The following is a 42,877-nucleotide window of genomic DNA, read 5'->3' as shown; positions in this document are numbered from 1 at the left end:
GTCCGACACCCGCCCCAGCGTCGCCTGGAAGGTCGAGGCCTGCGCATCCACAAGCCGGGCGAACTGCTTGGGCATGCTCTCCCGCGAGGCCGGCCACAGGCGCGTGCCCGTCCCACCACACAAAATCATCGGGTGAATGAGCGGAAAACCTTCAGACATCGCGTCGGATCTCTCGAGTGACGGGGCGTGCGCTGGCACCGGACGATCGGCCGGGCCACGGTGATCGGACGCGATCATTGGACCAGATAGGCACGGCCCGGCTCGCGCTGGATCCGATCGGGCGAAAGACCTCGGCCCTTCAGAACCGAGTCGATGAACTGACCGATCTCGTCCGAGAAGCGGTCGACGCCGAATTCGGCGGCGCGGCGCACCATCCGGGCCGGATCCGGCGCCAAGGCTTCGCAGCGGTGGATGGCGTCGATCAGCGCATCGACGGATTGCTCGTGGAAGAAGCTTCCAGTCACACCGTCGATGACCGTCTCGGTGACGCCGCCCTTGCCGTAAGCGATGACGGGCCGCCCGCTCGCCATGGCCTCCACGGGAACGATGCCGAAATCCTCCTCCCCGGGGAAGATCAAGCCCCGGCATCGGGCGTAATGATGCTTCAGGACGTCGAAGGGCTGCGGACCGAGCATCGTCACGTGCGGGCCGGCGCGATCGCGCAATTCCCGCAGCATCTCTCCGCCGCCGATGACGACGAGCGGCTTGCGCAGGCGGTTGAACGCGTCGATCGCCAATTCCGGTCGCTTGTAGCGGACGAGTTCACCGACCATCAGGTGGTAATCGCCGATCTCCTCGCTGGAGACCCGCTCGAAGGCCGCCGTGTCGACCGGCGGATGGATGACCGCCGCGGGTCGGTGATAATACGTCTCGATCCGCCGGGCGACGGTGGCCGAATTGGCGACGAATTCCTGCACGCGGCCCGCCGAGATCGCGTCCCAGTTCCTGACGTAGTGCGCCAGGGGCGGCATCAGCATGCGGGTGAGAAGACCCGTCCGCTCCCGGTAATCGTGGTACATATTCCAGATGTAGCGCATCGGCGAGTGACAGTAACAGATGTGAACCGCGTCGGAGGGCGGGATGATTCCCTTCGCCGGGCCCGATTCGCTGCTGATGATCAGGTCGTATCCGCGCAGATCCAGCTGCTCCAGCGCCATCGGCATCAGGGGCAGATATGATTTATACTTCGTCGTGGCGCGGGGCAGCTTGCTGATGAAGGATGTGTGGACCCGGTGCGCGTTGATGGCCGGCGATATGGCTTCCGGTGCGTACGCGTGCGTGAAGATGTCGGCTTCCGGATACAAGTTGCAGAGCGCCTCGACGACCTTTTCCCCACCTCGCATTCCGACGAGCCAATAATGGACGATCGCAACCTTCATTAACCGCGCCCCTTCAAGCGAAATGTTTCTGCAGCGCCGCGTGCGCAGACCCGGCGGGCACCGGACGAACCCGGCGGCGAGCGACCCATTTTGACGGATCCGGGTCCCGATCCCCTGGCCGATCAAGCCCCTGGCAAGACGCTTGATCGGCCACGGCCGAGCGGTCTCATGGGCTGCTATAGACCATTATCGCGGCTTTCCCACTTCTCTGAACTGCGGGCGCCCCTCCCGACCCGAGCGGCAGGCCGCTCGGGCGGAGCCGCCTCCGGGCCTTGTGAGAGAAGAGGCGATTGGGCCGGACCGCCGCCCCGTCCCGGGCGACGGACGATCCACCGAGCGATCGGGCCAGCCCTCGCCGCCGCTCCGGGGCCGGCTGGCGCCGGAGGGCTGCGCGCTGGCCATCGGCGGATATCGACCCAGATACGTTTGGCGATTGCCTTTCCGGTCCATGCTCAGGACAGAGTGGCGAGGCCGCCGGCACCGCGCCGGTCGTCCGCACCGGCAACCTCCCTCTCCGTTCAGAACACGCATTTCCAGGAACGACTCGATGGAACCGAGACATGGGTTCGCCATGAACGGGCGTTTCCTCACGCAGGATCTCACGGGCGTTCAGAGATACGCCTGGAACGTCGCGCGTCATCTCAATGACCGGCTCGAGCGGCTGAACACCTCGGCCCCGATCCTGGCGCCAAGCCACGCCGCCGATCCGCACCTGTCGGCGATGCCCCTCGTCGACTTCGGTCGCGTCGGTGGACATGCCTGGGAGCAGTTCGCCTTGCCCGCACGCTGGCGCGGAAACCTGCTCAACCTGTGCAACACGGCCCCGGCCATCAAGGCGCGACAGGTGGTGTGCATCCACGATGCCAATGTCTTCATCCGGCCGGAGAGTTACAGCACCTCCTTCCGACTGTATTACCGGTTCCTGCAGACGGTCATCGTTCGGAGATCGCTTCAGGTCACCAGTGTCTCGGCCGATTCGGCAGCCCAGATCGCGCGGCATCTTCCCCTGAAGGCCTCCCAGATCATCGTCCTGCCCAACGGCCACGAGCACGCGCTGGCATGGCAGCCAGATCGTGCCAAGGCGGCGCCAGCGATCGTGAGCGGCCGGCGCGGCGGTCCGGAGCGCCCCTTCGTCCTGGCGCTCGGCTCCCGCGCACCGCACAAGAACCTGCAGCTCATCATGGACATCGCCCCGAGGCTCGGTGAGAGCGGCATCGACGTCATCGTCGTCGGCGGATCCGCCAAGATATACTCCGACGACGGCCTGTCGGGCGGTGACAACGTGCTGTTCACCGGGCGGATCGACGACGATGACCTGGCCTTCTTGCTGGAGCGCGCGCTCTGCTTGCTGTTCCCCTCCTGGACGGAGGGGTTCGGGCTCCCGATTGTCGAGGCGATGGCGCGGGGCTGCCCGGTGATCTCCTCGGATCGCGCGAGCATGCCGGAAGTCTGCGGCGACGCCGCGCTGATGGCCGCCCCCGATGACCCGTCAGCCTGGATCGGGCATGTGGAGGCGCTGCGGCAGTCCCAGCAACTGAGAAGCGAACTGACGGCCGCCGGTCGACAGAGGATAAACCAGTTCTCGTGGAGAACGACGGCGCAGGCCTATGCCGACCTGATCGTCTTATAGGCGCCCGGCCCTCGGAGATCCGCACGGCCGTGCCACCTCCCGGGCCGAACCTCACCGGGCCGACGCCCCGTGCTCGTCAAGGCACCGGGTCCGGCCCGGCTCAGGGCAGGCCGGCGCCGTCGCGCGCCCGCGACGGAGCGAACCCCCTCAGCGTTGCGGGTCCGGCCACACCTTCCAGGGCGCGCCCGCGGCCCATTGCTGCTCGATGACGTGCTTGTCGCGCAACGAGTCCATGCTCTGCCAGTAACCGTCATGCCGGTAGCTCGCGAGTTTCCCGTGCTTGATCAGACGGGCCATCGGCGTGTCCTCGAACACGGTGTCGTCGCCGTCGATGAATTCGAACACCTCCGGCTCGCAGACGAAGAAGCCGCCATTGATCAGGCCGCCATCCGACGCGCCCTTCTCGCGGAAGCCGGTGACCTGATTGACGTCCCGGCTCAGCTTCAATGCGCCGTAGCGCCCCGGCTGCATCACCGCCGTCAGGGTGCACCACGCCTTGGAGGCGTCGTGCGTCGCGATGAGGCGATGCAGATCGACATTGCTCAGGCCGTCGCCGTAGGTGAGGAGAAAGCGCTCGCCGCGGAGCAGGTGCTGCGCCCGACGCAGACGGCCGCCGGTCATCGTCTCGATCCCGGTATCCAGGACGGTGACCTTCCAATCCTCAATGGGATTGTTCAGCCATTTCGTTTCGCCCGAGGCCAGATCGATCTGAAAATCCGCGTGGTGGCCGCGGAAATTCAGGAAATAGTCGCGGATGAACCCGACCTTGTAGCCACCCAGGATGACGAAGTCGCGGAAGCCGAAATGAGCGTAGTAGCTCATGATATGCCAGATGAGCGGCCGCCCGCCGATCTCGACCATGGGCTTGGGGCGGACGCTGGTTTCCTCGCTCAGGCGTGTGCCGAAGCCACCCGCGAATAGGACGACCTTCATCTCACGGTACTCCTCGACGGATTGATTCAGAGCCAGCGGAGATTCTCAGAGAGGCGGTTCGCCTGGATGTGATCCTGCAGCACGCGCAGGCGCATCAGCGTCGAGGATCGAAAGTCGGGATCGTTGAATCCCATGCGGCGCAGCCCATCCACCAGGGCGTGGATCGAGTCTGCCAAGCTCATCTGCGGCTGGTGGTCGGGCGCAAGCGCGGCATAGCGGCTGAAATCGACCTGGTACGAGCGGCTGTCGGCCGGCGCGTCGGTGTTGATGTTGACCCGCGTCCCCGGCACCGCTGCGGCCACAGCCTCGGCGAGATCCCGCACCTGATAATTGGCCGCGTTGGTTCCGGCGTTCAGGATCAGGAACCGGTCGTTGCCGCTGGAGGAGCGGCACGCGGCCCAATCCAGGGCGCGCGCCATATCGGTCGTATCGATCAGGGGACGCCACGGAGTCCCATCGCTCAGGACGCTGATCTCACCGGTCGACAGCGCGCAGGCGACGAAATCGTTGAGCACCAGATCCAGTCGCAGCCGGCTCGACATGCCGCAAGCCGTCGCGAAGCGCAGGCAAGTGATGGTCATGGCGCTGTCAAGCTCTGACAGGCCCTGCTCGGTTCCTATCTTGGAGGCGGCATAGGCGGTGACGGGATTGACGGCATCGTCCTCGCGGCGAGGTCCGCCTTGCGCGACGCCGTACACGCTGCAGCTGGAGGCGAAGACAAAGCTGCGCACGCCGGCCTCGCTGGCGGCGCGCGCGAGAGCGACGGAAGCATCCTGATTGATGGCTCGCGTGACGTCAGCGAACCGATTCCCCATCGGATCGTTGGATACGGCCGCGAGGTGGATCACTGCATCGTATCCGCGCAATATTTCGGGATCGATGCTCCGGACGTCGCCGTAGCTCTGCTGATCCAGCCGCCGCTCCGGCAGATCAGACGCGCCCGTGAGACAATGGGCGAAGAAGGCTTGATCATACCCGTGGAGAAAAATCCCGGGATGCGCGCGCCGTAATTGCTGAACCACGGCCGGGCCAACATAACCTAGATTGCCCGTGATCAGCACTCGCATGGATATGGTCCTGGTGGCCGGTGTCTAGTTACGATTGGAGCGGTTTGGCAGTTATTTTAACAATACACCCATATCAAAGCACGTCAAATTACGTAAACCGGATCTGAATAGCGCACCATCGGATCATTGTGATCCACGCGGCTTCGATCCGGCGCGCGACGGCGCTGGGGATGACCGGCCAGCACCACCCGCTTTTGCGGCCTTGAGCAATGCATGAACAGGGGCACGAATACGCAGTTCGTCTCGACAAAGAGAGTAGACAATGGGGGTATGATGGTCTCTTTAAGCAGGGTTCGATCGGCCTAACCTTCACACCCGCTCCGTCATCGCGCCTCGTCCGACACGCCGTTCAACCGGCCGCCGTCGAGGCAAAGATGGGAATGAGACGACGATGATCCTCGTAGACTCCGCCCTCGCTCGGCGGGAAGCTGACGGCGAACCGATCCGTGTCGCCCTCGTCGGAGCGGGGTTCCAAGGCAAGGGAATCGTCCGGCAGATCGTGCGTTCGACCACGGGTATGCGCGTCGTCGGCGTGGCCAACCGCCATGGCGAACAGGCCCGGCGCGCCTTCGCCGACCTCGGGATAGAGCCGATCGAAGCGGAGGGACGGGCGGCCATCGAGTCCGCGATCGCGGCGGGCAGGCCGGTCGCGACGGAGGACGCGGTCGCACTCGTTCAGGCCGACGGCGTGGATGTCGTCGTGGAGGTTACGGGCTCCATCGAATACGCGGCGCAGATCGTGCTGGCCGCGATCGAGGCCGGCAAACATGTCGTCCAGATGAACGCCGAGATGGACGGCACGGTGGGGCCGATCCTGAAGGCCAAGGCGGATCGGGCGAACGTCATCTACACGTTCGCCGACGGGGATCAGCCTGGCGTCCAGATGAACCTCTATCGCTTCGTGGCCGGCCTGGGCGTGAAGCCGGTTCTCTGCGGCAACATCAAAGGGTTGCACGATCCCTACCGCAATCCGACCACGCAGCGATCGTTTGCCGAGAAGTGGGGCCAGAAGCCGGCCATGGTCGCGTCCTTCGCGGACGGCACGAAGATTTCCTACGAGCAGGCGATCGTCGCGAATGGCACCGGTTTCGGCGTCGCGCGCAGGGGAATGCTCGGTCCGGATTTCTCGGGGGGCGATCCCACGGCGCCACTGGTTCCGCTGGAGGCCACCCTGTCGGCTTTCACCGAGGCGCTCGATCAGAGCCGCACCGGCCTTGTCGACTACGTCGTCGGCGCCCGGCCCGGCCCCGGCGTCTTCGTGATCGGGACGCATGACGATCCCGTCCAGCAGCATTTCCTCAATCTCTACAAGCTGGGCGCCGGCCCATATTATTGTTTCTCGACGCCCTACCACCTCTGCCACTTCGAGGTGCCGACGTCGCTCGCGCGCGCGGTTCTGTTCCGCGACGCGGTGCTCGCCCCGGCCGGCGCGCCCCGCGTCGGCGTGATCTCAGTGGCCAAGAAGGATCTGGCGCCCGGCGAGATCATCCAGGAATTCGGTGGATACGAAGCCTACGGGGTCGCGGAGAACAGCGCGGTCATCGACCGCGAGGATCTCCTGCCGCTCGGGCTCGCCCTCGGTGCCGCGTTGAAGCACGCCGTTCCCAAGGACCAGCCGATCCGTTTCTCCGATGTCGATCTGCCGCCGGGGCGCCTGGTGGATCGCTTGTATGCGGAACAGCGCGCGCACTTCTCCGCGCAGCCTGAGACGGGACGGGTGGCATGATCTTCCAGGAAACCGAACTGAGCGATGCGCGGCTGATCGAGGTCGAGCCCCGCGGCGACGAGCGGGGCTGGTTCGGGCGCACCTTCTGCACGACGGAGTTCGGGGCGAACGGCCTCGAAACCGTCTTCGTTCAGCAGAACGCCTCGGTTTCCGCTCAGAAGGGAACGTTGCGCGGCATGCATTTCCAGCGCGCGCCCCACGGCGAGGTGAAGCTGCTGCGCTGCCTGCACGGAGCGATCCTCGACGTGATCATCGATCTGCGGCGGGATTCGCCGACCTTCCTGCGCCACCAGGGGTTCGAACTCTCCGCCGAGAACCGCCGCATGCTCTATGTGCCGAAGGGCTTCGCGCACGGTTTCCAGACACTCTCGGACGAGGTGGAAGTCAGCTACCTGGTTTCGGCACCCTACACGCCCGCCAGTGAAGGCGGCGTGCGCTACAGCGATCCGCTGTTCAACATCGATTGGCCCTTGCCCGTGAGCGTCATCTCGGACAAGGACGCGAACTGGCCGCTGCTGGACGCGGACACCTTCCAGGGCATCTGAACGGGCGGATCCGGGGCGAGCGATCGGTCGCGGTCTCGCACGACGGGGGTCGGCCATGGCCGCCGCCGACTCCCGCGCGGCCGTAACTCGCCGCCCTTCCCGGGCAGGACGCCGGAGAGCCCGGCCAGACGCGCCGGAGAGACCAGGCTGCCGTCCGCGACGGGTGCCGCCGACAGCCTGGTCGCCGTGACGCCGCCGCCAACCGCGCGCGGAAACCGTCGCACTCACCGCAGCTTACGCCATCCGCAGATCAGGCTCAGCACCGAACCGCGCGAGCGGCGCCCGCGGAGCCAACAATCTCCGTCTGCGTATTCGGCGTGATCTCGACTTTCAGCGCTTCGCTAACACTCCGCGGCATAAGGCTGGTTAATTCACGTATCTTGATATGGCGCAGATGCCGCGCGACCGTTCTCAATGTCCGGCGTTGCTCTGCGGGCCTGAATTTTTATGGAAAATTTTTAATGCAAATCTGACGTCCTTCTGATCGGCCGAATGGACGGCCCGGCAGTCAAAACCGAAAGTTGCACGGCGCTCGATACTGATTGTTGCGAGATGTTTCTTGACTACGGATGCCGAATCTCTGATGAAAGGCGCTGGAAGCAGAAACTCGGGTCGCGGTACGCACGGCAATTATGCGTGAGAGGTTTGCGAGTATCTATCGAGACTCTGTTCCACGTATTGGAAAGTTATCTTCCGCGTTGGGACTCAAGCGGGCAACGATATTCTGCCTCCATTCGGTCGAGAGGCAAGACGATCCTAGTCGCTTGAAGGGCGCTATGGCCGTTACGGACGTCTTCCTCGACAGATTGCTGCACCACATCAAGGGCAGAGGCATCCCGGTTGTCAGTCTCGACGAATGCGTCGCCCGCCTCGATTCAAATGATCATAGCCCGTTCGTGTGCCTGACATTCGACGACGGCTACCGTGACAATTACGATGTCGCCTATCCGGTTCTCCGCAGCCATGCGGCGCCGGCGGCGATCTTCCTGGCGACGGGTCTGCTCGACCGCACGAGCCCGATGTGGTGGCATCCCCTGGAGCGCGCGCTCGCCGTCGGTGAGAACTTCGGGCTTGGAGCCAGCCGCCACGCGATCAGATCAGAGACCGACCGTCGGCACGTCTATGCCGAATGGGCCGATCGCTTCCGCCGGCTGGATCCGGCTGGGAAGGTGCGGCTCGTGGAGGATCTGGCCGAAGCCAACCCGCATTTCCGGCGATCGGACGCCTTCGAGAGTGCGCTGAGTTGGGACATGGTCGACGAGATGGCGCGCTCGGGGCTCATCACCTTCGGTGCCCATACGGTGTCGCATCCGGTCATGGCGCACCTCTCCGAGTCCGATCTGATCGAGGAGGTCGGCGTCTCCCGGGATCGCTGCGCAGCGAGGGTCGGGCGTGAGCCCCGCTACTTCGCCTACCCGTTCGGCCAGCCCCACGAGACGGGTCCTTTGGCTCCTCGCGTCGTCGCGCAGGCTGGCTTTTCGGCAGCCTTCACGACCCAGGCGACCACTCTGAGAAGCGGCGCCGATCGCTTCCGGCTGCCCCGGATCATGCTGACGCAACAAACACAGAATACGGCGGCCATCGATGCCTACCTGTCCGGCCTGACAGAAGTGATCAAGACGCTCGGAGTCCGGTCCCATGGATGATCCCGGCACGCGACCCGAATTCAGCCTGATCATCTCGACGATCGGGCCTGCTCCTCGATTGAGGTCTGCCTTGCAGAGTCTCGTCGCTCAGTCGTACGAATCCTTCGAGGTCATCGTCGTCGATCAGAACGAGACCGACCACGTCCGCCGGATCGTCGCTGAATTCAGTCGGTCCGGTAAGGTCCACTACACGCGGAGCGGCGTGGGGCTCTCGAAGGGCCGAAACGCCGGTCTCGCGATGGCGAGCGGGCGGATCGTCGGCTTCCCCGACGATGACTGCGAATATCCGCCGACGCTGCTGGCGAGCTTGAAGGAGCACTTCGTCCGGCACGGCAGCGCATCGGGCGTCTGCGTCCGTTGCTGCGATCACGACGGGCAGGACAGTGCGGGCCGTTCAGACCGCACGAGCGGATGGATCAGCAAGACCAATGTCTGGAGCCGAGCCGTCTCGGTGGGCATATTCCTGCGCACGGAGCGGATCCGGGAGATCGGCGGGTTCGATGAACGTATCGGCCTCGGGAGCAATACCCCATACCTGTCGGGCGAAGAAACGGATCTGTTGTTGAATCTGCTCTCGCGAGGGCACAAACTCTACTACGACCCGGGCCTCAACGTCTATCATGACCGCGGCTCATCGAAGATAACGTGGTATCACATCAAGCGGTCCTACGCGTACGGGTTGGGCAAGGGGCTCGTTCTCCGGCGGCACGCGTACCGGAAGCGCGAGGTCGCCATCCACTGCATACGGCCGATCCTCGGGGCCGTGGTGGCCGTCCTGACCGGCAATCTGAGCTTGGCGCTCTTCCGCGCCGCAAGGGCCAAGGGCCGCTTCGACGGCTGGAACTCCCAATATCCGGCATCATGAGCCGGATGGACATGGATCTCTCGGTCGATCCGAGCGATCACCCGTCCGTCTTTCCTGAGTGGCGTCTCGTCGAGCGGTTCACAGCGATGCGGTTATGTGTCGGGATCGCGACGCGCGACAGAACGCAGATCCTCGAGCGCACGATGGATCGTCTGCTGGTGCAGACGCGTCTGCCCGACGAGGTGATCCTCTGCTCACCGGCGGCGCTCGATCTCACCGCGGCGCGGTACCGGTCGGCGCCCTTTCCGATCCGCCACGTCGTCTCCGAACTCGGGCTCACGAAGCAGCGCAACACGATCATGCGCTCGATGGAGCGCAGTGACGTGCTGCTCTTCATCGACGACGATTTCTTCCTGGGGCGAACCTACATCGCCGAGATGATCGAGGCCTTCGGCGATACCTCGATCGTCGTCGCGACCGGAACGGTGGTCGCGGACGGGATCAAGGGACCGGGCCTGTCGCCCGAGGCGGCCGAGCAGATCATCGCGCGCGACGACGCGCATCCCCGGCCCCGTGGGATGAAGGAGGTGCGGCACGGCTACGGGTGCAATATGGCGCTGCGCTACCGGACACTCGTCGAGCACGGGCTCGATTTCGACGAGAATCTCCCGCGATACGGCTGGTACGAGGACGTCGACCTCATGCGCCGCCTGGCGCGCCATGGTCGCGCCGTGCAGTGCACGTCGGCGCGCGGGGTCCATCTCGGCACGAAGCTCGGACGCTCGAGTGGCAAGTTCCTGGGCTACTCGCAGATCGCAAACCCGATCTATCTGCACAAGAAGGGCACATACGACCGCCGCGAAGCGGTGGTGAGCATCGTTCAGAACTTCGCGGCGAACTTGGTCCGTTCGGCGCGGCCGGAAGCCTACATCGACCGCCGGGGCAGGCTCATCGGCAATCTCATCGGTCTGCGCGATCTCGCGACCCGTCGCCTGCATCCGCTGAAGGCGCTCCAGCTCGATGCGCCCCGTCCGGCGTGACCGACCGGTTCCGGACTGCGGAGGGCCCGCCATCCTCCGCCGGCGTGATCCGAAGCCCCGTCCTCGTCGCGCGGACGTCCGATCGCCGGCGCGGGGCATTCGAGTGCCCGGGGTGGGGATCGGCGCCATCGCGGCCCACGGTCGCCTTGCGGCGCGCCGGCCGAACCGGTAGGGATCTGAGCCCCATCGGGGGTGTCGGGGTGTGGCGCAGTCTGGTAGCGCACCTGGTTTGGGACCAGGGGGTCGTAGGTTCGAATCCTATCGCCCCGACCATTCGTTCAGGAGCATGTCGACCGCAGATGCCGAGCGCCCGCATCTTTCGTCCGTCCCGCGACGCCACGCAGTCGGGCCTCGCCCGGACCAAGCAGTGGATCCTAGAATTCGACCAGACGAGCCCGCGCGAGATCGATCCGCTGATGGGCTGGAACGGCTCCTCCGACATGATGCAGCAGGTGCGGCTGGAGTTCGACACGGAGGAGGAGGCGGTGGCCTACGCCAAGCGCGAGGGGGTCGCCTACCGGGTCGAGCAGCCGGCCAAGCCCGCCGCCCGCAAGGGGCTCTCGTACTCGGACAATTTCAAGTTCAACCGTACGGCGCCCTGGACGCATTGATCCGTCAGCGTCTCCGGCGGGCCGCCCAGGCGGCGTAGGGCGCCTCGCCCGCCGGCCGGACCTGGCTCAGTCGCATTGGCTGAGTCTCCAGGGGCTGGCAGAGTTCGGCGTAGATCGCGGCGCTCCCGGCATCGTGCGCCTCCGCCTCCTCAGCCGAGAAGGCGAAGTAGCCCTGCTTGAAGCCGGCGAGCCGCATCGCGGCGTGGCACATGGGGCAGGGGCGCCCGCTCGCGTACATCACGCAATCCGAGAGATCCCGGCGCCCCAGGATCCGGCTCGCCTCCCGCAGGGCCACCATCTCGGCATGGGCGCTGGGATCGTTCGTGGCGTGAACGGTGTTGGCCGCGCGGACCAGGATCGCGCCGTCGCGCACGATCACCGCGCCGTAGGGGGATCCTCCGGCCTCGATGTTCGCCTCGGCGAGCGCCACCGCTTCGTGGATGTAGGTCTCGTGCGTGGCCATGACGACGCTCTTCCTCCGCTGGCGCTCCAACGCCGCACGGGACGGGGAGTTCAGAACGCGTAGCGCACCGTGCAGTACGGCATCGTGTCCGCGAGCAGGGCCTTGAACCGCCCGAGCCATCGGCCCTTCCAGCCGGTCCGGTAGCGCAGGTTGGTGCCGCCGCCCTGCGAGACCTTCGCCTCCTGGATATCCGGCCGCCAGAGGAGTTCCTCGGCCCGCGGATGCCACCCGAGATTCACGTCATGGAGATCCGCGTTGTGGGTCAGCATGATGATCTCGCACTTGAGCTGCGCCTTGGCGGCGTCCGACAGCGTCCCGTCGAGCTCGGCGAAGAGCGCGCGCCAATCGTCCTCCCAGCCTTCGTACAGGATCACCGGCGAGAAGTTGGCGTGGACCTCGTATCCTGCGGCCACGAAGTCGTCGATGGCGGCGATCCGTTCGGGGATCGGGGCGGTGCGCACGTCGACCACCTTGGCGATCCGCGCGGGCATGAGCGAGAAGCGGATCCGCGTCTTGCCCTGCGGATCGTAGTCCAAGAGATCGCGGTTCACCGCCTTGGTCGCGAAGGACGCCTTCGCGTTCGGCAGGGTGCGGAACAGCTCGACGAAACTGCGCACCCCGCTGCTCACGGCGGCATCCACCGAGAGGTCGCCGTTCTCGCCGATGTCGTAGACCCAGGCGGCCGGGTCGATCGCATCCGGCTCGGGGAGGGGACCCTGCCGGGCGGCGTGCCGGCGGATCGCCGCGCAGGCTTGGTCGATGTTGACGAACAGGGAGATCGGGTTCGAGAACCCCTTGCGCCGCGGGACGTAGCAGTAGGCGCAGGCCATGGCGCAGCCATTGGAGGTCGAGGGCGCGATGAAATGCGCGCTGCGGCCGTTCGGCCGCATCGTGAGGCTCTTCTTCACGCCCAGGACCAGGGTCGAGCGCTTGATCCGCACCCAGTCCGCCACCGAGCCCGCATTCCCGTGCAACTCCGGGATGTTCCAGTGTGACGGCACGGCGATGCGCTCGGCATCGGGGAAGCGCCCCAGGATCTCCTGGCCGAGGGGGAAACCTTCCACCGCCGGCTCATGGTAGATCGTCCGGATATCGAGGAGGTCGCGGGTGAGGGCCATGCCGGTTCCGAGGCCCGAGGACGGCCCGCATCTCGATATGGGGTTCTGCGGCGGCGCCGGAATGGCTTGCGACGTGTCGTCCGGGTCGATCCCCAGAGGAATCCGGCAAGCCGCGTCCCAATCAGACGCGGTGGTAATCCCGATACCAGCGGACGAACCGGTCCACGCCGACCTCGATGGGGGTGCTCGGCACGTATCCGGTCGCCGCGGCGAGGTCGTCGACATCGGCGTAGGTTTCCGGAACGTCGCCGGGCTGGAACGGCAGGAACTCCTTGACGGCCTTCCGGCCCAGGCACTCCTCCAGAACCTCGATCAGGTGCAGGAGCTGCACCGGTCGGTGATTGCCGATGTTGTAGACCCGGTAGGGTGCCGCGCTCGTGCCGGGATCGGGGGCGTTCGAGTCCCAGGCTGGATCGCCCTGCGCGGGGTTGCCGGCGAGGCGCACGATGCCTTCCACGACGTCGTCGATGTAGGTGAAGTCACGCATCATCTGCCCGTTGGCGAACACCTTGATCGGCTCGCCGGCCAGGATGGCGCGCGTGAACAGGAACAGCGCCATGTCGGGGCGGCCCCACGGTCCGTAGACCGTGAAGAAGCGCAGTCCGGTGCACGGGATGCGGTAGAGATGGCTGTAGCAATGGGCGAACAGCTCGTTCGACTTCTTGGTGGCCGCGTACAGGCTGACGGGATGATCGACGTTCTGGTGCACCGAGAACGGCATCTGCGTCACCGCGCCGTAGACCGAACTCGATGACGCGTAGAGCAGGTGCTCGACCGGGCTGTGGCGGCAGCCTTCGAGGATGTGCAGGAAGCCTTCGACGTTGCTCTTCACGTAGACGTGCGGGTTCTCCAGGGAGTAGCGCACGCCCGCCTGCGCCCCGAGATGGATGACCGTCCCGAAAGCGTGTGTCCGGAAAACATCGTCCATGGCCGGGCGATCGGCCAGATCGACCTTCCGGAACGCGAAGTTCCCGTGCGCGGACAGGCGTTCGAGACGGCTCTCCTTGAGCGCGACGTCGTAATAGTCGTTGAGGTCGTCGATCCCGAGGACTGTGCGGCCCTCGGCCAGATAGCGCTGGGCGACATGGTAGCCGATGAACCCGGCCGCCCCGGTCAGCAGAACAGGCTTCATCGCGCTACCCGAGCGCGGGTCCCCCGGTCTCGATCCTGGCAGGGCGTAAGCTGCGATACCGTCACCGCGACCTCTCGATGGGATGGAGGGCAGATGCCCAGGCCGCCGAGCATCCCGCCGTCGGACGAGGGCGGGTCGTGACGGGCGTAGGCCGCCACGCCGCGACTGTGGCGCGGTCATCCGCCGTCGACAAGACGCGTTTCACGCAGGGCGACTTGCGTCTCGGTCCGCCGGGCCGCCCCCTCGACATGAGCTCACCACCGCCGCTCGGGCGACGCGGCCCCTTCCGGCCGGACTGTGAACTTGGGTCGACGTGAATGGACCCCCTCTTCGGGCACGCGCTCCGGAACCGATCTTCTCCGGTTCGACGGTGTTCTCGCAGGCTCGGTCAGCCGCTGGAGATGCCACCGCGGCTCTGTCGACCACCCCGTGATACCGGGACCGCGCAGCGGCGTTCGGAATCCGCAGCCGCGGCGCGCCCTCAGCATGGCGCCGTCGGCGAGCCGGACGTGCAGCGTGGGCGGGACGCCGCGATCGAGACGCCGGGGCGATGTGATCCGGTCGCACGCAATCTCAACCCGCGCCGGTCTCATGCTTGACCAGGGGCTCGCGACGGCCCACTTCACGTTCGCCGGGGGGCGCAGCGGGACGCGGACGGATGATCAATCTCCACTACTGGCCGACGCCGAACGGCCATAAGATCACGATGTTCCTCGAAGAGGTCGCCCTCCCATACCAAATTCAACCTGTAAATATTGGTAAGGGTGATCAATTTAATCCGGAATTTCTGAAGATTGCTCCCAACAACCGCATGCCGGCGATCGTCGACGACGAGCCGGCGGGGGGCGGTGCGCCGGTCTCGCTGTTCGAATCGGGCGCGATTCTGCTCTACCTCGCCGAGAAGACGGGGCGCTTCATCCCGGCCGACCTGCGCGGCCGGGCCGAGGTTCTGCAATGGCTGTTCTGGCAGATGGGCGGGCTCGGTCCGATGTTGGGCCAGAACCACCACTTCTCGCAATACGCACCGGAGAAGATCGACTACGCGATCAAGCGCTACGCCAATGAGACCAACCGGCTCTACGGCGTCCTCGACCGGCGGTTGGCCGACCGAGCCTTCATCGCCGGCCCGGATTACTCCATCGCCGACATGGCCTGCTATCCCTGGATCGTGCCGTACGAGAAGCAGGGTCAGAACCTCGACGACCACCCGAACCTCAAGCGCTGGTTCACGGCCATCGCCGAGCGGCCCGCCACGAAGGCGGCCTACGCCCGCGCTCCGGAGGTCAATCCCGATTTCGGCAAGACCATGAGCGAGGACGCCAAGAAGGTGATGTTCGGCCAGACCGCCGCCAGCACGCAACGCTGACCCGCCCGTGACCGATCCCGCGCCCGTCCTGCCGCTGGAGGTGCTCCACCGGGGGTGGAACACCTTCGGCATCGCCACGCTCACGCTGACGGACGGCAGCACGGTGCGGCGGGCCCTGGAGGATCACGGCCAGGCAGCCTGCGTGCTGCCCTACGATCCCGGCCGTCGCGTGGCCCTGCTGGTCCGGCAGGCCCGGGTCGGCCCGGCCTTCTGGGGTGAGCCGGCGGATTTCGACGAGGCCCCGGCGGGCGGACTCGACGGCGGCGCGCCCGAGGCGACCGCGATCCGCGAGGCGATGGAGGAGGCGGGCGTGCGCCTGAGCCGGCTGGAGCCGGTGGCGCACGCCTACACGATGCCCAGCGTGTCTTCCGAGCGCCTCTGGCTCTACCTCGCGCCCTACCGACCCGCCGACCGTGTCGGCGCCGGGGGCGGCCTGCACGAGGAGGGCGAGCAGGTGCTCGCCCTTGAGGTCCCGCTCGTCGAGCTGGCGGACCAAGCCCGGACCGGTCGCCTGCCGGATCTTAAGACGCTGGTCCTGGTCCAGGCCCTGATGCTCCGCGTACCCGAACTCTTCGCCGCATGACCGCTCGAACCGACACGCCCGCGCAGGACGTCCTCGCGCGGATGCTCGCTTTCGCCGAGGAGGCGGCACCGCTGGCGCTTGCCATGCGCGCGCGCGGCCTGGACATGACGAACAAGGGCCCGGATCTCGGCCAGGCCCTGACCGAAGCCGACCTCGCCGTCAGCCGATTGCTGCACGACCGCTTCGGACCGGATCTCATCGAGGAGGAGACGGCCGGGGAACTGGGGCAATCGGCGGCGCGGGCGCTGCTGGCCCGGGACGCCTGGACCTTCGTGGGCGACCCGATCGACGGGACACGTCCCTTCGCGGGCGGCCTTCCGGGCTGGGGCGTGATGGTGGCGGCCTGCCGGGCCAGCTGGCCCCGGGCCTGCGTGATGAGCCTGCCCGCCTGGAACGAGGACCGTTCGCACCCCGTTCGCGCCGAGCCGGCCGAGGCGGCGCAGGGCATCCTGCTGGCCGCGTCCGAGGGCCAAGCCTTTTGGGCGCCGACCCGGGGCGGACGCCAGGCCGAGGGCTTGCGGCCGCTCGAACGAAGGATCGGCCGCACCGGCCACGTGGGCTGGCTCGCCGTGGCGGCCCAGCGTTTCACCCTGGATTACGGTCGAGGCTGGTTTCCCTGGGGGGAGGGCGGCGCCATCGCCGACGCCGCGCTTCTCGCAACCGGCCGGCTCGACGCAACCTTGAGCAACCACAGGCTCTGGGATCTGGCGCCGCTCCTCCCGCTCTTCGAGGCTCTGGGCTTCCACCTCTATCACTGGCCCGATCTCGCCGATCCACCGGCCGCCCTCGTCGACCTGTTCGACGCTTCACTCTCCGCTCACGACGACCTGTGGATGGTCTGCCGGGACCGGGCGCAGGCGGCCGATCTGGCCGCGGCGATCCGGCTGGCCGAGCCGGCATCGACGCGGGCCTGAGGCCCTGACGGGTCGCGCACGGGGCGGCCAATCAGTTCGGCCTCATCGTTTTGCCAGCGACGCGAAGCCACCCGGCCGCGCCACCCCGATCGAGATGGCGCTCCGCCGGGTCGCTGCGCTCGCGATGACGAAGGCCGCAGGATCGCGACTGGCAGCCCCCGGAACGCGACGTGGCCGCGGTGAAGGGGCGCAGTCTGGAGCGGATCTAATCCATCGACCCGACGTTGGCACACCGGATTCCAGATTGCGTCGCGCCCGGTTGCGTCACGCATGGGCGGGACAGCAGCATGACAGACGCGACTCCGAAGAAGCCGTTCGCCCTGACGCGGCGTGCCGTGGTGGAGGGCTGCGCGGCAGCCGGTGTGCTGGGCGCTCTCGGTTATCGGCCGGCGCCCGCCCTCGCCGCACCCGGCGATCCGGCTCCGCAGACGATGCCGGTGCGGCTCACCGTCAACGGCACGCCGCAGGATCTCGTCCTCGACACGCGCACGACGCTGCTCGATGCCCTGCGCGAGCATCTGGCTCTCACCGGCACCAAGAAGGGCTGCGACCACGGCCAGTGCGGCGCCTGCACGGTGCTGGTGGACGGCCGGCGGATCAATTCCTGCCTGACCCTCGCGGCGATGCACGAGGGCGATCAGATCACCACGATCGAGGGCCTCGCGGACGGCGACAAGCTTCACCCGATGCAGGCGGCCTTCCTGGAGCACGACGGCTTCCAGTGCGGATACTGCACGCCGGGCCAGATCTGCTCGTCGGTCGGCATGCTGAATGAGGCCAAGGCCGGCTGGCCGAGCCACGTCACCGAGGATATGGCCGCGACCCCGACGCTCAGCGACGCGGAGATCCGCGAGCGGATGAGCGGCAACATCTGCCGCTGCAGCGCCTATCCCAACATCGTCGCGGCCATCCGCGACACCGCCGCCAGCAACCTCTGAAGGGGCGGACATGAAGGCTTTCACCTACGAACGTCCGGCTACGGTTCAGGACGCCGCCAAGCTCGCGGCCGAGCGGCCGAATGCCAAGTTCATCGCGGGCGGCACCAACCTCCTCGACCTGATGAAGCTTCAGGTCGAGACACCGGCGACCCTGATCGACGTCAATCGGTTGCCGTTGAACACCGTCGAGGCCACGCCGGAGGGCGGCCTGCGCGTCGGCGCGCTGGTGCGCAACTCCGACCTCGCCGCGGACACGCGGGTCCGGAAGGACTACGCCGTGTTGGCGAAGGCGCTGCTGGCCGGCGCATCGGGCCAGCTGCGCAACAAGGCGACCACCGCCGGGAACCTGCTTCAGCGGACGCGCTGCTACTATTTCTACGACACGGCCATGCCCTGCAACAAGCGCGAGCCCGGCTCCGGCTGCTCGGCGATCGGCGGGTTCAACCGCATCATGGCGGTGGTCGGCGCGAGCGAGTCCTGCATCGCCACCAATCCGTCCGACATGGCGGTGGCCATGCGGGCGCTCGACGCCACCGTCGAGACCATGAATCCGGACGGGCAGCTGCGCGCCATCCCGATCGCTGACTTCCACCGGCTCCCCGGCGACACGCCGCAGATCGAGACGGATCTCCGCAAGGGTGAGATCATCACCGCCGTGACGCTGCCGAAGCCCGTGGCGGGGATGCACATCTACCGCAAGGTCCGCGACCGAGCCTCCTACGCCTTCGCGACCGTGTCGGTGGCGGCCGTGATCGTGGGCGGCGAGAACGGCCGACCCGGCGCGGCGCGGCTCGCCTTCGGCGGGTTGGCGCACAAGCCGTGGCGGGTCGCCGAGGCCGAGGCCGCCCTCGTGCAGACCGGCTCGGCGGATGCCGCCGCCGACGCCGTGCTGAAGGGCGCCCGCGGTTACGGCAGCAACGACTTCAAGATCCCGCTGACCCGGCGGACCCTGCGCGCCGTCGTGGCGCAGGCGACCCGCGCGTAGAATCTCGGCAAGGACCATTCCCATGGAAATGAACCAGCCGATCGGCCGGACCCCGCTCGACGACCGTCCCGACGGTCTTGTCGGCAAGCCGCTGAGCCGGGTCGAGGGCAAGCTCAAGGTCACGGGTCACGCGCCCTACGCCTACGAGATCCGGGCGCTGAAGGACCCGGCCTACGGCTTCATCGTGCCGGCGACCATCGCGTCCGGCACGATCCGGTCGATCGACGCCGAGGCCGCCCGCAAGGCGCCGGGCACGATCCTGGTCCTGACCCACGAGAACGTGCCGAAGCAGGGCGAGAAGAAGGAGCAGGTCACGCCGCAACTCCAGGGCCGGGACGTTCGGTTCTACGGGCAGCCCGTCGCCTTCGTGGTGGCCGAGACCTTCGAGCAGGCCCGGGCGGCCGCCATGCTGGTCAAGGTCCAGTACGATGCGAGCAAGCCCAAGGGCCTCCTCAAGGACAACCTCGCGGCGGCCTACGAGCCGAAGCCGGTCAACTCGCCGCCGGATTCCAAGCTCGGCGACTTCGATGCGGCCTTCGCGTCCGCGCCGGTGAAGCTCGACGTGGAATACGTCACGCCGAACCAGATCCACACGCAGATGGAGCCGCACGCCACCATCGCGTCGTGGGAGGGTGACGGCGTCGTGCTGCACACGTCCAATCAGATGCCGAACCGGGGCCAGAAGGCGCTGGGTTCCGTGCTGAAGCTGCCGCCCGAGAAGGTCCGGATCGTCAGCCCCTATATCGGCGGCGGTTTCGGTTCGAAGCTGCAGGTCCAGCCGGAGGCGACGCTGGCGATCTTGGCCTCGAAAGTCATCCGACGGCCCGTCAAGGTGGCGCTGACCCGGCAGCAGGAATTCCACATCGCCACCCACCGCACCGACACGATCCAGCGGATCCGGCTGGGCGCCGACCAGAACGGGCGCCTGTCGGCGATCAGCCACGAATCGTGGTCCGACACCGCCGAGGGCGACGGCTTCTTCGAGACCTCCGCCAACGTCACCCGCTCGCTCTACGCGGCCCAGAACCGGGTGACCCGCCACCGGCTCGTGAACCTCAACATGCCGATCGCCTCGGCGATGCGCGCCCCCGGCGAGGCTGTCGGCCAGCTCGCCTTCGAGTGCGCCATGGACGAGCTCGCCGAGCAGCTGAAGGTCGACCCGATCGAGCTGCGGGTGCGCAACGAGCCGGCCGAGGATCCCGAGAAGAAGGTGCCGTTCTCAACCCGCCAGCTCGTCCCCTGCATGCGCGAGGGCGCCCGCCTGTTCGGCTGGGACAAGCGGCAGGCGGCGGGCAGCCGCCGCGAAGGCAATTGGCTCGTCGGACTGGGCATGTCGGCCGCCGCCCGCCTCAACCCGCTGATGCCGTCCTCCGCGAAGGTGCGGCTCGGACCGGACGGCGTGCTGGTGGTGCGGATGGCCATGACCGATCCCGGCACCGGCACGTACACGATCCTCACCCAGATCGCCGGCGAGATGCTGGGGCTGCCGCCCGAGCGCGTGCGGGTCGAGTTGGGCGATACCGACTTTCCCTTCGCGGCGGGCTCGGGCGGCTCGTTCGGTGCCGCCTCGGCGGGCTCGGCGCTGTACGTCGCCTGCGACAACCTCCGCCAGGCCCTGCTCAAGGCCGGCGATCTCAACCCGGACGGTGCCGTATTCCGCGACGGCGCGGTCACGTCCGGCAACCGCACGGAGGCGCTCACCGACCTCGCCAAGTCCGGGCTGGAGGCCTCCGGCGAGATCAAGCCCGGCGAGATGAAGCAGAAGTTCTCGCAGTATTCCTACGGCGCCCACTTCGCGGAGGTCGGCGTCGATGCCGATACCGGCGAGATTCGGCTGCGGCGGATGCTCGGGGTCTTCACCGGCGGGCGCATCCTCAATGCCAAGACCGCCCGCAGCCAAGCGATCGGCGGCATGACCTTCGGGGTCGGCGCGGCGCTGATGGAGGATGCGGTGGTCGATCCCCGCTACAGCTACTTCGTCAACCACGACATGGCCGAGTACCATGTGCCGGTCCACGCCGACCTTCCGGAGATCGACGCGGTGTTCCTGCCGGAACTCGACGACAAGGCGAACCCGCTCAAGAGCAAGGGTCTCGGCGAGCTCGGCATCTGCGGGGCCGGCGCCGCCCTCGCCAATGCCATCCACAACGCCACCGGGATCCGGGTCCGCGAGTACCCGCTGACGCTCGACAAGATGCTGAAGGGGTTCGAGGAGCAGGAGGCGCAGGCCCAGCGGCGGACGTAGATCCGGAGCCGCTTCACGCCGCGCGTTCTGCGCGAGGTCCCGGATCGCTCCACCCGTCCGGGGCAGGCGGCGCAGGATGGGACGCCGGCCCCTCGTGCCGACGCGTGCAGCGCCCGCGGAAGGCGACCCCGGACCCGACACGGGGCTCGCCGCGCGCTGGCCAGACGTCGAAGGTTGACGGAAACACGCCCAGGCGGGACACCCGGCCAAAAGCCCGAACGCGGGGGAGCGCCCGGTGCCCGAGAGCCTGTCCGAAGACCGCCGTCCGCCCGCGCGCTTCAACGCCGCGCGGTATTGTCTCGCCGAGAACGCGCGTCTGCGTCCCGACAAGACCGCCCTGATCCTGGTCGGGGACGGCACGGAAGACAGCCTCAGCTTCGGCACGGTCGAGCGTTCGGTGCGCGCCATCGCGGCGGGCCTGCTCGGTCTTGGACTCAAGCCCGGCGACCGGGTGATGATCCGGATGGGCAACGAGGCCGATTACGTCCTCGTCTATTTCGGCGCACTGGCTGCCGGGCTCGTGGCCCTCCCGTCCTCGCCGCTCCTCACCGAGGACGAGGCGGCGTTCCTGCTGGAGAATTCCGGTGCGGCCGCCGTGGTGGTCGGAGGCGGCTGCACCGTCGCGCCCGAGGCTCTGGACGGCCGCCTGCTCCTCGATGCCGCCGCGATCGCCGCCCTGAAGGCCGGCCCGAAGCTGCCCGACTACGCCGATACCGCCGCCGACGATCCGGCGATGCTGATCTACACATCCGGCACGACCAGCCGGCCGAAGGGCGTGCTCCACGCCCACCGCGCCGCCTACGGCCGGCGGCCGATGCTCGACCACTGGCTCGGGCTCACTGAAGCCGACGTGATGCTGCATGCCGGAACCATGAACTGGACCTACACGCTGGGTGTGGGCCTGAGCGACCCCTGGTCCGTGGGCGCCACCGCGGTGCTCTACAACGGTCCGCGCGATCCCGCCGTCTGGCCGCGCCTGATCGCGCAGTACCGCGCCACCCTGTTCGCCGCCGTCCCGACGCTCTACCGCCAGATTCTCAAATACGGCGATCTCAGCGCGCACGACCTGTCGAGCCTACGCCACGGCTGCACAGCCGGCGAACCGCTCCCGGTGGAACTGCTCGACGCCTGGACGCAGGCCACCGGCAAGCCCCTCTACGAGGCGCTCGGGATGAGCGAGATCTCGACCTACATCTCCAGCGGCCCGACCGTCCCGGTACGACCCGGCTCGCCCGGCAAGCCGCAGCTCGGCCGGCGGGTGGCGATCCTGCCGAGGGAGGGCGAGCCCGTGCCGCTCGCCTCCGGCGAGACCGGCCTGCTCGCCGTCCACCGTTCGGAGCCGGCGCTGATGCTCGGCTACTGGAATCGCCCCGAGGAGGAGGCGGAGGTGATGCGGGGCGACTGGTTCACGGGCGGCGACCTCGCCCGGCTCGACGATGACGGCTACCTCTGGTTCGCGGGCCGCAACAACGACCTGATGAAGGCCATGGGCTACCGCGTGTCGCCCAACGAGGTGGAGGTGGTCCTGTCGGCCCATCCCTCCGTGGCGGAGGTCGGCGTCGCGGAGTTGCCGGTGCGGGCGGATGTTTCGGTCATCTGCGGCTTCGTGGTGCTGCAGCCCGATGCCGAGCCCGACGCGGCGGCCCTGCTCGCGTGGTGCGCCGATCGGCTCGCCGCCTACAAGCGCCCGCGCGAGATCCGTTTCCTCGACGCCCTCCCGCGTACGGCGAACGGCAAGGTGCAGCGGAAGCGATTGGCAGCGGCGGTGGCGGGCTGAGGCCGGGTTTCTCCGGTGAAGGCGTGGCACGGACGACACCATCCTCCCGGCAACGGCGATCGGCTGCCCCGGCGTATCGACCCGCGCTGCGCCATCAGCGCCGGCGGCCAACCCGGGCGGCGTACGGCTGCAACGGGAGCGCGCGCCCGCGCTGCGACGGACATCCCTACAGCAGGGTCCCGCGCAGGATCAGCAGCGCCACCGAGAAGTAGATGACGAGCCCGGTGACATCGACCAGCGTCGCCACGAACGGCGCGGAGGCGGTGGCCGGATCGAAGCCGATCCGCTGGAGCAGGAAGGGCAGCATCGAGCCGGCGAGCGAGCCGAAGGTCACGATCCCGACGAGCGCCGCGCCCACCGTCGCTGCGACCAGCGGCCAGTGCTCGCCGTAATCGTAGAGACCGAACTTCTGCCACGCGACGATCCGGACGACCGCGATCACGCCGAGGATGCCGCCGAGGACGATGCCGGTGGGCAGCTCCCGCAGCGCAACCCGCCACCAGTCGCGCAGGCGGATCTGGTGTAGGGCAAGGGCCCGGATCAGCAGCGAGGTCGCCTGCGAGCCGGAATTGCCGCCCGAACTCATGATCAGCGGGATGAACAGCGTCAGGACGATCGCCTTCTCCAGCTCCCCCTCGAAGCCCTGCATGGCCGAGGCGGTGAGCATCTCCGACAGGAACAGCGCGCACAGCCAGCCGGCCCGCTTCCGGATCATCGTGAAGAAGCCGATATCCATGTAGGGCTCGGGCAGCGCCTCCATGCCGCCGAACCGCTGCACGTCCTGCGTCTGCTTCTCGATCATCGCGTCGATCATGTCGTCGACCGTGACGATGCCGATCACGTGGCCGACCGCGTCGACCACCGGCAGGGCCAGGAGGTCGTACTTGGAGATCAGCCGGGCCGCCTCCTCGCGGCTCGCGGTGGGCGAGACGGCGAGCGGCCGCCGGCCCGGGGCGACGCTGAGGACGTTGTCACTCGGATCCCCCGAGATCAGCCGCCGCAGAGGCACCGCCTTGGTGAGCGCGCGGGTGCGCGGGTCGAGCACGAAGATCGCGTAGATGGTCTCGCGGGTCTTCTCGACGTGCCGGATGTGTTCGAGGGTCTGGCCTACCGTCCAGGTGCCCGGCACGGTGACGAATTCGGTGGTCATCAGCGAGCCCACCGTCTCCTCGCCGTAGGCCGAGAGCCGGTCGACGGCGCCGCGGGTCTCGGCGTCGAGTCGGGCGCGCAGGTCGGAGCGGCCCGGTTCCTCGATCTCGCGGAACACGTCCGTGACCCTGTCGGCCGACATGCCCGACAGGTAGCCCGCCACCCGGTCGCGGGGCAGCATCTCGATGATGTCGGCGGCGCAGTCGAGTTCGGGCTGGTCGAGCACCTCGACCGCCCGCTCCATCGGCAGTCCGAGCAGGATGGCGGCGGCGACCTCCGGGGCTTCCTCGTTCAGGGCCTCGACGATGTCGGGAGCGCGCTCATCCGAGAGGCGCGCGGCCAGTACCGAGGGATCGACTCGCGTATCGAAGGGCGCGATCTCGTTCATGGCCTCGCCTCGTAAGTTACGAGGCGACGTGCCGCCGGTCTTCCTGGTCAAGGCCGTGGCCGGCCGCCGCGTCGGTCGCCCCGCGGCCAGGCCTCTCAGCGGCTCAGGCGGGATGACGGCGCGTGGCCGGGCACGGCAGGCACGATCGGTCGGGCACGTCGCTTCGCTGGTCGCTGCTGAAAGGGGGCGGCGACGCCGAGGACGGCGACGCGCGGGTGCGTCGTGCGCCCGCGTGGATTGTCCGTCAAGCCGAAAGCGTTCCTACCGGGGGCTTTCCGGGGCCTTGCCGGACCGGTCCGCGCCCGGTGTCGCACGGCCGCACCAGGGCTTTCTCCGGCTTTCGCGCGGGGCTCCCTATGAGAAATATAAGTGTTGTGCTCGCTTGTATTGCGTCCAAGATATTGCCTATATGACGTCCAGCAACAGCGAGGAGAGACGCCATGGCTTGGTCTGCCCCGATCGTGTCCGAGATCTGCGTCGGCATGGAAGTCACCAGCTACGAGTCGGCCGAGATCGACACCTTCAACTGAGTCGCCACCGGGCCGCGGCGCGCATCGCTCCTCGGCCTTAGCGACTTCGTTCTCAACCTTTAAACCTTAAGTGGAGAATATCATGGCTTGGTCTGCCCCGATCGTGTCCGAGATCTGCGTCGGCATGGAAGTCACCAGCTACGAGTCGGCTGAGATCGACACCTTCAACTAAGTCTCCGACAGGACGTTTCGCGGCGCCGCTTCATTCGAAGCGGCGCTTTTTTTATGCGCGTGTTCCGGGACGGAACCCTGACTGTCGGACCGATGTGGTCGCCCCGCACGTCTCTGACCCGGAAGGGCGCGCCGAAAACTTGCGGTCCGAGATCGAGCCTGGTGCTCGAGATGGCGCCGCGTGCGACACCGGTTTCCGGACCCGCCGCGGGCGCCGCCGTAGGGCGGTCTGGGTTCCGCGGGGCATCGATCTTCGGCCGCGATTCGATCACCCGAATCCCCGTCCGTGCCGTCACATCCCGGTTTGACGCTCCGTTCAAAAACCTGAACCGTTGATCCGCGTGCAGGCGCGCACCGCCTGCCGGACGAGCGGACACGGACTTGGCGGACAGCGCGCAGGCGGCCGACGCGACCATACCGCCTGCCCGATACCTCACGCCACGAACAGGCCCGCGATCACCGCGCTCGTCAGGTTCGAGAGTGTTCCCGCCAGGATCGCCCGCACTCCGTAGCGGGCGACTTCCGACCGCCGCTCCGGCACGAGACTGGAGAAGCTCGCGAGCTGGATTGCGATCGAGGCGAAGTTGGCGAATCCGCAGAGCGCGAAGCAGAGGATCGCCTGCGTTCGCGGATCGAGGGTGCCGGCCTTCAGCGTCGGGGACAGGTTGGCGTAGGCCAGGAACTCGTTGAACACGAGTTTCTGGCCGATCGCCCCGCCCACCAGGGTCGCGTTCTCCCACGGCACGCCGAACAGCCAAGCCAGGGGCGCGAGCGCCCAGCCGAGCACGCCCTCGAACGACGCGGCGGGGTAGCCGATCGCGTTGCCGAGATAGCCGAAGACACCGTCCGCGAGTGCGATCAGCCCGACGAAGGCGATCAGCATGGCGCCGACCGAGACCGCTACGATCAGGCCCTTCTGCGTGCCGTCGGCGGCCGCCTCGATGATGTTGGCCGCCCGCACCTCCCCAAACTCGACCCGGGTGGTGATGATCCGCGTCGGCTCGGTCGAGGGCATCAGGATCTTGGCGTAGAGCAGGCCGCCCGGCACCGCCATCACGGAGGCGGCGAGCAGGTAGGTCATCGGCACGCCCAGCGCCGCGTAGCCGGCCAGGATCGACCCGGCGGTGGACGCGGCGCCGCTCGACATCACGGCGAACAGCTCGGCCCCCGTCAGGCGGGCGAGGAACGGGCGCAGGGCGACGGCGATCTCGCTCTGGCCGATGGCGATCGTGATCACCGCCGAGAACGACTCGATCGGCGACGTGCCGAGGATCCGCCGCAGCACCGCGCCGAGCCCCCGGGCGAGCGCCTGCATCAGGCCCAGGTGGTAGAATACGCCGATCAGCGCGGAGACGTAGAGGATCTGCGGCAGCACCCGCAGCGCCAGGATGAAGCCCGAGCCACCGAACAGCTCGAACATCTTCGGCTCCACGAGCCCCCCGAACAGGAAGGCGGTGCCGCGGTCGCCGTAGGACAGCACGGTCACGACGACGTCGGCCGTCGCCGACAATCCCGCCTGCCCGGCCGGCAGGAACAGGATCAGGGCGCCGAGCCCCACCTGCAGCGCCAGCGCGGTGAGCACGAGACGGGGGCGGATCGCCCGCCGGTTCGTGGAGAACAGCACCGCGACGGCGAGGAGCAGAAGGAGGCTGAGGCCGGCATGGACTAGGCGGTCGAGCATCACGTCCTTCGGCTTGGAGGGTGCCCTCGACCTATGGAAAGTCCGGGCCAGACCGCGTCAATCCGAGTCGCGTGCGACCAGATAAGGGGCGAAGAGATCACGGACCTGCGCGAAACCCCAGTCGCGGTCGGCCTCGGTCAGTGCGGCTCCGCCCTGAAGGCGATGGCTCATCCAGTGACTGGACACGATCCAGGCATTGTCGATGAGTCGCCCCAGGGCCTCCGGGCCGATCCGCAGCCGCCCCGCCCGCACGGCCGCCTCGAAGACGCCGCGGGCCAGCGCCTGGGTCTCGGCCCGTAGGACGTGGATCCGCGGGCGGAGCGCCGGAGCGATCTCCACCATGGCTATGCCGTCGCGATAGACGCAGCGATAGCGCCAGATCAGATCGAACCATGCGCGCTGGTAGGCGAGGAGCGCGGCCGGATCCGCCGGCAGCCGGCCGGCAACTGCGATCGCCTCGACCTCGAAAGACGCGAACATCGCTTCCACCAAGTTGCTCTTGCGCGGAAAGTGGTACTGCAGATTGCCTTCGCGGATCCCCGCAGCGGCGGCGATCTCGGCTGTCGTCACCCGTCCCAGCCCGCGGGTGTTGAACAGGGCCAGGCTCACCGTCAGGATCCGGTTGCGCGTGCGCGGCGCGGCGCGGCCGGGCGGGCTCTCGCATTCCGTCGGTGTTGCAGGCCTGCGGCCGCGCGCCATCGTGTCAAACCTCGTCTAGGGTGTTCACCCTAGACAATCCGCGATGCCGGGGCTATCCCAGGCGACTGGGTCCGCACCAACTTGCCACTCGGGAGGCGCGACGTGGCGCAGAAATTTCAGCTCGCCGGCGCGGTCGCGCTGATCACCGGCGCCGCAAGCGGCATCGGCGCCGCCCTGGCGGAAGGCCTCGCGACCCGGGGCTGCCGACTCCTGCTGGTGGATCGGGACGCCGTCGGCCTCGAGGCGGTCGCCGCCAAGGCCCGGCAGAGCGGCGCTGCAATCGAGACCCGAATCGTCGATCTCGCGGATGCGGAGGCGATCCGCGCGCTTCCGGCCTGGGCGGCGGACCGGTTCGGCCACGTCGACGTCCTGATCAACAACGCGGGCGTCGCCCTCGGCGGCCGCTTCGACGAGACGGATCTCGAAGACTTCGAGTGGTTGCTGGACATCAACCTGCGCGCCGTCGTGCGGATGTGCCACGCGTTCCTGCCGATGCTGCGTACACGGTCCGCGGCGCAGATCGTCAACCTGTCGAGCCTGTTCGGGCTGATCGCGCCGCCCGGACAGGTGGCCTACTGCACGAGCAAGTTCGGCGTGCGGGGTTTCTCGGAGGCTCTGCGGCACGAATATGCCGGCACCGGGCTCGGGGTCACGGTGGTCCATCCCGGCGGCGTCGCCACCGCCATCTCGCGCAACGCCCGCGGCCGGCGTCCTCCGACCGATCCCGAGGCCGCCCAGCGCGCCGCCGTCGAGGACGAGAAGGCCCGGGAGGCCTTCGGCAAGCTCCTGACGCTGGCCCCTGCCGACGCCGTGGCCGCGATCATCCGCGGCATCGAGGTCCGTGCGCCGCGCCTCGTCATCGGCAAGGACGCCCGGAACGGGGCACTGATCCAGCGCTTGATGCCGGCCGGCTACTGGAGCGCGATCGTGCGGCTCTCCGGCGGGACGCTCTGAAATGGCCAGCCTGCGCGCCTATATCGGCGCCTACATGATCCGGAACCGGGTCCGCGGCCCTCTCGCGCGCGCGCGCGATGTCGCCGCCTTCCGCCGGATCTTCGAGGCGCCGACCTTCCCGGATCCGAAGGGCGTCACCTACGAGGCGGGCATCGTCGGAGGCGTGCGCGGCGAGTGGGTCCGGCCAAAGGCCGGACACGGCCGGCGGATGCTGTACATCCACGGCGGTGGCTTCATCGCCTGCTCGTCGCGCACGCACCGGCCGGTGACGGGAGCCCTGGCGAACCGCGGTTTCACGATCTTCGCCCCTGACTACCGCCTCGCCCCCGAGCATCCGTTCCCGGCGGCGGTTGAGGATGCCGTGGCCGTCTGGCGCGCCTTCAGCGCCGAGGGCGCCGCCTGCGTGGCGGGCGAATCGGCGGGCGGGAACCTTGCTCTGGTGCTGATGGGCGAGGCCCGCGCCCTGGACCTGCCGATGCCCTGGGCCGCCGCCCTGTTCTCGCCCGCGACCGATTTCATCTCCGAGGACGGATCGCGCGTCACGAACGCGTGGCGGGACGCGATGTTCGATCCGAAGGCGCTCACGGCGATCCGGTCGATGTATCTCGGCGATGCCGATCCGGCTGATCCGCGGATCTCGCCGGTCCACGGCGATCTCACCGGTTTTCCCCCGCTGCTGTTCCATGTCGGCGAGCGCGAGGTCCTCCGCGACGATTCCGTCCGAATGGCGGAACGGGCGCGGGCAGCGGGTGTCGAGACGTCGCTGAAAGTCTTTCCCGTCGTCTCGCACGCGTGGCAGTTCGCGGCCGGCATGCTGCCGGAGGCCCGCGCCTCCCTCGACGAGGCCGCCGCGTTCCTGAACGCGCACGCGCCGACACCCCATGCACCCACCGGGAGCCCCGTGCGATGACAGAGCCCGCTTCCGCACCGCTCGCTGTCCTGATCGTCGGCGCCGGCTTCTCCGGCCTCGCGATGGCGATCCGGTGCCGGCAGGCCGGGATCGGGCCGTTTCAGGTGATCGAGAAGGGCGACGGCCTCGGCGGCACGTGGCACGACAACACCTATCCGGGAGCGGCCTGCGACATCCCCTCGCACCTCTACTCCCTGTCCTTCGCTCCGAAGGCCGACTGGAGCCGGATGTACGCCCCGCAGCCGGAAATCCTGGCCTACCTGCGGGAGACCGCCGAACGAAACGGGCTGCTGCCGCTGATCCGGCTCGGGACGACGTTCATGGGTGCGGCCTGGGACGAGGCGCGTGCCCTCTGGCGGGTGAAGACCGACCGCGGGCCGATCCTGACGCGCGCGATCGTCTCCGGCATGGGCGGCCTGCACCACCCGGCCTACCCGGATATTCCGGGCCGCGGCGCCTTCAAGGGCCCGGCCTTCCACACGGCGGCCTGGGACCATTCCGTCGACCTCGCGGGCAAGCGCGTCGGCATCATCGGCACGGGGGCGAGCGCGATCCAAGTGGTCCCGGAGCTCGCCAAGGTCGCCGCCCACCTGACGCTGTTCCAGCGCACGCCGCCCTGGATCATGCCCAAGCACGACCACGCCATTCCTGAGATCACGCGGTCGCGCTACCGGCGCCTGCCGCTGGTCCGGCGGCTCGAACGGGCCCGGTTGTTCTGGCTCCACGAGGTCCGCGCCTTCCTGGGCTTCACCAAGGTCTCGAAGCTCACCGGGCAGGCCGAGGCGCTCGCCCGCCGGCATCTCGCTAAGGCCGTGCGCGACAAGGACCTGCGGGCGAAGCTCACGCCCGACTACCGGCTCGGCTGCAAGCGCGTCCTGATCTCGGACGAGTATTACCCGACGCTCCAGCGCCCGAACGTCACCCTGGAGACGGACGGCATCGCCCGGATCACCGAGGCCGGCCTCACCACGGAAGCCGGCCGGATCCACGATCTCGACGTGATCGTCTACGCCACCGGCTTCGACGTCACCGGAACTTTCACGCGGATGAACCTCGTCGGCCGCGACGGCCTGCGGCTGAAGGATGCGTGGTCCGACGGCATGGGCGCCTATCAGGGCATCTCGGTCGCCGGCTTTCCGAACTACTTCATGCTGCTCGGGCCGAATTCAGGTCTCGGCCACAACTCGGTCGTGTCGATGATCGAGATCCAGGTGCAGCACGTGCTCGACTGCCTGACAGCCCTGCGCACCGGCAGGCGGGCCATCGAAGTCCGCCCGGAGGCGCAGACGCGCTTCCTCGACCGGATCCGCAGCCGGATGGCCGACAGCATCTGGCAGGCCGGCGGCTGCCGCAGCTGGTACCTGGACGCGAGCGGGCGCAACACGACCCTGTGGCCGGACTCGGTGATGGCCTACCGCCGGAGTGCCCGACGCGCCCGCATGACCGATTACCGCCTGAGTTGAGCGGGGCCGGTCCTCAGAACGCGAAGCCGGCTTCCGCCGCGAAGGCCTCCAGACCGGGCAGCGAGGCGTCGAACAGCGGACGGGCCCCGAAGGCGTCGCCGGCGCGCACGAACAGCGTCACCTTGGCGTTGCGATGGGGACCCATCACGCACACGAGACGGCCTTCGTCCTTGAGCTGGTCCAGGAGGGTCTGCGGCCGAACCTCGACGCGACCATTGATCAGGATCACGTCGAAGGGAGCCCGATCGGGCGCGCCGGAGGCGATCGGACCCTCCGCAACCTGGGCCGTGGCGCCGAGGCGGGCGCGGGCCTCTGCGGCGAGATCCGGCACCGATTCGAGGGCGGTGACCTGCGCGCCGAGCCGCGTCATGATTTCCGTCGCGTAGCCAGTGCCGCTGGCAACATCGAGCGCGGTCACGCCCGGGCGGATCCGGAGGGCCTGGATCATCCGCGCCAACACCATCGGGGCCGGCATGCAGCGAGTCTCGCCGGTCGCATCGCCGAGGTTCAAGGTCTGGTCGATATACGCGAAGGCCTCACGGCCCTTCGGCACGAACGCCTCGCGCGCGACGGTGTCGAAGGCATCGAGCACCGAGTTGTCGTTCACGTCGAAGGTCCGCAACTGGCAGTCGACCATCATCCGCCGCGCCTGCGCGTAATCGATCATCGAACCGTGTCCTCGAACCGGATCGGAACGCCGTATCGGCCGGGATCCGGCCCGCGGCCGTGATCCCCGGCCAAGCCTAAGCTTCCCGGACGGGGGGCGTTTTCGGAGATCGTTCGGCAAAACGCAAGGCGAGGGCGTGCATCGCGTGCCGGCTGATCTGAGGACCGCCGGAGACAACCGGGCCAGATCCGCGATTCCGGAGCACCGTCGGCTGCACGGCCTGGAACCGCCGGGATCGCCGATCCGGTCCGCCGGTCCGGGAGCGACAGGGTCCCTCAGGCTGCCACGATCCCGCGCCGGGTTACGTCGGCATCGAGCTGTCGCGCGCGTTTCCATGCGACGGGTCGCGTCGTCGGACAGATCGTTGAATAAAGAGTTCAGCAAAAGCGGTGGGCCGAGAAGCCGACCGCATCGGGAGACATCATGACGTCGATCCGCAAGCCGACCGCGACCCGTTCCCTCGCCGCTGCCCTGGCCTGTCTTGGCTTGGGCGCCGCAGGATCATACGCCGCGCACGCGCAGGAGACGCCCGCCTCCGCCGCGCCGCCGGCGAGCGTGAAGGCGGTCGAACGCGGCGATGCCCTGTACGGCCGTCCGGAGGGCGGCGCGGCCGCGAAGCTCGCGCCCGTTGCGGGGCCGCCGCTCGCGACGCCGGTCGCCAAGCTGCCGCTGGACAAGCTCAAGGTGCCGGAGGGCTTCCACGTCGAGGTCTATGCCAGCGGCCTCGCCAATGCCCGCGAGATGACCCAGGCGCCGGACGGGACGCTGTTCGTCGGTACCCGCACGGTCGGCAAGGTCTACGCCGTGCTGCCCCAGGCGGGCCAGGACGGGAAGCGCGAGGTCAAGACCATCGCGACGGGCCTCCACCGGCCGAACGGCGTTGCGTTCCACGACGGCGCCCTCTACGTCGCCGAACTCTCGAAGATCTGGCGCTACGACGACATCGCCAACCACCTCGACGGCGCGGCGAAGCCGGTCCTGGTCTACGACGACCTTCCCAAGGACGAGGCGCACGGCTGGAAGTTCATCGCCATCGGGCCGGACAACAAGCTCTACGTGCCGATCGGCGCGCCCGGCAACATCCTGGTTCCGCCGGATACCCACGCGCAGATCCGGCGCATGGACCTCGACGGCAAGAACGCCGAAGTCATCGCCCGCGGCGTGCGCAACACGGTCGGCTTCGACTGGAACCCGAAGACCAAGCAGCTCTGGTTCACCGACAACGGCCGCGATTGGGTGTCGGAGGACATCCCGAACGACGAGCTGAACGTCATCACCGAGCCGGGTAAGCAGCATTTCGGCTACCCGTTCTGCCACCAGGGCACCTTCACCGATCCCGAATACGGCTGGGGCCATTCCTGCTCGGAATTCACGGCGCCGGCGGCGCTCCTGGGCGCGCACACGGCCTCGCTCGGCCTGCGGTTCTACACCGGCACGCAGTTCCCGGATGCGTACCGGGACGCGATCTTCGTCGCCCGGCACGGCTCCTGGAACCGCACCACCAAGCTCGGCGGCGACGTGGTCATGGCCAAGCCCGGTTCGGACGGCAGAGTCGCCGCGGTCGAGCCGTTCCTGACCGGCTTCCTCCAGGACAACAAGTATGTCGGCCGTCCGGTCGATGTCCTCGTCGCGAAGGACGGATCGCTCCTCGTCTCGGACGACTACAACGGCGCGATCTACCGCGTCAGCTACGGCAAGTGATGGGCGGGATTCAGCGGGCGATCCGGGGTCCGGCGACCGCCCTCGGCACGCTGGTGGCCGGCGCGGCGCTCGCCGCGCCCGATGCGGCGATGCAGGAGCGCCTCGCGCCCTGCATCGGCTGCCACGGAAACGGCACCTCCGAAACCGAGGGGGTGCCCTCCCTCGGCGGTCAGCTCCCGGACTACGTGGTCACGCAGCTCTTCCAGTTCCGGGAGAAGCAGCGCGAGGCGCCCCCCATGAACGACGTCGCCGCCGGTTTCTCCGACGACGACCTGCGGGCCTATGCCGACGCGGTGGCGACGCTGCCGCCACCGAGCCGGAGCGGAACGCCCGCCGATCCAGCCCTGGCCGACCGGGCTCAGGCACTCGTCGCCAAGCACCAGTGCACTTCCTGCCACGGCTCCGACCTTGCCGGCCGCGACGCGATCCCGCGGATCCGGGCGCAGCGGGAGGAGTACCTTGCCAAGGCGCTCGCCGGCTACAAGTCGAACGCCCGGCCCGGCTACGATCCGGCGATGAACGAGGTCGCGCAGGGGCTGAGCGAGGCCGACATCAAGGATCTGGCAGCCTACGTGTCGCGGCTCTGAGGGCCGTTACGACGGGCGAACAGAGTCTCTCCCTCATCCGGAGAGGCCGAACGCGGCGGAGGCCTCGAAGGAGGCCGCCGGATGTCGCGCCATCCTGGAGGGCAGCATGAAGGCCCGCCGGTGCGCGCTTCAGGAAGACGGGATCGGGTTCGACAGATCGCCCTGATCGATCACCCGACCACCCGCAACGCGTCGCCCCTCGCCAGCGCGCCGCCGGCGATCACCTCGGCGTAGACGCCGAGGTCCCGGTGGCCGAGCCGGGCATCCAGGGTCCAAGGGATGTCGCAGTCCCGCACGCCGCTCACCGGATCGACGTTGGTGGCCGCGCAACGCACCGTACGCTTGGTGATCTTGAGCCGCAGCCCGCTCGGCGCCTCGACGACCTGCCCGACCATCTCCAACTCGGCGAAGGGCGCGAGCCCCTCGACCAGCAGGTTGCCGCGGAACCGCAGTGGATCCACGGGCGCGCCGAGATAATCCTCGACCGCCGCCACGCTCGCCCGGTTGATCAGCGACACGTAGCCGGTCGGCGAATCCGTGAACCGGTGCTGCGGCGGGGCGGCGAGCACCTTCGGGTCCCCCCGCAGGCTCTCGGGGACGAACCGCCGCATCAGGTCGGCCAGTCCCTCGCGGCCGGCCTCGGTGTCAAGGCGAAAGGCCTGAGGCTCGCCGTGCCCGTCCACGGTGAGCGTCGCCGTGGCGTCGTCGTAGCGAGTGCGCAGGCGGGCGAGCGCCTCGTCGCGCATGAGCATCAGGTACTTGGTCTTCGGCTGATGCCGGTACGCCACGGCGTTGAAGCCCGAGGGGCCGTTCTCGATGGCGTAGAGCCGGTCGCCCGGGAAGAAGCCGCTGGTCTCGAGGTCGGCCCGATCGATGGGCTCGGGGCTCAAGCCCTTCACGGGATAGCGGTACAGGGCGCTGACATGAATCAATGCGGTCATGCGCAAAGCGTGCCCCTGAATTGATCCGTCGCGCAAGAGCTTCGCGGCCCCTTGTGGTGCCCATTTGCAACACCACATCGGGTCTACCGGCGGCCACCAGCGGCGCCGGGGTCCTCGCGCGGCGGATAGCCGGAGGGCGACGTTTCGGTGGCGCCGCGCCTCTCATCGGGCGGCGGATGCCGGTACGGGAGGGTTGTGCATGAATTTCGAAAAGTACACCGAGCGCGCCCGCGGCTTCGTGCAGGCGGCTCAGAACCTCGCGACGCGCGAGGGACATCCCCAGCTTCAGCCGGGTCACCTGCTCAAGGTGCTGCTCGACGATCCGGAGGGCCTGTGCGCCGGCCTGATCGACCGCGCCGGCGGCCAGTCGCGCGTGGCGCTGGCCCAGACCGAGCAGTGGCTCGCCAAGCAGCCGAAGGTCTCCGGCAACGCCGCGGCCCCGCAGGCCACGCGCGAGCTGATGCGCCTGTTCGACACCGCCGAGAAGGCCGCCGAGAAGGCGGGCGATTCCTACGTCACGGTGGAGCGGCTGCTCCTCGCCCTGGCGGTGGAGAAGGATTCCGAGGCCGGCCGGTCGCTCCAGGCGGCGGGCGTCACCCCCGCCTCGCTGAACGCCGCCATCAACGCGCTGCGCAAGGGCCGCACCGCCGACAACGCCTCGGCCGAGAACGCCTACGACGCGCTCAAGAAGTACGCCCGCGACCTCACCGAGGCCGCCCGGGAGGGCAAGCTCGACCCGGTGATCGGCCGCGACGAGGAGATCCGGCGGACCATCCAGGTCCTGTCCCGGCGCACCAAGAACAACCCGGTCCTCATCGGCGAACCCGGCGTCGGCAAGACCGCGATCGTCGAGGGTCTGGCCCTGCGCATCGTCAACGGCGACGTGCCCGAGAGCCTGCGCGACAAGAGCCTGCTCGCCCTCGACATGGGCGCGCTGATCGCCGGCGCGAAGTATCGCGGCGAGTTCGAGGAGCGGCTGAAGGGCGTGCTCTCCGAGGTCACGGCGGCCGAGGGCGGGATCATCCTGTTCATCGACGAGATGCACACGCTGGTCGGCGCCGGGAAGGCCGACGGGGCGATGGACGCCTCGAACCTGCTGAAGCCGGCGCTCGCCCGCGGCGAGCTGCATTGCGTCGGCGCGACCACGCTGGACGAGTACCGCAAGCACGTCGAGAAGGACGCGGCGCTCGCCCGGCGCTTCCAGCCGGTCTTCGTGTCGGAGCCGACCGTGGAGGACACGGTCTCGATCCTGCGCGGATTGAAGGAGAAGTACGAGCAGCACCACGGCGTGCGCATCCAGGATGCGGCCCTGGTGGCGGCCGCGACGCTGTCGAACCGCTACATCACCGACCGGTTCCTGCCCGACAAGGCGATCGACCTCGTTGACGAGGCCGGCTCGCGCCTGCGCATGCAGGTCGATTCCAAGCCCGAGGAACTCGACAACGTCGACCGCGAGATCGTCCGGCTGAAGATCGAGGCCGAGGCCCTCAAGAAGGAGACCGATTCCGCCTCCCGCGACCGGCTGGTCCGGCTGGAGAAGGAACTCGGCGACCTGGAGGAGCGCTCGGCGGCGATCACCGCCCGCTGGAAGGCCGAGAAGGACAAGCTCGGCACCGCCGCCGGCCTCAAGAAGAAGCTCGACGAGGCCCGCAACGACCTCGCGGCGGCGCAGCGCCAGGGCCAGTACCAGCGCGCGGGGGAGCTCGCCTACGGAGTCATACCCGGTCTGGAGAAGCAGCTCGCCGAGATCGAAGCGAAGTCGGAGACTGGCCGCGACGCCATGATGGAGGAGGCGGTCACCCCGGCCCACGTCGCCGGGGTGGTCTCCCGCTGGACCGGCGTGCCGGTGGACAAGATGCTGGAGGGCGAGCGCGAGAAGCTACTGGCCATGGAGGAGGCGCTCGCCAAGCGCGTTGTCGGCCAGCGCGAGGCGGTCGAGGCGGTCTCGACTGCGGTCCGGCGCGCCCGCGCCGGGCTGCAGGATCCGAACCGGCCGATCGGCTCGTTCATGTTCCTCGGGCCGACGGGGGTGGGCAAGACCGAGCTGACCAAGGCTCTGGCCGGCTTCCTGTTCGACGACGACACGGCGCTGGTGCGCATCGACATGTCCGAGTACATGGAGAAGCACGCGGTCGCCCGGCTGATCGGCGCGCCTCCGGGCTATGTCGGCTACGAGGAGGGCGGCGCCCTCACCGAGGCCGTGCGGCGCCGGCCCTATCAGGTCGTGCTGTTCGACGAGGTCGAGAAGGCGCATCCGGACGTGTTCAACGTCCTGCTGCAGGTTCTCGACGACGGGCGGCTCACCGACGGCCAGGGGCGGACGGTCGACTTCCGCAACACCCTGCTGATCATGACCTCGAATCTCGGGTCCGAGTATCTGGTGAACCAGCCCGCGGGCCAGGATACCGACGCGGTCCGCGACGAGGTCATGGGCGTGGTGCGGGGTCACTTCCGGCCGGAATTCCTGAACCGGGTCGACGAGATCATCCTGTTCCATCGCCTCGCGCGGTCGGAGATGGGGGCGATCGTCGAGATCCAGCTCGGGCGGCTGCAGAAGCTCCTGGACGATCGCAAGATCAATCTCACGGTGGATGAGGACGCCAAGAGCTGGCTCGCCGACAAGGGCTACGACCCGGCCTACGGGGCGCGGCCGCTGAAGCGGGTGATCCAGAAAAACGTCCAGGATCCGCTGGCCGAGCTGGTGCTGTCCGGCAGGGTCCACGACGGGGAGACGGTGCCGGTCCGCGTGGGTCCGATGGGCCTGATGATCGGCGACGTCACGGTCGGCACCGAGCGCCGGCCGGTCCACGCGACGTTGAACTGATCGGCTGGCCGATCACGATCGGGGCGGCGCATCCCAGGCCGGTGCGCCGCCCCTTCCCCAGGCATACCGTGGTGCGGGCAGGGGTCGCTTGCCGCCCGCGGGCCTTGAGCCGACGCAGGAGGGACTGGATGTGTACGGTGTTGACGCACCTCGGGTGCGATCACCGCCGCTATTTCGAGGTATTGCGGGCGAGCCCGGGATGACGCCTCATCCCGGTTTCCGCTGAAGCCTCCGGGCAGACGTCGCCCGCCCTGCGAGCCCGATCAAGCATCGTGGTCCAGCGCAGCCCGGCAACCGTGAGCGCGGCGTCGCCCGGGATCGCCTCGCTGCGCTCGCAATGACGGGATGTTCCGGAACGGGTCGCGCTGCGAGCGTTTGGGTTGATCGGACACCGTCACCGGAACCTCGCCCTATGGCCGTCGCCGCCCCGACACTCCCGCTCAACGATGCGCGCCGCATCCCGCAGATCGGCTACGGCTGCTGGCAGCTCTCGGACGCGCAGGCGCCGGACCTTGTCGGTCGGGCGCTTCAGGCGGGCTACCGCCTGATCGACACCGCGGCCGCCTACGGCAACGAGGCGGGCGTCGGCCGCGGCATCCGTGACGGCGGGGTAGGGCGGGAAGAGATCTTCCTCACCACCAAACTCTGGAATGATCGCCAGGGGCGCGACGAGGCGCGGCGGGCCTTCGACGAGAGCCTGAAGCGGCTCGGCCTGCCGTATGTCGACCTCTACCTGATCCACTGGCCGTGCCCGCAGCGGCGCCTGTTCGTCGAGACCTGGAAGGCGTTGATCCAGCTCCGCGAGGAAGGCCGGGCCAAGTCGATCGGCGTCTCGAACTTCACTCCTGAACACATCGCCACGTTGATCGGCGAGACCGGCGTCGCGCCCGCGGTGAACCAGATCGAGCTCCACCCGCGCTTCCAGCGCGTGGATCCGCGCGCCGACCATGCGCGTCACGGAATCGTGACCGAGTCTTGGAGTCCGCTGGGGCAGGGCAAGGAGCTGAACGACCCGGTCATTCTCGCGATCGCGAAGGCGCACGGACGGACGCCGGCCCAGGTGGTGCTGCGCTGGCAGGTTCAGATCGGCTGCGTTGCGATCCCCAAGACCGCACGTCCCGAACGCATCCTTGAGAACAGTGCGCTGTTCGATTTCGAACTCGGAGCGGACGACATGGAGCGGATTGCCTGCCTGAACCGGACCGACGGCCGGATCGGGCCCGACCCCGCGACCTTCTGCTGACGGGATTCGCCTTCGGCAGCGCAGCATAACATCGCGCCGCAAAAGATTTATGCTCACACCTAGCATATCTGGACAGCCGCCCCGGGCCCCCATAAGTTAGACGGCACAATGCTCAAACTGAGCATAATGGAGGACGCCATGACGGCGACCATTGCCCCCGTCTCGCGCAGGCCCATCCCGGGGCTGCCGCTGCCCGATCTCTATGCCCGTGTCAGCCGGCACGTGCCGGCGATCGAATGGCCCGCCCTGGCCCCCGACATCGAGGCGATCCTGCGCCTGAAGCGCGAGCGCAACGCCGTGATCCTGGCACATAACTATCAGGCGCCCGAGATCTTCCACACGGTGGCCGACATCGTCGGCGATAGCCTCGCGCTGGCCCGCGAGGCGGTGACGGTCGATGCCGACGTGATCGTGCTGGCGGGCGTCCACTTCATGGCCGAGACCGCCAAGCTCCTGAACCCGGCCAAGACCGTGCTGATTCCCGACATGGGCGCGGGCTGCTCGCTGGCCGATTCGATCACCGCCGCGGACGTGCGCGGCTTGCGGGCCAAGTACCCGGGCGTGCCGATCGTGACCTACGTGAACACCTCGGCGGCCGTGAAGGCCGAGTCGGACCTGTGCTGCACATCCGGCAACGCCGTCGCGGTGGTGAAGTCGCTGAACGCCCCCCGTGTGCTGATGATCCCGGACGAGTTCCTGGCGCAGAACGTCCAGGCCGAGATCCCGGAGGTCGAGATCCTGACCTGGGCCGGGCACTGCGAGGTGCACGAGCGCTTCACCCCCGCCGACATCCGCGACGTCCGCGAGAGCTATCCCGGCGTGACCGTGATCGCGCACCCGGAATGCCCGCCGGACGTGGTGGCGGAATCGGACTTCTCCGGCTCCACCGCGATGATGATGGATTTCGTGGTCCAGAAGCGGCCGAAGCAGGTGGTGCTCGTCACCGAATGCTCCATGGCCGACAACATCGCGGCGCAGAACCCCGATATCGAGTTCATCAAGCCCTGCAACATGTGCCCGCACATGAAGCGGATGAGCTTAGGCAACATCCGCCGCGCCCTGGAGACGATGACCCACGAGGTCACCGTTGATCCGGCGCTTGCCGACCGGGCCCGCGCTGCGGTGGAGCGCATGCTCCAGGTGCGGACGCGATGAACGCGTTCTCCCCCAACACCGCCGACCGCGTCGTCGTGGTCGGCGGTGGCGTCGCGGGTCTCAGCGTCGCGCTGCGCCTCGCGCCTCGCCCGGTGACGCTCGTCACCGCATCGCTTCTCGGCTCCGGCACCGCCACCGGCTGGGCACAGGGCGGCATCGCCGCCACGGTGGGCGCCGACGACGCGGCCGCGTTGCACGCGGCCGACACGGAAGCGGCCGGCGCCGGGCTGACCGAGCCGGACGTGGCGCTCCGGGTCGCGCAGGAAGGCCCCGGGTTGATCGACTGGCTGGTGCGGATCGGCGTGCCGTTCGATCGGACCGGCGATGCCGCGCTCGCCCTGGGGCTGGAGGCCGCGCACGGCCGCCGCCGCATCGTCCGCTCCGGTGGCGACGCCACCGGGGCGCGGGTCCTCGAAGGGCTGGTGCGGGCCGTGCTGGCCGCACCCTCCGTCGAGATCGTCACGGCGCGCGCCTGCGACCTGCTCCGCGACACGAACGGCGCGGTAGCCGGCATCGTCGCCGAGCGCGACGGCGCCCTGTTCCGCATCCCGGCCCGCGCCGTGGTGCTGGCCACCGGGGGCGTCGGCGCCCTCTACGCGGCGACCACCAACCCGCCGGGCGCGGTCGGCCGCGGGCTGGCCCTCGCCGCCCGGGCCGGTGCGGTCCTGCGCGACATGGAGTTCGTGCAGTTCCACCCGACCGCCATCGCGGCCGGCGCCGACCCGATGCCGCTCGCGACCGAAGCCCTGCGCGGGGAGGGCGCCCGGCTGATCGACGAGACCGGCGCCCCCGTGATGGCCGGCATCGCGGGCGGCGATCTCGCTCCGCGCGACGTCGTCGCCCGCGGTATCTTCCAGGCGCTGCAGCGGGGCCGCAGGGTCTATCTCGACGCCCGCGGCACGCTCGGCGCCGCGATGCCGACGCGCTTCCCGACGGTGGCGGGCCTCTGCGCCGCGGCCGGCATCGACCCGGCCGTGGAGCCGATCCCGGTCCGCCCGGCGGCGCACTACCACATGGGCGGCGTGAAGGTGGACGGGCACGGCGCCACCTCGGTGCCGGGCCTCTACGCCTGCGGCGAGGTCGCCTCCACGGGCCTGCACGGCGCCAACCGTCTCGCCAGCAACTCCCTGCTGGAGGGCCTCGCCTACGCCCGCTTCATCGCCGAAGGGCTCGACGCGCCGCCGCCGGCCGCCATCATGCCCCAGGTCATTTCCGTCCGCGCCGCCGGCGACCTGCCGGTGATCCGCACCTTGATGGAGCGCCAAGTCGGCGTCGTGCGCGACGCGGCCGGTCTGGCCGGAGCGGTGGGCGCCCTGGCGCCCGCGGCGGAAACCTGCGACGCGGCGCTGGTGGCGCTGCTGATCGCCCATGGCGCGCTGGAGCGCCGGGAAAGCCGCGGCGCCCACTGGCGCAGCGACCATCCGCATCTCGGCGCCGCGACCCACACCGAGACGACGCTGGCCGATCTCCGGGCGGCGGAGCGCGGCCGGGCGGCCGCCGAGGAGGCCCTGACGCCATGACCCGATCGGTCCTCTCCGACGAGATCCTGCACCTGCCGCGGCTCTTGGTGGAGCCGGTGGTGCGCGCCGCCCTGCTTGAGGATCTCGGCCGGGCCGGCGACATCACCACCGACGCCATCGTACCCCCGGGTGTGCACATGCGCGGCGTGATCGCCTCCCGCCAGGACGGCGTCATCTCGGGCACCGACGCCGCCGCCATCGCGTTCGCGCTGGTGGACCCGGCCGTGACCGTCACGGTCGAGCGCGGCGACGGCGCGCGCGTCGCTCCGGGCGACGTGGTGCTGCGCCTCGAAGGCCCGGCCCGGGCGATCCTCACCGCCGAGCGCGTCGCGCTCAACCTGCTCTGCCGCATGTCGGGCGTCGCCACCGCAACCCACGGCCTCGTCGAGGCGGCCCGCCCGCACGGCAAGGCCTCGATCGTCTGCACCCGCAAGACCACGCCGGGCCTGCGCGCCCTGGAGAAGCACGCGGTGCGGGCCGGCGGCGGCTCGAATCACCGGTTCGGCCTCGACGACGCGGTGCTGATCAAGGACAACCACGTGGCGGTGGCCGGCGGCATCGTCCCGGCGATCGCGCGGGCCCGGGCCAGGGCCGGCCATCTCGTGAAGATCGAGTGCGAGGTCGACAGCCTGGAGCAGCTGGCGGAGGCGCTCGCGGTCGGGATCGACGCCGTGCTCCTCGACAATATGGGCCCCGATCAGCTCACCCGCGCGGTGGCGATGATCGACGGCCGCGCGCTCTCCGAGGCCTCCGGTCGGATCACCCGCGAGACGGTGGGGGCGGTGGCGGCATCAGGCGTCGACCTGATCTCCTGCGGCTGGATCACCCACTCGGCGGCGATCATCGATCTGGGCCTCGACGCGGCCTGATCGGCGGGGTCCACCGGCACCGTCGTTCCACTGTCATCACGTTCGAGTGACAAGTCTTCGTCGTGGTCGCATCGGAGAAATCCGGAGTCTATCGCCGCGCGACTGACGCGCTAGGGTTTCGCGCAACAGCGAAGCGACCGATCGGACCTGCCCGTGAGCCAAGCCCTGCATTCCGCGGCTGCCCCGGCGGTCGATCTTCCGGCCGCGCCGGTCGCGCGCAAGCCCGGCGCGGTCCGGCACGGCCCCGGGGCGGCGCTGATGCTCGGCGCGCTGGGCGTGGTGTACGGCGACATCGGCACGAGCCCGCTCTACGCGTTCAAGGAGGCGGTGAAGGCGGCGACGGCGGGCGGCGCCGCGGTGCCGGCGGCGGCCACCGGCGCGGTGTCGCTGATCCTGTGGTCGCTGATCCTGATCGTGTCGCTGAAATACGCGGTGCTGATCCTGCGCGCCGACAACCGCGGCGAGGGCGGCATCGTGGCCATGCTGGCGCTGCTCGGGGCGCGGCATGCCCGGCCCGGGACG

39 protein-coding genes and 1 tRNA gene are annotated in these 42,877 nt (G+C 68.7%); 28 read left to right on the top strand and 12 right to left on the bottom strand.

The genetic code is table 11. The annotated features are described in order from the left end of the window. Both MKK82_RS11565 and MKK82_RS11560 read right to left on the bottom strand, forming a co-directional pair. A partial coding sequence (locus tag MKK82_RS11565) for a sugar phosphate nucleotidyltransferase (protein ID WP_243985770.1) occupies positions 1-159 on the bottom strand: 159 nt, incomplete at its 3' end. A gap of 74 nt (positions 160-233) precedes the next feature. Then, complete coding sequence (locus MKK82_RS11560) at positions 234-1,379, bottom strand: glycosyltransferase (RefSeq protein ID WP_238291652.1); 1,146 nt, start codon at positions 1,377-1,379, stop codon at positions 234-236. A 448-nt stretch (positions 1,380-1,827) separates the two neighbouring features. Between MKK82_RS11560 and MKK82_RS11555 the strand changes: the two genes are divergently transcribed. After that, a complete protein-coding gene (locus MKK82_RS11555) occupies positions 1,828-3,009 on the top strand; it encodes a glycosyltransferase family 4 protein (protein WP_238291653.1) in 1,182 nt (393 codons plus the stop codon). Between the two features lie 147 nt (positions 3,010-3,156). Here MKK82_RS11555 and rfbF read toward each other — a convergent pair whose 3' ends face one another. Beyond that, on the bottom strand, positions 3,157-3,942 hold the full coding sequence (rfbF, locus tag MKK82_RS11550) for a glucose-1-phosphate cytidylyltransferase (RefSeq protein WP_238291654.1): 786 nt from the start codon (positions 3,940-3,942) through the stop codon (positions 3,157-3,159). Positions 3,943-3,968: 26 nt separating this feature from the next. Next, positions 3,969-5,009 (bottom strand): NAD-dependent epimerase/dehydratase family protein, encoded by a 1,041-nt coding sequence (locus MKK82_RS11545; protein ID WP_238291655.1) that lies wholly within the window; start codon positions 5,007-5,009, stop codon positions 3,969-3,971. 391 nt (positions 5,010-5,400) lie between these two features. Here MKK82_RS11545 and MKK82_RS11540 point away from each other — a divergent pair, with 391 nt between their 5' ends. The 7 genes from MKK82_RS11540 to MKK82_RS11510 all read left to right on the top strand — a co-directional run bounded on the left by MKK82_RS11540 (position 5,401) and on the right by MKK82_RS11510 (position 11,382). Further along, a complete protein-coding gene (locus MKK82_RS11540; protein WP_238291656.1) occupies positions 5,401-6,735 on the top strand; it encodes an NAD(P)H-dependent oxidoreductase in 1,335 nt (444 codons plus the stop codon). Beyond that, positions 6,732-7,280 carry a dTDP-4-dehydrorhamnose 3,5-epimerase gene (rfbC, locus tag MKK82_RS11535; RefSeq protein ID WP_238291657.1) on the top strand — a complete coding sequence of 183 codons (549 nt, stop codon included), beginning with the start codon at positions 6,732-6,734 and terminating at the stop codon, positions 7,278-7,280. The genes MKK82_RS11540 and rfbC overlap by 4 nt, the downstream gene beginning before the upstream one ends. A gap of 698 nt (positions 7,281-7,978) precedes the next feature. Beyond that, positions 7,979-8,926, top strand: a complete 948-nt coding sequence (locus MKK82_RS11530; protein ID WP_243985768.1) for a polysaccharide deacetylase family protein — start codon at positions 7,979-7,981, stop codon at positions 8,924-8,926. After that, a complete protein-coding gene (locus MKK82_RS11525) occupies positions 8,919-9,791 on the top strand; it encodes a glycosyltransferase family 2 protein (RefSeq protein WP_238291660.1) in 873 nt (290 codons plus the stop codon). The genes MKK82_RS11530 and MKK82_RS11525 overlap by 8 nt, the downstream gene beginning before the upstream one ends. Next, positions 9,788-10,771: a glycosyltransferase family 2 protein gene (locus MKK82_RS11520; protein ID WP_238291661.1), complete on the top strand. Its 984-nt coding sequence runs from the start codon at positions 9,788-9,790 to the stop codon at positions 10,769-10,771. Before MKK82_RS11525 ends, MKK82_RS11520 begins: the two co-directional genes overlap by 4 nt. Positions 10,772-10,967: 196 nt before the next feature. Beyond that, positions 10,968-11,044, top strand: a tRNA-Pro gene (locus tag MKK82_RS11515). A 26-nt stretch (positions 11,045-11,070) separates the two neighbouring features. Continuing rightward, complete coding sequence (locus tag MKK82_RS11510; protein ID WP_238291662.1) at positions 11,071-11,382, top strand: ETC complex I subunit; 312 nt, start codon at positions 11,071-11,073, stop codon at positions 11,380-11,382. Between the two features lie 4 nt (positions 11,383-11,386). Here the strand turns inward: MKK82_RS11510 and MKK82_RS11505 are convergent, their stop codons facing one another. From MKK82_RS11505 to MKK82_RS11495, 3 genes are all read right to left on the bottom strand, one after another. Beyond that, positions 11,387-11,845 carry a nucleoside deaminase gene (locus tag MKK82_RS11505; protein ID WP_243985767.1) on the bottom strand — a complete coding sequence of 153 codons (459 nt, stop codon included), beginning with the start codon at positions 11,843-11,845 and terminating at the stop codon, positions 11,387-11,389. A 50-nt stretch (positions 11,846-11,895) separates the two neighbouring features. After that, positions 11,896-12,963, bottom strand: coding sequence for a spore photoproduct lyase family protein (locus MKK82_RS11500; protein WP_238291664.1), 1,068 nt, complete (start codon positions 12,961-12,963; stop codon positions 11,896-11,898). A 121-nt stretch (positions 12,964-13,084) separates the two neighbouring features. Then, positions 13,085-14,095, bottom strand: coding sequence for an NAD-dependent epimerase (locus MKK82_RS11495; RefSeq protein ID WP_238291665.1), 1,011 nt, complete (start codon positions 14,093-14,095; stop codon positions 13,085-13,087). A 658-nt stretch (positions 14,096-14,753) separates the two neighbouring features. On the opposite strand from MKK82_RS11495, the gene MKK82_RS11490 reads away from it, so the two are divergent. The 7 genes from MKK82_RS11490 (at position 14,754) to MKK82_RS11460 (ending at position 22,903) form a co-directional block, all read left to right on the top strand. After that, complete coding sequence (locus MKK82_RS11490) at positions 14,754-15,461, top strand: glutathione binding-like protein (protein ID WP_238291666.1); 708 nt, start codon at positions 14,754-14,756, stop codon at positions 15,459-15,461. Positions 15,462-15,468: 7 nt separating this feature from the next. Beyond that, a complete protein-coding gene (locus MKK82_RS11485; protein ID WP_243985765.1) occupies positions 15,469-16,044 on the top strand; it encodes an NUDIX domain-containing protein in 576 nt (191 codons plus the stop codon). Next, on the top strand, positions 16,041-16,958 hold the full coding sequence (locus tag MKK82_RS11480) for an inositol monophosphatase family protein (protein WP_238291669.1): 918 nt from the start codon (positions 16,041-16,043) through the stop codon (positions 16,956-16,958). The genes MKK82_RS11485 and MKK82_RS11480 overlap by 4 nt, the downstream gene beginning before the upstream one ends. A gap of 287 nt (positions 16,959-17,245) precedes the next feature. Beyond that, a complete protein-coding gene (paoA, locus tag MKK82_RS11475; RefSeq protein ID WP_238291670.1) occupies positions 17,246-17,896 on the top strand; it encodes an aldehyde dehydrogenase iron-sulfur subunit PaoA in 651 nt (216 codons plus the stop codon). Positions 17,897-17,906: 10 nt separating this feature from the next. Further along, the gene (locus tag MKK82_RS11470) at positions 17,907-18,881 is read left to right on the top strand and encodes an FAD binding domain-containing protein (protein WP_243985763.1); all 975 of its coding nucleotides are present in this window, start codon (positions 17,907-17,909) and stop codon (positions 18,879-18,881) included. Positions 18,882-18,903: 22 nt separating this feature from the next. After that, positions 18,904-21,126: a xanthine dehydrogenase family protein molybdopterin-binding subunit gene (locus MKK82_RS11465; protein WP_243985761.1), complete on the top strand. Its 2,223-nt coding sequence runs from the start codon at positions 18,904-18,906 to the stop codon at positions 21,124-21,126. Between the two features lie 235 nt (positions 21,127-21,361). Further along, positions 21,362-22,903 (top strand): acyl-CoA synthetase, encoded by a 1,542-nt coding sequence (locus MKK82_RS11460; protein WP_238291673.1) that lies wholly within the window; start codon positions 21,362-21,364, stop codon positions 22,901-22,903. Between the two features lie 166 nt (positions 22,904-23,069). Here MKK82_RS11460 and mgtE read toward each other — a convergent pair whose 3' ends face one another. Next, entirely contained in the window at positions 23,070-24,440 is a 1,371-nt protein-coding gene (gene mgtE / locus MKK82_RS11455; RefSeq protein ID WP_238291674.1) for a magnesium transporter, read from the bottom strand. A gap of 440 nt (positions 24,441-24,880) precedes the next feature. Here mgtE and pqqA (MKK82_RS11450) point away from each other — a divergent pair, with 440 nt between their 5' ends. Beyond that, entirely contained in the window at positions 24,881-24,970 is a 90-nt protein-coding gene (pqqA, locus tag MKK82_RS11450; protein WP_007559223.1) for a pyrroloquinoline quinone precursor peptide PqqA, read from the top strand. Positions 24,971-25,052: 82 nt separating this feature from the next. After that, a complete protein-coding gene (pqqA, locus tag MKK82_RS11445; protein ID WP_007559223.1) occupies positions 25,053-25,142 on the top strand; it encodes a pyrroloquinoline quinone precursor peptide PqqA in 90 nt (29 codons plus the stop codon). Positions 25,143-25,574: 432 nt separating this feature from the next. Here the strand turns inward: pqqA (MKK82_RS11445) and MKK82_RS11440 are convergent, their stop codons facing one another. Together MKK82_RS11440 and MKK82_RS11435 are read right to left on the bottom strand one after the other, a co-directional pair. Continuing rightward, positions 25,575-26,822 (bottom strand): NupC/NupG family nucleoside CNT transporter, encoded by a 1,248-nt coding sequence (locus tag MKK82_RS11440; protein ID WP_238291675.1) that lies wholly within the window; start codon positions 26,820-26,822, stop codon positions 25,575-25,577. 57 nt (positions 26,823-26,879) lie between these two features. After that, positions 26,880-27,521, bottom strand: coding sequence for a TetR/AcrR family transcriptional regulator (locus MKK82_RS11435; RefSeq protein ID WP_243985760.1), 642 nt, complete (start codon positions 27,519-27,521; stop codon positions 26,880-26,882). 102 nt (positions 27,522-27,623) lie between these two features. On the opposite strand from MKK82_RS11435, the gene MKK82_RS11430 reads away from it, so the two are divergent. From MKK82_RS11430 to MKK82_RS11420, 3 genes are read left to right on the top strand one after another with little or no spacing between them, the layout of a single operon-like run. Next, positions 27,624-28,475 carry an SDR family NAD(P)-dependent oxidoreductase gene (locus MKK82_RS11430; protein ID WP_243985759.1) on the top strand — a complete coding sequence of 284 codons (852 nt, stop codon included), beginning with the start codon at positions 27,624-27,626 and terminating at the stop codon, positions 28,473-28,475. 1 nt (position 28,476) lies between these two features. Continuing rightward, complete coding sequence (locus tag MKK82_RS11425; protein ID WP_238291678.1) at positions 28,477-29,385, top strand: alpha/beta hydrolase; 909 nt, start codon at positions 28,477-28,479, stop codon at positions 29,383-29,385. Further along, positions 29,382-30,848, top strand: coding sequence for a flavin-containing monooxygenase (locus MKK82_RS11420; protein WP_238291679.1), 1,467 nt, complete (start codon positions 29,382-29,384; stop codon positions 30,846-30,848). The genes MKK82_RS11425 and MKK82_RS11420 overlap by 4 nt, the downstream gene beginning before the upstream one ends. Before the next feature lie 13 nt (positions 30,849-30,861). Here the strand turns inward: MKK82_RS11420 and MKK82_RS11415 are convergent, their stop codons facing one another. Then, on the bottom strand, positions 30,862-31,515 hold the full coding sequence (locus MKK82_RS11415) for a protein-L-isoaspartate O-methyltransferase family protein (protein ID WP_238291680.1): 654 nt from the start codon (positions 31,513-31,515) through the stop codon (positions 30,862-30,864). Between the two features lie 423 nt (positions 31,516-31,938). On the opposite strand from MKK82_RS11415, the gene MKK82_RS11410 reads away from it, so the two are divergent. Beyond that, positions 31,939-33,216: a PQQ-dependent sugar dehydrogenase gene (locus tag MKK82_RS11410; RefSeq protein WP_238291681.1), complete on the top strand. Its 1,278-nt coding sequence runs from the start codon at positions 31,939-31,941 to the stop codon at positions 33,214-33,216. Next, a complete protein-coding gene (locus MKK82_RS11405; protein WP_238291682.1) occupies positions 33,216-33,803 on the top strand; it encodes a c-type cytochrome in 588 nt (195 codons plus the stop codon). The genes MKK82_RS11410 and MKK82_RS11405 overlap by 1 nt, the downstream gene beginning before the upstream one ends. A gap of 170 nt (positions 33,804-33,973) precedes the next feature. Here the strand turns inward: MKK82_RS11405 and MKK82_RS11400 are convergent, their stop codons facing one another. Further along, entirely contained in the window at positions 33,974-34,744 is a 771-nt protein-coding gene (locus MKK82_RS11400; RefSeq protein ID WP_243985758.1) for an MOSC domain-containing protein, read from the bottom strand. Positions 34,745-34,943: 199 nt separating this feature from the next. Here MKK82_RS11400 and clpB point away from each other — a divergent pair, with 199 nt between their 5' ends. The 6 genes from clpB to MKK82_RS11370 form a co-directional block, all read left to right on the top strand. Continuing rightward, positions 34,944-37,568, top strand: a complete 2,625-nt coding sequence (clpB, locus tag MKK82_RS11395) for an ATP-dependent chaperone ClpB (RefSeq protein WP_238291685.1) — start codon at positions 34,944-34,946, stop codon at positions 37,566-37,568. Between the two features lie 412 nt (positions 37,569-37,980). Then, positions 37,981-38,811 (top strand): aldo/keto reductase, encoded by an 831-nt coding sequence (locus tag MKK82_RS11390; RefSeq protein ID WP_238291686.1) that lies wholly within the window; start codon positions 37,981-37,983, stop codon positions 38,809-38,811. A 138-nt stretch (positions 38,812-38,949) separates the two neighbouring features. Beyond that, on the top strand, positions 38,950-39,966 hold the full coding sequence (gene nadA, locus MKK82_RS11385; protein ID WP_238291687.1) for a quinolinate synthase NadA: 1,017 nt from the start codon (positions 38,950-38,952) through the stop codon (positions 39,964-39,966). Beyond that, positions 39,963-41,486, top strand: coding sequence for an L-aspartate oxidase (locus MKK82_RS11380; protein ID WP_238291688.1), 1,524 nt, complete (start codon positions 39,963-39,965; stop codon positions 41,484-41,486). Before nadA ends, MKK82_RS11380 begins: the two co-directional genes overlap by 4 nt. Continuing rightward, positions 41,483-42,355, top strand: a complete 873-nt coding sequence (gene nadC / locus MKK82_RS11375) for a carboxylating nicotinate-nucleotide diphosphorylase (RefSeq protein ID WP_238291689.1) — start codon at positions 41,483-41,485, stop codon at positions 42,353-42,355. Before MKK82_RS11380 ends, nadC begins: the two co-directional genes overlap by 4 nt. Before the next feature lie 258 nt (positions 42,356-42,613). Further along, positions 42,614-42,877 (top strand): KUP/HAK/KT family potassium transporter (locus MKK82_RS11370; protein WP_243985769.1); only part of this gene is annotated, 264 nt, incomplete at its 3' end.

This window comes from Methylobacterium sp. E-046 (assembly GCF_022829625.1).
GTDB lineage: Bacteria > Pseudomonadota > Alphaproteobacteria > Rhizobiales > Beijerinckiaceae > Methylobacterium > Methylobacterium longum.
Note: the sequence above shows the minus strand (reverse complement) of the source record. Positions and strands in the feature narration are given on the sequence as shown.

Coding starts and splice junctions, on each gene's coding strand:
- MKK82_RS11560 (WP_238291652.1), bottom strand. CDS start 1,379: ATGAAGGTTGCGATCGTCCATTATTGGCTCGTCGGAATGCGAGGTGGG.
- MKK82_RS11555 (WP_238291653.1), top strand. CDS start 1,828: ATGCTCAGGACAGAGTGGCGAGGCCGCCGGCACCGCGCCGGTCGTCCG.
- rfbF (WP_238291654.1), bottom strand. CDS start 3,942: ATGAAGGTCGTCCTATTCGCGGGTGGCTTCGGCACACGCCTGAGCGAG.
- MKK82_RS11545 (WP_238291655.1), bottom strand. CDS start 5,009: ATGCGAGTGCTGATCACGGGCAATCTAGGTTATGTTGGCCCGGCCGTG.
- MKK82_RS11540 (WP_238291656.1), top strand. CDS start 5,401: ATGATCCTCGTAGACTCCGCCCTCGCTCGGCGGGAAGCTGACGGCGAA.
- rfbC (WP_238291657.1), top strand. CDS start 6,732: ATGATCTTCCAGGAAACCGAACTGAGCGATGCGCGGCTGATCGAGGTC.
- MKK82_RS11525 (WP_238291660.1), top strand. CDS start 8,919: ATGGATGATCCCGGCACGCGACCCGAATTCAGCCTGATCATCTCGACG.
- MKK82_RS11520 (WP_238291661.1), top strand. CDS start 9,788: ATGAGCCGGATGGACATGGATCTCTCGGTCGATCCGAGCGATCACCCG.
- MKK82_RS11510 (WP_238291662.1), top strand. CDS start 11,071: ATGCCGAGCGCCCGCATCTTTCGTCCGTCCCGCGACGCCACGCAGTCG.
- MKK82_RS11505 (WP_243985767.1), bottom strand. CDS start 11,845: ATGGCCACGCACGAGACCTACATCCACGAAGCGGTGGCGCTCGCCGAG.
- MKK82_RS11500 (WP_238291664.1), bottom strand. CDS start 12,963: ATGGCCCTCACCCGCGACCTCCTCGATATCCGGACGATCTACCATGAG.
- MKK82_RS11495 (WP_238291665.1), bottom strand. CDS start 14,095: ATGAAGCCTGTTCTGCTGACCGGGGCGGCCGGGTTCATCGGCTACCAT.
- MKK82_RS11490 (WP_238291666.1), top strand. CDS start 14,754: ATGATCAATCTCCACTACTGGCCGACGCCGAACGGCCATAAGATCACG.
- MKK82_RS11480 (WP_238291669.1), top strand. CDS start 16,041: ATGACCGCTCGAACCGACACGCCCGCGCAGGACGTCCTCGCGCGGATG.
- paoA (WP_238291670.1), top strand. CDS start 17,246: ATGACAGACGCGACTCCGAAGAAGCCGTTCGCCCTGACGCGGCGTGCC.
- MKK82_RS11470 (WP_243985763.1), top strand. CDS start 17,907: ATGAAGGCTTTCACCTACGAACGTCCGGCTACGGTTCAGGACGCCGCC.
- MKK82_RS11465 (WP_243985761.1), top strand. CDS start 18,904: ATGGAAATGAACCAGCCGATCGGCCGGACCCCGCTCGACGACCGTCCC.
- mgtE (WP_238291674.1), bottom strand. CDS start 24,440: ATGAACGAGATCGCGCCCTTCGATACGCGAGTCGATCCCTCGGTACTG.
- pqqA (WP_007559223.1), top strand. CDS start 24,881: ATGGCTTGGTCTGCCCCGATCGTGTCCGAGATCTGCGTCGGCATGGAA.
- pqqA (WP_007559223.1), top strand. CDS start 25,053: ATGGCTTGGTCTGCCCCGATCGTGTCCGAGATCTGCGTCGGCATGGAA.
- MKK82_RS11440 (WP_238291675.1), bottom strand. CDS start 26,822: ATGCTCGACCGCCTAGTCCATGCCGGCCTCAGCCTCCTTCTGCTCCTC.
- MKK82_RS11435 (WP_243985760.1), bottom strand. CDS start 27,521: ATGGCGCGCGGCCGCAGGCCTGCAACACCGACGGAATGCGAGAGCCCG.
- MKK82_RS11425 (WP_238291678.1), top strand. CDS start 28,477: ATGGCCAGCCTGCGCGCCTATATCGGCGCCTACATGATCCGGAACCGG.
- MKK82_RS11420 (WP_238291679.1), top strand. CDS start 29,382: ATGACAGAGCCCGCTTCCGCACCGCTCGCTGTCCTGATCGTCGGCGCC.
- MKK82_RS11415 (WP_238291680.1), bottom strand. CDS start 31,515: ATGATCGATTACGCGCAGGCGCGGCGGATGATGGTCGACTGCCAGTTG.
- MKK82_RS11410 (WP_238291681.1), top strand. CDS start 31,939: ATGACGTCGATCCGCAAGCCGACCGCGACCCGTTCCCTCGCCGCTGCC.
- MKK82_RS11405 (WP_238291682.1), top strand. CDS start 33,216: ATGGGCGGGATTCAGCGGGCGATCCGGGGTCCGGCGACCGCCCTCGGC.
- MKK82_RS11400 (WP_243985758.1), bottom strand. CDS start 34,744: ATGACCGCATTGATTCATGTCAGCGCCCTGTACCGCTATCCCGTGAAG.
- clpB (WP_238291685.1), top strand. CDS start 34,944: ATGAATTTCGAAAAGTACACCGAGCGCGCCCGCGGCTTCGTGCAGGCG.
- MKK82_RS11390 (WP_238291686.1), top strand. CDS start 37,981: ATGGCCGTCGCCGCCCCGACACTCCCGCTCAACGATGCGCGCCGCATC.
- nadA (WP_238291687.1), top strand. CDS start 38,950: ATGACGGCGACCATTGCCCCCGTCTCGCGCAGGCCCATCCCGGGGCTG.
- MKK82_RS11380 (WP_238291688.1), top strand. CDS start 39,963: ATGAACGCGTTCTCCCCCAACACCGCCGACCGCGTCGTCGTGGTCGGC.
- nadC (WP_238291689.1), top strand. CDS start 41,483: ATGACCCGATCGGTCCTCTCCGACGAGATCCTGCACCTGCCGCGGCTC.